This window comes from Mesorhizobium sp. ES1-4 (assembly GCF_020164745.1).
Taxonomy (GTDB): Bacteria; Pseudomonadota; Alphaproteobacteria; order Rhizobiales; family Rhizobiaceae; genus Mesorhizobium.
Genome location: NZ_JAIUGV010000004.1, coordinates 1 through 57671 on the forward strand (window position 1 = coordinate 1; position 57671 = coordinate 57671).

48 protein-coding genes and 1 tRNA gene (1 of these 49 running past the window's edge) are annotated in these 57671 nt (G+C 61.2%); 30 read left to right on the plus strand and 19 right to left on the minus strand.

Annotated elements, in window-relative coordinates; all coding sequences use genetic code 11:
* Nucleotides 1–1175, minus strand: a 1175-nt coding sequence (locus tag LB556_RS08285; RefSeq protein ID WP_224565995.1) for a hypothetical protein, incomplete at its 3' end; no start/stop codon positions are given.
* A 323-nt stretch (nucleotides 1176–1498) separates the two neighbouring features.
* On the opposite strand from LB556_RS08285, the gene LB556_RS08290 reads away from it, so the two are divergent.
* Nucleotides 1499–2452: a transglutaminase-like cysteine peptidase gene (locus LB556_RS08290; RefSeq protein WP_224565997.1), complete on the plus strand. Its 954-nt coding sequence runs from the start codon at nucleotides 1499–1501 to the stop codon at nucleotides 2450–2452.
* 128 nt (nucleotides 2453–2580) lie between these two features.
* Here the strand turns inward: LB556_RS08290 and LB556_RS08295 are convergent, their stop codons facing one another.
* From LB556_RS08295 to LB556_RS08320, 6 genes are all read right to left on the minus strand, one after another.
* Nucleotides 2581–3222, minus strand: a complete 642-nt coding sequence (locus tag LB556_RS08295) for a ribbon-helix-helix domain-containing protein (RefSeq protein WP_224565999.1) — start codon at nucleotides 3220–3222, stop codon at nucleotides 2581–2583.
* Nucleotides 3212–4501 (minus strand): HlyD family type I secretion periplasmic adaptor subunit, encoded by a 1290-nt coding sequence (locus LB556_RS08300; RefSeq protein WP_224566002.1) that lies wholly within the window; start codon nucleotides 4499–4501, stop codon nucleotides 3212–3214. Before LB556_RS08300 ends, LB556_RS08295 begins: the two co-directional genes overlap by 11 nt.
* A 50-nt stretch (nucleotides 4502–4551) precedes the next feature.
* On the minus strand, nucleotides 4552–6684 hold the full coding sequence (locus LB556_RS08305; protein WP_224566004.1) for a type I secretion system permease/ATPase: 2133 nt from the start codon (nucleotides 6682–6684) through the stop codon (nucleotides 4552–4554).
* A gap of 39 nt (nucleotides 6685–6723) precedes the next feature.
* The gene (locus tag LB556_RS08310; protein ID WP_224566006.1) at nucleotides 6724–8172 is read right to left on the minus strand and encodes a TolC family protein; all 1449 of its coding nucleotides are present in this window, start codon (nucleotides 8170–8172) and stop codon (nucleotides 6724–6726) included.
* Nucleotides 8173–8624: 452 nt separating this feature from the next.
* Nucleotides 8625–8699 (minus strand) — tRNA-Gln (locus LB556_RS08315).
* Nucleotides 8700–8827: 128 nt separating this feature from the next.
* Nucleotides 8828–9172, minus strand: a complete 345-nt coding sequence (locus LB556_RS08320) for a VOC family protein (RefSeq protein ID WP_224566008.1) — start codon at nucleotides 9170–9172, stop codon at nucleotides 8828–8830.
* 226 nt (nucleotides 9173–9398) lie between these two features.
* Between LB556_RS08320 and ppdK the strand changes: the two genes are divergently transcribed.
* Both ppdK and LB556_RS08330 read left to right on the plus strand, forming a co-directional pair.
* Nucleotides 9399–12077 carry a pyruvate, phosphate dikinase gene (gene ppdK / locus LB556_RS08325; protein ID WP_224566010.1) on the plus strand — a complete coding sequence of 893 codons (2679 nt, stop codon included), beginning with the start codon at nucleotides 9399–9401 and terminating at the stop codon, nucleotides 12075–12077.
* A 190-nt stretch (nucleotides 12078–12267) separates the two neighbouring features.
* The gene (locus LB556_RS08330; protein ID WP_224566012.1) at nucleotides 12268–13008 is read left to right on the plus strand and encodes a polysaccharide deacetylase family protein; all 741 of its coding nucleotides are present in this window, start codon (nucleotides 12268–12270) and stop codon (nucleotides 13006–13008) included.
* Between the two features lie 73 nt (nucleotides 13009–13081).
* Here LB556_RS08330 and LB556_RS08335 read toward each other — a convergent pair whose 3' ends face one another.
* Together LB556_RS08335 and LB556_RS08340 are read right to left on the minus strand one after the other, a co-directional pair.
* Complete coding sequence (locus LB556_RS08335; protein ID WP_224566014.1) at nucleotides 13082–13471, minus strand: DUF427 domain-containing protein; 390 nt, start codon at nucleotides 13469–13471, stop codon at nucleotides 13082–13084.
* 129 nt (nucleotides 13472–13600) lie between these two features.
* On the minus strand, nucleotides 13601–13945 hold the full coding sequence (locus LB556_RS08340; RefSeq protein WP_224566016.1) for a hypothetical protein: 345 nt from the start codon (nucleotides 13943–13945) through the stop codon (nucleotides 13601–13603).
* Between the two features lie 332 nt (nucleotides 13946–14277).
* Here LB556_RS08340 and LB556_RS08345 point away from each other — a divergent pair, with 332 nt between their 5' ends.
* Together LB556_RS08345 and LB556_RS08350 are read left to right on the plus strand one after the other, a co-directional pair.
* Complete coding sequence (locus LB556_RS08345; protein ID WP_224566018.1) at nucleotides 14278–15906, plus strand: fatty-acid--CoA ligase; 1629 nt, start codon at nucleotides 14278–14280, stop codon at nucleotides 15904–15906.
* A gap of 80 nt (nucleotides 15907–15986) precedes the next feature.
* Nucleotides 15987–16772 (plus strand): DUF1499 domain-containing protein, encoded by a 786-nt coding sequence (locus LB556_RS08350; RefSeq protein WP_224566020.1) that lies wholly within the window; start codon nucleotides 15987–15989, stop codon nucleotides 16770–16772.
* Between the two features lie 65 nt (nucleotides 16773–16837).
* On the opposite strand, the gene LB556_RS08355 is transcribed toward LB556_RS08350, so the two are convergent.
* Nucleotides 16838–17746 carry an MBL fold metallo-hydrolase gene (locus LB556_RS08355; protein WP_224566022.1) on the minus strand — a complete coding sequence of 303 codons (909 nt, stop codon included), beginning with the start codon at nucleotides 17744–17746 and terminating at the stop codon, nucleotides 16838–16840.
* Between the two features lie 115 nt (nucleotides 17747–17861).
* Here LB556_RS08355 and LB556_RS08360 point away from each other — a divergent pair, with 115 nt between their 5' ends.
* The 10 genes from LB556_RS08360 to LB556_RS08405 all read left to right on the plus strand — a co-directional run bounded on the left by LB556_RS08360 (nucleotide 17862) and on the right by LB556_RS08405 (nucleotide 27736).
* Nucleotides 17862–18452 (plus strand): biotin transporter BioY, encoded by a 591-nt coding sequence (locus LB556_RS08360; RefSeq protein ID WP_224566023.1) that lies wholly within the window; start codon nucleotides 17862–17864, stop codon nucleotides 18450–18452.
* A 95-nt stretch (nucleotides 18453–18547) separates the two neighbouring features.
* Nucleotides 18548–19573 carry an NAD-dependent epimerase gene (locus LB556_RS08365; protein WP_224566025.1) on the plus strand — a complete coding sequence of 342 codons (1026 nt, stop codon included), beginning with the start codon at nucleotides 18548–18550 and terminating at the stop codon, nucleotides 19571–19573.
* Nucleotides 19574–19693: 120 nt separating this feature from the next.
* A complete protein-coding gene (locus tag LB556_RS08370; RefSeq protein ID WP_224566027.1) occupies nucleotides 19694–20506 on the plus strand; it encodes a class I SAM-dependent methyltransferase in 813 nt (270 codons plus the stop codon).
* A gap of 125 nt (nucleotides 20507–20631) precedes the next feature.
* Nucleotides 20632–21513 carry a glucose-1-phosphate thymidylyltransferase RfbA gene (rfbA, locus tag LB556_RS08375; protein ID WP_224566029.1) on the plus strand — a complete coding sequence of 294 codons (882 nt, stop codon included), beginning with the start codon at nucleotides 20632–20634 and terminating at the stop codon, nucleotides 21511–21513.
* 1 nt (nucleotide 21514) lies between these two features.
* Entirely contained in the window at nucleotides 21515–22069 is a 555-nt protein-coding gene (gene rfbC / locus LB556_RS08380; RefSeq protein WP_224566031.1) for a dTDP-4-dehydrorhamnose 3,5-epimerase, read from the plus strand.
* A gap of 30 nt (nucleotides 22070–22099) precedes the next feature.
* Complete coding sequence (gene rfbB, locus LB556_RS08385) at nucleotides 22100–23170, plus strand: dTDP-glucose 4,6-dehydratase (protein ID WP_224566714.1); 1071 nt, start codon at nucleotides 22100–22102, stop codon at nucleotides 23168–23170.
* Nucleotides 23167–24060, plus strand: coding sequence for a dTDP-4-dehydrorhamnose reductase (gene rfbD, locus LB556_RS08390; RefSeq protein WP_224566034.1), 894 nt, complete (start codon nucleotides 23167–23169; stop codon nucleotides 24058–24060). The genes rfbB and rfbD overlap by 4 nt, the downstream gene beginning before the upstream one ends.
* Before the next feature lie 232 nt (nucleotides 24061–24292).
* Nucleotides 24293–25168, plus strand: a complete 876-nt coding sequence (locus LB556_RS08395; RefSeq protein ID WP_224566036.1) for a class I SAM-dependent methyltransferase — start codon at nucleotides 24293–24295, stop codon at nucleotides 25166–25168.
* Nucleotides 25169–26419, plus strand: a complete 1251-nt coding sequence (locus LB556_RS08400; protein WP_224566038.1) for a glycoside hydrolase family 99-like domain-containing protein — start codon at nucleotides 25169–25171, stop codon at nucleotides 26417–26419. It abuts the gene before it with no gap.
* Between the two features lie 396 nt (nucleotides 26420–26815).
* Entirely contained in the window at nucleotides 26816–27736 is a 921-nt protein-coding gene (locus tag LB556_RS08405) for a glycosyltransferase family 61 protein (protein WP_224566040.1), read from the plus strand.
* Here the strand turns inward: LB556_RS08405 and LB556_RS08410 are convergent.
* The 3 genes from LB556_RS08410 to LB556_RS08420 form a co-directional block, all read right to left on the minus strand.
* Nucleotides 27733–28494, minus strand: a complete 762-nt coding sequence (locus LB556_RS08410; RefSeq protein ID WP_224566042.1) for a sulfotransferase family 2 domain-containing protein — start codon at nucleotides 28492–28494, stop codon at nucleotides 27733–27735. The genes LB556_RS08405 and LB556_RS08410 overlap by 4 nt on opposite strands.
* 104 nt (nucleotides 28495–28598) lie before the next feature.
* Entirely contained in the window at nucleotides 28599–29333 is a 735-nt protein-coding gene (locus LB556_RS08415) for an ABC transporter ATP-binding protein (RefSeq protein WP_224566044.1), read from the minus strand.
* 7 nt (nucleotides 29334–29340) lie between these two features.
* On the minus strand, nucleotides 29341–30132 hold the full coding sequence (locus LB556_RS08420; RefSeq protein ID WP_224566046.1) for an ABC transporter permease: 792 nt from the start codon (nucleotides 30130–30132) through the stop codon (nucleotides 29341–29343).
* Nucleotides 30133–30548: 416 nt separating this feature from the next.
* On the opposite strand from LB556_RS08420, the gene LB556_RS08425 reads away from it, so the two are divergent.
* From LB556_RS08425 to LB556_RS08435, 3 genes are all read left to right on the plus strand, one after another.
* Nucleotides 30549–32537, plus strand: coding sequence for a UDP-N-acetylglucosamine 4,6-dehydratase (locus LB556_RS08425; protein ID WP_224566048.1), 1989 nt, complete (start codon nucleotides 30549–30551; stop codon nucleotides 32535–32537).
* A gap of 66 nt (nucleotides 32538–32603) precedes the next feature.
* Nucleotides 32604–33536 carry a glycosyltransferase family 2 protein gene (locus LB556_RS08430; protein WP_224566050.1) on the plus strand — a complete coding sequence of 311 codons (933 nt, stop codon included), beginning with the start codon at nucleotides 32604–32606 and terminating at the stop codon, nucleotides 33534–33536.
* Nucleotides 33537–33655: 119 nt separating this feature from the next.
* On the plus strand, nucleotides 33656–34195 hold the full coding sequence (locus LB556_RS08435) for a sugar transferase (protein WP_224566052.1): 540 nt from the start codon (nucleotides 33656–33658) through the stop codon (nucleotides 34193–34195).
* A 32-nt stretch (nucleotides 34196–34227) separates the two neighbouring features.
* On the opposite strand, the gene LB556_RS08440 is transcribed toward LB556_RS08435, so the two are convergent.
* Both LB556_RS08440 and LB556_RS08445 read right to left on the minus strand, forming a co-directional pair.
* On the minus strand, nucleotides 34228–35175 hold the full coding sequence (locus LB556_RS08440; RefSeq protein ID WP_224566054.1) for an NAD-dependent epimerase/dehydratase family protein: 948 nt from the start codon (nucleotides 35173–35175) through the stop codon (nucleotides 34228–34230).
* Nucleotides 35172–36491 (minus strand): O-antigen ligase family protein, encoded by a 1320-nt coding sequence (locus LB556_RS08445; protein WP_224566056.1) that lies wholly within the window; start codon nucleotides 36489–36491, stop codon nucleotides 35172–35174. The genes LB556_RS08440 and LB556_RS08445 overlap by 4 nt, the downstream gene beginning before the upstream one ends.
* 479 nt (nucleotides 36492–36970) lie before the next feature.
* On the opposite strand from LB556_RS08445, the gene cysD reads away from it, so the two are divergent.
* Genes cysD through LB556_RS08465 form a run of 4 tightly spaced genes read left to right on the plus strand, consistent with a single transcriptional unit; the run spans nucleotide 36971 to nucleotide 41955 of the window.
* Nucleotides 36971–37876 carry a sulfate adenylyltransferase subunit CysD gene (gene cysD, locus LB556_RS08450; RefSeq protein ID WP_224566058.1) on the plus strand — a complete coding sequence of 302 codons (906 nt, stop codon included), beginning with the start codon at nucleotides 36971–36973 and terminating at the stop codon, nucleotides 37874–37876.
* A 2-nt stretch (nucleotides 37877–37878) separates the two neighbouring features.
* On the plus strand, nucleotides 37879–39816 hold the full coding sequence (gene cysN, locus LB556_RS08455; protein WP_224566060.1) for a sulfate adenylyltransferase subunit CysN: 1938 nt from the start codon (nucleotides 37879–37881) through the stop codon (nucleotides 39814–39816).
* Nucleotides 39817–39826: 10 nt separating this feature from the next.
* Nucleotides 39827–40627 (plus strand): 3'(2'),5'-bisphosphate nucleotidase CysQ, encoded by an 801-nt coding sequence (gene cysQ / locus LB556_RS08460; RefSeq protein ID WP_224566716.1) that lies wholly within the window; start codon nucleotides 39827–39829, stop codon nucleotides 40625–40627.
* 59 nt (nucleotides 40628–40686) lie between these two features.
* The gene (locus LB556_RS08465; RefSeq protein WP_224566062.1) at nucleotides 40687–41955 is read left to right on the plus strand and encodes an O-antigen ligase family protein; all 1269 of its coding nucleotides are present in this window, start codon (nucleotides 40687–40689) and stop codon (nucleotides 41953–41955) included.
* Between the two features lie 67 nt (nucleotides 41956–42022).
* Here the strand turns inward: LB556_RS08465 and LB556_RS08470 are convergent, their stop codons facing one another.
* From LB556_RS08470 to LB556_RS08485, 4 genes are all read right to left on the minus strand, one after another.
* On the minus strand, nucleotides 42023–43165 hold the full coding sequence (locus LB556_RS08470; protein WP_224566064.1) for a DegT/DnrJ/EryC1/StrS family aminotransferase: 1143 nt from the start codon (nucleotides 43163–43165) through the stop codon (nucleotides 42023–42025).
* Nucleotides 43166–43394: 229 nt separating this feature from the next.
* Nucleotides 43395–44318, minus strand: coding sequence for a carbohydrate kinase family protein (locus tag LB556_RS08475; protein WP_224566066.1), 924 nt, complete (start codon nucleotides 44316–44318; stop codon nucleotides 43395–43397).
* The gene (locus tag LB556_RS08480; protein WP_224566068.1) at nucleotides 44315–44761 is read right to left on the minus strand and encodes an RbsD/FucU family protein; all 447 of its coding nucleotides are present in this window, start codon (nucleotides 44759–44761) and stop codon (nucleotides 44315–44317) included. The genes LB556_RS08475 and LB556_RS08480 overlap by 4 nt, the downstream gene beginning before the upstream one ends.
* Nucleotides 44762–45988 (minus strand): ROK family protein, encoded by a 1227-nt coding sequence (locus LB556_RS08485; RefSeq protein WP_224566070.1) that lies wholly within the window; start codon nucleotides 45986–45988, stop codon nucleotides 44762–44764.
* Between the two features lie 268 nt (nucleotides 45989–46256).
* Here LB556_RS08485 and LB556_RS08490 point away from each other — a divergent pair, with 268 nt between their 5' ends.
* The 8 genes from LB556_RS08490 to LB556_RS08525 all read left to right on the plus strand — a co-directional run.
* A complete protein-coding gene (locus LB556_RS08490) occupies nucleotides 46257–47234 on the plus strand; it encodes a sugar ABC transporter substrate-binding protein (RefSeq protein WP_411908577.1) in 978 nt (325 codons plus the stop codon).
* A gap of 155 nt (nucleotides 47235–47389) precedes the next feature.
* Nucleotides 47390–48451, plus strand: a complete 1062-nt coding sequence (locus LB556_RS08495; protein WP_224566072.1) for an ABC transporter permease — start codon at nucleotides 47390–47392, stop codon at nucleotides 48449–48451.
* Nucleotides 48448–49230, plus strand: a complete 783-nt coding sequence (locus LB556_RS08500) for an ATP-binding cassette domain-containing protein (RefSeq protein ID WP_224566074.1) — start codon at nucleotides 48448–48450, stop codon at nucleotides 49228–49230. Before LB556_RS08495 ends, LB556_RS08500 begins: the two co-directional genes overlap by 4 nt.
* Nucleotides 49231–49362: 132 nt before the next feature.
* Nucleotides 49363–51825 (plus strand): glycogen/starch/alpha-glucan phosphorylase, encoded by a 2463-nt coding sequence (locus LB556_RS08505; RefSeq protein ID WP_224566076.1) that lies wholly within the window; start codon nucleotides 49363–49365, stop codon nucleotides 51823–51825.
* Between the two features lie 71 nt (nucleotides 51826–51896).
* On the plus strand, nucleotides 51897–54110 hold the full coding sequence (gene glgB / locus LB556_RS08510) for a 1,4-alpha-glucan branching protein GlgB (protein ID WP_224566078.1): 2214 nt from the start codon (nucleotides 51897–51899) through the stop codon (nucleotides 54108–54110).
* Between the two features lie 46 nt (nucleotides 54111–54156).
* Nucleotides 54157–55422, plus strand: coding sequence for a glucose-1-phosphate adenylyltransferase (glgC, locus tag LB556_RS08515; protein ID WP_224566080.1), 1266 nt, complete (start codon nucleotides 54157–54159; stop codon nucleotides 55420–55422).
* 19 nt (nucleotides 55423–55441) lie between these two features.
* The gene (gene glgA, locus LB556_RS08520) at nucleotides 55442–56887 is read left to right on the plus strand and encodes a glycogen synthase GlgA (protein ID WP_224566719.1); all 1446 of its coding nucleotides are present in this window, start codon (nucleotides 55442–55444) and stop codon (nucleotides 56885–56887) included.
* A 3-nt stretch (nucleotides 56888–56890) separates the two neighbouring features.
* Nucleotides 56891–57671, plus strand: partial view of an alpha-D-glucose phosphate-specific phosphoglucomutase gene (locus tag LB556_RS08525; RefSeq protein ID WP_224566082.1) — the beginning only. Its footprint extends 848 nt past the window's final position; only the first 781 of its 1629 coding nucleotides appear in the window; it begins with the start codon at nucleotides 56891–56893; its stop codon lies beyond the right edge, outside the window.

Below are 57671 nucleotides of genomic sequence, written 5' to 3' on the forward strand. Positions count from 1 at the left end.
GCGCCCGCCTTGTCGTTGCTCTCGACATCGGCCCCCACCGTCTGGCCCGAGATCAGGCTGTTGGTGTCGGGGGCCGCAATCGGATGATCGTCAACGATGTCGATGGAGAGTATGGCGGTGCCTGTGGCGTCGCTGGCATCCGTCACTGTCAGCGTGAACGTGTCCGGCGTCGGATCCACCCCGTTGGCCCCAGTCTCCGGCGTCGTTAGCGTGTAGGTGTAAGTCGCATTGCCCGTTGCCGCATTGTAGCCGGAGATGGTCAGCGTGCCGTGCGCGCCGCCACTGGTGAAGTCGAACGTCTGGCTGTTCGCGCCCGTGATAGCATTGATGTTCACTGTCTGTGTCGAGCCCTCGAGGCTCACCGTCACCGTCTTAAGGTCGCCCGCGCCGTCGGGATCCGTCATGTGGATCGTGCCGGTGGCGTGTATGGCAGCGTCCGACGGGTTGGAGCCGATGACCGGAAGACCGGATTCATCCACGACATTGTTGCCGTCCAGCGGGTTCGGGTGCGTTGGCGTCACCTCGATCTCGGGCGCGTGGTTCGGCTTCTCGACCAATCCCGCAAACAACTCGCGATGATCCGGTTGCCCAAAATGCAGGTCCGTCGGCGGCAGCAGTGCCGAAAGGCCGAAGCCGTCGCCGATCCCGCCGGCAGGCTGTTCGAAATTCCCGCCGGCGCTCGAGGTCGAGCCTCCCGGTCCGGCCGATATCGAGCCGTCGGCGCCGAAGGCGACATCGACGTGGCTCGCTTCCAGCGCGGCGATCAGGGCCACGCGCGGCACTTCGACTTCGCCTAGGATGAAGGTCGGCACATTTAAGGCACCGTCCTTGATGACGATGACCGAGCCGTCCGCCTGCTCGAGAACGAGGTTGTGACCGTCGACCTTGATGTTGTCGATCGAGACGTTGGCGGGAAGCCTGACGACGTTGCTTGCGTCGGCGACGTATTCGTGCGGGGCATTTGCCGCTGGCGGAGCAGCCGCTGGCGCGCCGCCACCGACATCGACCGGCACAGGGTCGGCCGAGGCCGGTGCTGTTTGGGCCGGTGCCGATTGCTCGGCCGGCGCGGCTTGCGCCACCACCTGGATCTGCGCTGTCAGGTCGTGATGATCGCTGGAAACGGAATGCTCGTCCCACGAGCTCGAAACGTTGTCCAATTCAATACTGGTCGCCATAGCTTAAACCCCTCCGGCATTTCCCGGAAAGAGACAGGCGGCGCCTCGACTTTGCAACGGTCCGTCAATCCATTCTATATATTTGGATATGCCTAAGATGACTTTTTTTACGCTTGGTAAACTGCGAACATATAATCAGCTATATGTTCTCTGCGATCTGCGGCGCTTCCCCGCCAGCGGCGCGGAAAACTTGGTAAATACAAGTATAAATACACATAAAATTTTACACAAAATAGCAAAAGCGCCTTGCAGGAAAGTTATCCACCTTCCTTTCCAGTAATTTGAGACAAGATTGGTAGCGTCCACGGTCAAAGGTGGGCGTCATGAAAAAACAAAAGAATGCTCCGGGGAAGAGCAAGCTCAAGCTGCTTCTGCTGGCGATGGGGATCGCCGGCTCGACGCAGACAGCCCTTGCCGAGCCTGTCATCAGGGATTTCCAGCCCCAAACAGCACGGCCTGGAACGGTCCAGCCGCCGCCTGATCTCGGCGGCATTTCGCTGCGGAGGTACCAGCCCTGGCAGCCGGCCGCTCCCTACCGGATCAGCCTTGCCTTGAACGGATATGGTTCCTTTTCCGCTCAGGACCGGTCCAGCGCCTCGATGGCGCAAGAGGGCAGGGGTGTCGACCCGATGCAGACGGCGTCGATTATCCCGGGCGTGTTCGGGTCGGTTGCGCTGTCCATGCGCAATTTTCCCGTTTCGGCGCGCTGGGCACCGGTCTACCAGGCCATAACCGATTGCACGGCAGGCAGTCCCTGTGATCACCAGAGCCCGGCCTTCGCGGCCATGGTCTCGGCCGCCCAAGGCAAGGGGTTTGTCGAAAAGCTGTCATTCCTCAACAGCGGCATCAACCACTTGATCGCCTACAAGAAGGATAGCGTCGTTTATGGCAAGCTCGACTACTGGGCGAAGCCTTCCGAAGTCCTCGCCAATCGCGCCGGCGACTGCGAGGACTTCGCTATCCTCAAGATGACGGCGTTGCTGAGGGCTGGCATTCCGGCACCCAGCATGTCGCTCGTCGTTCTCCAGGACCGCAAGCGGGGTTTCTTCCACGCGGTGCTTGCGGTGAGCACCGCAAGCGGCGCTTACATTCTCGACAGTCTGAACGATACCGTGCTCAAGGACAGCGCGCTTCCGGACTATCAGCCACTGTACTCCTTCAGCACCGACCGGGCATGGATCCACGGGTCCAAAACGGGGGCCGCGCAGGTGGCCGGCGTCAAGGGCGGTTTCGAAACCGTCGCGCCTGGCGAAGGCGCGCAGATGGAAGACAAGTAAGGCAAGGGCGATCGCTTTTTGTCCCGGCTGAATGCCTAGGCAATTCCAGGAAAAATGCGTAGCGGTTTTCCTGGGCAAATTGCGTCAAGACAAAGCGATGGAACGGTCTCCGCGAAACAATAGCCGCCCTACCCGTTGAAGACAAAAGCCATCAGCAGTTCCAGGTCCAGCACCGGCGCTCGCACCACGTTCAACTGGCCCCGGTAACGGCGCTCGCCGGCGCCGATCACAAATCCGCTCGCAACGGCAACGTCGCCATTGGCGTCAAGGCGAGCGAATATATCCGCCACGTTGAGATCCAGCGCCAGCTTCAGGTCCTGCCGCGTGTTTTCGTCAAATGCTGTCGGCAACTGCCGTTTGACCAGTTGCTGGAACGGCGCATTGAACGTCACGATCTTCTTTGTCGACGCCAAGGCGAAAGCCGGCGAGGGACAGGCAAGCAGAACGGCGTTTACCGTCCTGATCGACGCAAGCTTGCGCAAATTCAGGTTCTCGTGCCCCAACGCGCGTATGCAGGCCACCCGAATTGCCGAGGTCAGGTTTCCTTTCTCCGCGTGACGTTCGGCGATCTCGTCGACCAGCATGCCGATCGTGCATTTCCGGCTCTCGGCCATCTGCTTCAGCGAAAGCCAGAACGCCCGTTCCAGACGGATGCCGCGCCTTATGCCGGCGCGCGCCACGACGCGGAACTCGAGCTCGAAATCTTCTGTCGGGAGCGGCAGAAGCAGACGGTCGTTCGGGGTCGGGGGAGAGATGGCGCTAGCGCTCACTCATTGCCTCCTGACGTGCCTTGTTGATCGGCTTCAACAGGTAGCTCAGGATCGTCTTGCGCCCTGTCTTGATATCCACGGAACAAATCATGCCGGGGATGATCGAATATGCCTTTCCGTCTCGTTCCAGTGTCGATTTCTCGGTTGAAACACGCACCTGATAATAGGGTTCGCCCGTCTTCTGATCGACCAGGCTGTCCGCGGTTATGTTGGAAACCTTGCCCTCGATGCCGCCGAAGATCGAGAAGTCGTAAGCCGTGACCTTTATCAAGGCATCCTGGTCGGGGCGGATAAAGGCGACATCGCGGGGCGAAACACGCGCTTCGACCAGCAATGTCTCGGAAGTGGGCACGATGCCGGCTACGACGGTACCAGGCTGGACGAAGGCGCCGACGGTGTTTAGTTCCATCGTGTTGACGATGCCGTCCACCGGAGAACGGATATCCGTTCGCGCGACCTTGTCGGTCGCGCCGCGAATGGTTTCGTCCACCACCGAAAGATCGGCCAGGGCCTGCGTCAGGTCATCGAGCGCTTCCTGCTTCAACTGCAGCCCGAGTTCCTCGACCTGGAGTTGCGCCTCCGTGATCGCCGACTTGGCCTTCTTTATGGTTTCGCTGGCTAGATTCAGCTGGCCGTTGAGTTCGGTTTGCTCCTGCTCGACCTTGAGCTGCTCGGTCCTTGCCATCAGACCTTTCTTGACCATCCCCTCGACCAGCGTCGCCTGCTGGTCGCTGACAGCCAGGTTCTTTGTCAGGCGGTCGAAATTGGCATTCGCCTCGTCAAGTTCCTTGTCGCGCTGGTCGAGGCGCGACTTGAGCACCGACAGCTTGTTGTCGAAGTTTTCGCGCCGGGCAACGAGGAGATTTTGCTCGTTGTCGCAGATTTCGGGCGCCACCGACTGAATGTCCCGCGGACACGGAAATGATCCGGTGATGCTGCCGCTCTGCTCGTATTTGAGCCTGGCGATACGCGTTTGCAGCGCCCGCGCCTTGGCCTGCTGTTCGCCGAGGCTGGACGTGTTCAATGTGTTGTCAAGACGAATGATAAGGTCGTTTTTCCTGACGACCTGGCCCACCTTTACAGCGATTTCCTGAACGACGCCCGGTTCGCTGGCTTGAATGACCTGGGTCTTGGAGGCCGGTATGACCTTGCCGTCGCCACGCGCGATCTCATCGACTTCGGCGAACGACGCCCAAGCGACAAAAGCAGCGAAGAGCGCCGCTATGATGAATATGGACGCCGTCGCGAAAAGCGGTGGTCGGTCTTCCCTGGCAAGCATTTCCTACGCCCCGTTATTATATCGGTTTCAGCCCGATATAATTTGTCCACTCAGGAATTCGTTCTCTGCAGCGCCTGAATGACTTGTTCTTTTGGCCCATCGGCAACGATCTTTCCTTGTTCAATAACAATAAGGCGATCAGCCAATTCGAGCATGCTGAAGCGATGCGTCGAGACGATCAGCGTCGTGCTGTGGTCAAAAGCTGTCTTGAGCTGCTTGATCAGCTGCCGTTCCGAAGCCAGGTCCATCGAGCCGGACGGTTCATCGAGAAAGACGATCCTCGGCTTGGTCAGAAGCAACCGGGCAATCGCCACCGTCTGTCTTTGTCCGCCGGAAAGATTGGTGCCCCGCTCGCCGACATTCATGTCGTAACCGCGTGGATGGCGAGAGACGAACTCGTCGACGCCGGCGGCTTTCGCGGCTTCGATGATCTGTTCGTCGGTCGCTTCCGGAGATGCCATGAGCAGGTTCTCCTTCACGGTGCCCGAAAACAGATCGCCAGCTTGCGCGACAATGCCGACGGCCGCGCGCACCTCGGACGGGTGATACTGGCGGATGTCGATGCCATCGAGCAGCAGCTCGCCCGAACTCGGCAGGAAAAGCCTGCCGATCAGGCGTCCCATGGTCGTCTTGCCTGACCCGATACGGCCGATGATGCCGATGCGCTCCCCCGGCTTCACCGAGAAATTCAGGCCCGACAAAACCTCGTTCTCCGATCCGGGGTAGACGAAGCCGACATTCTTGAACGTCATCGCCCCGTTGCGGATCGGGCGATTGACAAAGCCCACCGTGTCCGGCCGGTCCTCCGGTTGGGCCATGATGGAATTCACCATCCTCAGGGAGAGCATGGCCTGGCGAAATCTCGACAGGGTGATCGCGATCTGGCCGAGCGGAGCCACGGCCCGGCTCGCCAGCATCACCGTCCCGATAATGGCTCCTGTCGAAACATGGCCTTCCGAGAAGGCATAGGCGCCGGCCACGACCAGGGCGACCGTAACAAGCTGCTGGATGGCCTGGGTGATGTTGCCGGCCGCCGCCGAGAGCTGCTTGATCTTCTCGGAGGTGTTGGCCGCATTCTTCGAATGCTCCCCCCACTTCCTCAACAAATAGGCTTCGGCCCGCAGCGACTTGATCGTTTCCAGCGTTGAGATGGACTCGACCAGCAAGGCCTGGCGCTGGGATGCCTCATTCATGGAAGCGGCGACGCGCTTGCCGATGCGGTGTTGCGTGACAAGGCCGACGATTACCGACGCCACGAATGCCAGGGCCGGTATGATGACCAACCAGCCGCCGATCGCGTAGATGACGAGCAGGAAGATGAAGACGAAGGCGGTGTCGATGAACACGCTGATGGTGTTGGAGGTGAAAAACTCCCTGACGAACTCATATTGAGTGACGCGGTTTGCATATTCGCCGGTCGAGCCCGGGCGCGCGGACAAGGATGAATTCAGCACCTTCTCGAACAGCAGATACGATATCCGCAGGTCGGCCTTGCGCCCGGCATAGTCGATGAGCGAAGCCCGGGCCGTCTTCAGAAGCAGGTCGAAGACAATGACGGCACCGATCCCGATCGCCAGCACCCAGAGCGTCGATATCGCCTTGTTCGGCAAGATGCGGTCATAAACGTTCATGGTGAAGATCGGCGAGGCGATGGCCAGCAGATTGATGAAGATCGCCGATAGCACGACCTTCGAATAGGTGCGCCAGAAGGCGCCCATCGTTCCCGTCAGCCAATGCCGTCGTTCGATCGGCTGCGCGGACCCGACCTTCATGCCTTCGGCGGCGTTGGCATAGGTGATCGAGAAGGATACGCCGCCACTGATGTGGCTCGCGGCCAGCTCGGATCTGCCGATAGTCGTGCGTCCGTCTTCCTGCGGGGCCGTGAGATACCCGCCACCGTCGATTTCCGCCAGCAGGGCGATCGGCAACTGGCTGACACGGAAGAGAATTGCCGGCAGATCGACGCGACCGCGCAGGAAGTCGCGATGGTTGAATTCCTTGGTCTCCAGACCGATACGCTCGGCAAGATGCCGGATCTCGGTGACCTCGATGCGCGTGTCCGAAATCGGCACCCCGGCAAACAGCACAGTCTCTGCGCTCGGCCTCCCGAGATAGGCTGCGACGGCCGAAAAGCAGGCCTTGAACGCCTCCTTGGGAGATAGAATATGTGGCTGCTGATTCACGACCTGCCCGCCAGGACCCTCAACACCCCTTGCTCCGGCTCACTTCTTCCTGACTGGGGCGAGGATGTCGAAGGGCATGTCGTTCCTCTGTTCCGACGGCGTCCGCGCATAGGTTTCGGTGTCCGGGATTTCCGGAACCGCAAATTCATCTTTGGCGTAGGCCGCTGCCTGCTTCGGCGGATGGATGTCCATCGTTTTCAGCAACTGCCCGGTTGCTGCCAGGAGCCGATATTGGGCAAAGAGGGATGCAAAGGACGCGGTGTCCGCCAGTGTCGCCGTGTTGAACCGCGTATTCTGCGCATCCAGCACATCGAGCAGCGAGCGCTGTCCGACCTTGAACTGCTCGCGGTAAGAAGCAACCAACTTCTCGTTGGAAGCGGCTTGCAGCTTCAGGGTCTTGGCCAGGTCGGCTTGCCGGAAGCGGCGATCCCACGACGTGCGAACGGCTTCTTCGATCTCCCGCAGGACCTGATGCAGCCCAAGCCGCTGCTCGCTGGCGCGGCGGATTTGCTCCTGCTCGTTCGCCTTGTCGATGCCGCCCCGGTACAGGTTCCAACGCAGCACCAGCCGTGCTTGCAGATCGGACGTGTCTCCATTGTCGCCGTCAATGTCATATCCGGCCCGGGCAGTGCCTTCGGCGGCGATCGAAGGGCCGTATTTCGCCCGAGCGGCGTCAATCAGCGAGCTGGCAGCGGCAATATCGCTATTGGCCATGTGGACGCGTGGATTGTTCTCCCGCGCAATGCCCAGTGCGTCATCGAGCGACCTTGGCAGCGCCGAGGAAACATCGCCTGGCCTCGAAGCGTTGGTCAGCGGTTTCCCAACGGTCTTGAAGAAGCGTATCCTTGAGGCCTCGAGTTCCTCCGAGGCTTCCTGCATGCGGGCCTTGGCCGCAAACAAGCGCTCCTCGGCCTGTTGCCGGTCGGCTTCGTTCAACCCGCCGCCTGCTATGCCTTCCTTGATGTCGTGGAGAATCGCTTGATGAAAGCCCAGATTCTTCTTCGCCTCGGCTACGATCGATGCCTGGAGCATGTATTCCAGGTAATCCTGGACAACCGACAGCCCGATAAACTCGGATCGCTCCAGCACGCGGAACGAGGCGCCATCGACTCGCGAGGCTTGACGGTTGAGTTCGGCTCGCCTCGCGCCGCTGTCATAAAGCGTTTGTGAGACCGTCAGATCGGTCTCCGCGGGATAAAGCGCGTCGTGCTCGATGGAGAGCGCGCGGCGCGTCGAGTTGTCGAGGCGGCGGGCACCAGCGGATGCCTCCAGGTCGACGCTGGGCAGATAGAGCCCTTTCGCCTGCCGCAGTTCGAACTCGATTGCCTCACGGTTTTCTATGGCCTGACCGATTTCCGGATTGGATTCGACCGCAACCGCCATGGCCTCCTTGAGCGTCAGCGCATGCGCGCCCCAGCAGCTCAGCATGGTAGCCGTCATCAAGAGACCAACGCCCATGACCTTGGTCGACAGACCTGTCGTCTTCATTTTCCCACCCACGTTTCCCCGCGCTTTTTTAGAGCGCCCCAGCCAGGCTCGGCGCCTGACTTTGTCCGCTATCTTGCAAATTAATGTGAGTGTTTCATTATTAAGCTGCGACTAAACCGCAAACTCTAGGCAGACGGCCAAAGAATGTAGCAAAAATAACACACATTTGAGATGCCGGTGGGACCAAGTGCCGGAATCGAAACTTGAAGCACCGAGACAAGATATGGCGGACGAGAAACTGCAAGCTTATTCCGACAGCGAGCAGACGAGTACACATGTCTGCAAGTAAAGTTGCTCTCGCGCAGGCGATGAGGGCACCCTTGACAGCTCAACCGGCGAGATCGCCGGGGCACGGCCGAGCGTGACACTCCTGGGACGGGTCCAGACTATAGCGCCAGCACTTGGCGCGGCGTTCGAAGCAGAGCCAATTCGTTACCAGGTGAATTTGCGCTTGGCTGGGGCGCCAGGATTCGAACCTGGGAATGTCGGTACCAAAAACCGATGCCTTACCACTTGGCGACGCCCCAATAGCCGTCAGAGTCGCTTGTGCGGCGCGTTATTAGCAGAGCAGCCGAAAAGCACAATCCTTATGAGCGACCGCGAAGGCACTCAGCTGGCCAGCAGTGCGATTGCCGCCAGATGACCGACAAACCGGCTACTGGGACCACACTGCCAGCTCGTTGCCGGCTGGATCGACGAAGTGGAAGCGTCGGCCGCCGGGGAAGGGGAATATTGGCTTGACGATGGTGCCGCCAGCGCTCTCGACAGCGCGAAGGGTTTCTTCCAAATTCTCGCTATAGAGTACCGGCAGCGGCTTGGCCGGCGCTTCCACCGCATCAGCCTGAAAACCGCCGTCCAGCCCCTCGGCAAAGGCCGAATAGGTTGGCCCATAGTCGGTGAACGACCAGCCGAAGGCAGCGCTGTAGAAGCCCTTCAGCCGGTCCAGCGTGCCGCCGGTCGCCGGCATTTCCAGGTAGTCTAGTTTTCCAGGCTGTTTCATTAGGCACCTCTTTTGTTCCCTTTATGTTCTAGACGTCGGACCGTGAGGTGGCAAGTCTTTTTGACGCATCCCGGGGCATGGCTTTTTCTTAATCGATTGTAGGGACCATGCGACTTGCCCGGCGCTTGCCTTTCGCACTGCAGCATCATATCGCTCCAAAGTCGAACACGGGCGGAGCTTTCCGTTTCGCCAATCTTTCCAATCTCCTGCAACCGGAGAGCGAAGCATGACCAAATGGGTTTTCACCTTTGGCGATGGTGCGGCGGAAGGCCGTGCCGGCGACAAGAATCTGCTGGGCGGCAAGGGCGCCAACCTGGCCGAGATGTGCAGCCTGGGCCTGCCGGTGCCGCCGGGCTTCACGATCACCACCGAGGTCTGCAACGCCTACTATGCCAATGGCCGTACCTACCCGGCGGGATTGGAAGCCGATGTCGCGGTCGCGCTCGACCATATCGGCCGGCTGACAGGCCGCCGGTTCGGCGATCCCTCGAAGCTGCTCCTGGTTTCGGTGCGTTCCGGCGCCCGGGCGTCGATGCCCGGCATGATGGATACCGTGCTCAATCTTGGATTGAACGACGAGACGGTCGAGGCGCTGGCCTCCGATTCCGGCGATGCGCGCTTTGCCTATGACAGCTATCGCCGTTTCATCCAGATGTATTCCGACGTCGTCATGGGCCTCGATCACGAGGTGTTCGAGGAGATCCTGGAAGACCAGAAAGCCAGCCTCGGCCATGAGCTCGACACCGAGCTGACAGCCATCGAATGGCAAGGCGTCATCGCGCTCTACAAGTCCAAGATCGAGGAAGAGCTGGGCAGGCCGTTCCCGCAGGATCCGCACGAGCAGCTTTGGGGTGCGATCGGCGCGGTGTTTTCGAGCTGGATGAACAACCGCGCCATCACCTACCGGCGACTGCACGATATCCCCGAAAGCTGGGGTACGGCGGTCAACGTCCAGGCCATGGTGTTCGGCAACATGGGCGAGACCTCGGCCACCGGCGTTGCCTTTACCCGCAACCCGTCGACTGGCGACAAGCAGCTCTATGGCGAGTTCCTGGTCAACGCGCAGGGCGAGGACGTGGTCGCCGGCATCCGCACGCCGCAGAACATCACCGAGGCGGCGCGCATTGCGGCTGGCTCCGACAAGCCCTCACTGCAGAAGCTGATGCCGGACGCCTTCCAGTCCTTCGTCGCCATCTCCGACAGCCTGGAAAAGCATTACCGCGACATGCAGGACCTCGAATTCACCATCGAGCGCGGCAAATTGTGGATGCTGCAGACCCGGTCCGGCAAGCGCACCGCCAAGGCGGCGCTCAGGATCGCCGTCGAGATGGCAAGGGACAAGCTGATTACGAAGGAAGAGGCGGTCGCGCGCATCGATCCGGCGTCGCTCGACCAGTTGCTGCATCCGACCATCGACCCGAAGGCCGCGCGCGACGTCATCGGCGTCGGCCTGCCGGCCTCGCCCGGTGCCGCCACCGGCGAGATCGTCTTTTCCTCCGGCGATGCCGAGGACCTGAAGACGCAAGGGCGCAAGGCGATCCTGGTGCGCATAGAGACCAGTCCGGAAGATATCCACGGCATGCATGCGGCCGAAGGGATCCTGACCACGCGCGGCGGCATGACCAGCCACGCCGCGGTGGTGGCGCGCGGCATGGGCAAGCCTTGTGTGTCCGGCGCCGGCTCGCTGCGCGTCGACTACAAGGCCGGCACGCTGCTCTCGATGGGCCAGACCTTCCGCAAGGGCGATGTCATCACCATCGACGGCGGCAACGGCCAGGTGCTCAAGGGCGCCGTGGCGATGCTGCAGCCGGAACTGTCAGGCGATTTCGCAGCCATCATGGAGTGGGCGGACGCGGTGCGCCGCATGAAGGTGCGCACCAACGCCGAAACGCCGCTCGATGCCCGCATGGCGCGCTCTTTCGGCGCCGAAGGCATCGGGCTATGCCGCACCGAACACATGTTCTTCGACGGTGCCCGCATCGTCGCCATGCGCGAGATGATCCTGGCCGACACCGAGAAGGACCGGCGCGCCGCACTTGCCAAGCTTCTGCCCATGCAGCGCTCGGATTTCCTGGAACTGTTCGAAATCATGGCCGGCCTGCCGGTGACGATCCGCCTGCTCGATCCGCCGCTGCACGAATTCCTGCCCAAGACCGAAGCGGAACTCGCCGAAGTCGCGGCCGCCATGAACGTGTCGCCCGACAAACTCAGGCAGCGCACCGAGGCGCTGCACGAATTCAACCCGATGCTCGGCCATCGCGGCTGCCGGCTGGCCGTGTCTTACCCGGAGATCGCCGAGATGCAGGCGCGTGCCATTTTCGAGGCGGCCGTCGAGGCCGGCAAGAAAGCCGGCGCCCTGGTGGTGCCCGAGATCATGGTTCCGCTGGTCGGCCTGGTGAAGGAACTCGATTACGTGAAGGCGCGCATCGACGCTGTCGCCAAGAGCGTCATGGACGAGAGTGGCGTCAAGATCGACTACCTCACTGGAACCATGATTGAGCTCCCCCGCGCGGCGATCCGCGCCCATGTCATCGCAGAGTCGGCGGAGTTCTTCTCCTTCGGCACCAACGACCTTACGCAGACCACGTTCGGCATCTCGCGCGACGATGCGGCCTCGTTCCTGGAAACCTACCGCCAGAAGGGCATCATCGAGCAGGATCCGTTCGTCTCGCTCGACATTGACGGCGTCGGTGAACTGGTGCGCATGGCGGCGCAAAAGGGCAGGGCGACGCGGCCCAGCATCAAGCTCGGCATCTGCGGCGAGCATGGCGGCGATCCCTCGTCGATCCGCTTCTGCGAGGAGGTCGGGCTCGACTACGTCTCCTGCTCACCCTACCGGGTGCCGATCGCCAGGCTGGCGGCGGCGCAGGCCGCGGTGCAGGCAACCAAGACAGGGCGTGGATAGGCTGCTACGAAGCTCACGGTTTGTTTGAAAACTTGCGCGATAAATCCAAGACTGTCGTCGAACCGCGCCTTCACCAAGCGGGCAGGTCAAATTGCCGCGCCATGCGTTTTTCTGCTATCCCTCGTCCGATTTCCGCCTTCATGCGGGTTTTGGGATAGCGGCTTGAAATCGCCGGTCGGGAATTGGTTTGATGCGTCTGCCGCAAAAACGTCTCTGCGTGATCGCCATGTCGGTGGCGCTGATATCCAGCGCCCGTGCCGCGCCGCTGGTCGAACCCACGCTGCACATCAAGCCGGCTGCAAGCGGCACCGGCCGCGTTGCGCTCACGCTCGATGCCTGTGGCGGGAAGACCGACACGCGGATTCTCTCGGCGCTGGTGGAAAACAGGATACCGGCCACCATTTTTGTTACCGGCATCTGGCTGAAGCGCAACGCCGCGGCCGTTGCGATCATGCAGGCGCATCCCGATTTGTTCGAACTGGAAAACCACGGCGGCCGTCATGTTCCAGCGGTCGATACGCCACAGAAGATCTACGGCATAAACAGCGCCGGCAGTCCTGAAGCGGTACTCGCCGAGGTCGAGTCGGGCGCCGCCGCCCTCGCCAGGACCGGCGAGCCGGCGCCGAAATGGTTCCGCGGCGCAACCGCCGAGTACAGCCCCTCGGCAATCGCAATGATCCGCAAGCTCGGCTTCAAGATTGCCGGCTTCTCGGTCAATGGGGACGGCGGCTCGCTGCTTGGCGCCAAGGAGACGACGAGGCGCATCGCCGCCGCCAAGGATGGCGACGTCATCATCGCTCATATCAACCAGCCGACTCATGCCGCCGGCGAGGGCGTTGTGCAGGGCCTGCTGGCGCTCAAGGACAAGGGCATGACCTTCGTGCGGCTCGACGATGCGGATGGCACGGGCAATCACGGCACCACCGAGTAGAGTGGTTCAGTGTTGAACCGCCGAGCCGCACTAACGACTCGGCCCGATCGCACCCTCCTTCGTGCCGAAGCGTTCAGTCCGGCTTGGCTTCGATGCTGACCTTGCTGGCGTAGAAGGCGCCGTGGTCGCGGATGTCGTTCATCTCGTCGAACGGCTGCCGATAGGCCCACATCGCGTCCTTGCCCGCTTCGCCCGCCGGCAGAACGCTCCAATAGCTGGCGTCACCCTTGTAGGGGCAATGGGTCGAATGGTCGGTTCGGCTGAGCTTGTCGAAATCGATGTCGGCGAACGGAATGTAGAAGGCGGCGGGGTAGGGGGCCTCCGTCAGCACCTTCGCCTTCGCGGACGAAGCGATGACCGTATCGCCGGCGCGGACCGTGACGGTGCCGCAATAAGGCTCTACCGTGATGATCTTGTCGGGATTGCGCTGGAAGCCGGGTGCCGGGTTGGCGATCTTGTCCATGCTGGTTCCTTCTAGCCCCGAACCCTAAGTGTGGTGGACGGCCGGATTGCGCAAGGCCCATGGTCACAACAAAGCAAACGCCATGCGCCCGTGCTCGGCGCAAGATAGCCTTCGCGTGGCCGCCGAAATTCAGGCCGCGGTTTTGAAGGCGTCCATCAGCCCGGCATAGGCGGCCGCGATGCCCGCCACCGGGTTGCTGCTTCTCGAAATGGTCTCGACTTTCAGTGCTCCGCCGCCGGTTGGCAAGGTGAGCAGCAGGAACTGGCGATTGCCGCCATCGCCGACGGATGCCGCCGCGACGTGCTGGCCTTCCCCTTCGTTCTGGACACACATTTTGAAGAGCAGCGTGCCGCCGACGGCTTCGAGCGCGCCGCCGACAACTTCGACGAATTCGTCTTCGGAAACAGTCTTTTCGTCCGGCACCAGGCTTTCGGCAAGCGTACTCTCGAGAACCTTATCGTCGAGCGCGTCCATGCGAACCTCTTTCAGTCGCCAATCGCAACCCTTTGCCCGTTAACGAAACTTAACATCGACGATGGCCGGATTGTGGCACTTTTGCCGCCGGGCCTTCACGAGAGTTTGCACCGATGTAACGTACTTGAAGCCGCTGCCATTCGAGTGGCGGCAAGACATGCCAGCCGAAAATCAAAAAGCGTCCGGATTCAACCGTTTGCCGATACAGGGTCGGACTCCGACTTTCGTCCGTTGTGTTCGTGGGTGGCTGGACAATTCCCGGGTTCGCTTCACAATGCGATCAAAAGTACGAAGCGAAAAGCTCGGGCGAAAAAGCGTGAGGAGGGAACGGCATGCTGGGTCTGATGCAGGAATGGCCGCTGCTGTGCCACAAGCTTATCGACAACGCCGAACGACAGCATGGCGTGCGCGAGATCGTGTCGCGTTCGATCGAGGGACCGATCGTGCGCACCACTTACGCTGACATCCATCGCCGTTCCCTCAAGGTCGCCCAGCGGTTGGAGCGCGACGGTTTTGCCTTGGGTGACCGCATCGCGACGCTGGCCTGGAACACCGCCCGCCACATCGAGGCGTGGTATGGCATCATGGGCATCGGTGCCATCTATCACACCCTGAATCCGCGCCTGTTTCCCGAGCAGATCGTCTGGATCATGAACCACGCCGAGGACAAGGCCGTCTTCGTCGACCTCACCTTCATCCCGTTGCTCGAAAAGGTCGCCGGTGCCGTCAAATCGCTGAAAAAGGTCATCGTGCTCACCGACAAGGCGCACATGCCGCAAACGACCCTGCCCAATGCCGTTGCCTATGAGGAATGGCTTGACGAGGTCGATGGCGATTTCGCCTGGAAAACCTTCGACGAAGGCACCGCCGCGGGCATGTGCTATACGTCGGGCACCACGGGTGACCCGAAGGGCGTCGTCTACAGCCACCGCTCGAACGTGCTTCACGCCATGATCGCCGCCATGCCCGATGCGATGGGCCTGTCCGCACGCGACACGATCCTGCCGGTGGTGCCGATGTTCCACGCCAATGCCTGGGGCCTCGGCCAGAGCGGGCCGATGATCGGCGCGAAGCTGGTCATGCCTGGCTGCAAGATGGATGGCGCCTCGATCTACGAATTGCTCGACACCGAGAAAGTCACCTTCAGCGCCGCCGTGCCGACCGTGTGGATGATGCTGCTGCAATATCTGGAGGAGACCGGCAAGACGCTTCCTTATCTGAACAAGGTCGTAATCGGCGGCTCGTCGTGCCCGCGTGCGATCATGACGAAATTCCAGGACAATTACGGTGTCCAGGTCATCCACGCCTGGGGCATGACCGAAATGTCGCCGCTCGGCACGCTGTGCACCTTGAAGCCGGACTATGCCGGCCTCGAAGGCGAGGCTCGGCTCGACGTCCAGAGCAAGCAGGGCTACCCGCCCTTCGGCGTCGAGATGAAGGTGACCGATGACGACAACAACGCGCAGCCCTGGGACGGCAAGACGTTTGGTCGGCTCAAGGTACGCGGCCCGGCGGTCGCCCGCGCCTACTATGGCGGTGCGGGGGCGGAGCAGTTCGACGAGGATGGCTGGTTCGACACCGGAGACGTCGCGCATATCGATGCCGGCGGCTACATGCAGATCACCGACCGCGCCAAGGACGTCATCAAGTCCGGCGGCGAATGGATTTCGACCATCGACCTGGAGAATCTTGCCGTCGGTCATCCCGATGTAGCGGAAGCCGCGGCCATCGGCGTCCAGCATTCGAAATGGGGCGAGCGGCCGCTGCTGGTCGTCGTCGCCAAGCCGGGCAAGGAGCCGACCAAGGCCGAGATTCTCGATTTCATGGATGGCAAGGTGGCCAAATGGTGGATGCCCGACGACGTCGCCTTCGTCGGCGAGATACCGCACACCGCCACCGGCAAGATCCAGAAGATCACCTTGCGTCAGCAGTTCAGGGACTATCGCTTGCCGACGGATTGAGGGGATGTCCCGTGTTTCCGCTTCAAGCCGCCGCAAAAAGGCACTAAACCTCCGTCTGGGTTGGGGCAGCGCAGAGAATAATGGTTAGCATTCCCGAACGGCAAACGTCGAAGGCTGCCGGCTGGTCGCGGGGCACGGCCGCCTTTTCGGCGGTGCTTTTGCTGACCAACTTTGTCGGCCATCGCTTCGGCCTCGTCCAAACGCCGGTGTTCCTGTGGGTGTTGGGCATTGTCGCCCTGCTGGCGGCGCTGGCGCTTCTATTTGCCGGTCTCGCCTTTGCGAGGCTGTGGAATTTTGGTGACCGTGGCGGCCGTGATCTCACCGTCGGCGCCTTGCTGGCGCTGCTGGTGCTTACCCCCTACGGCGTTGCGGCCTACTGGGCGACGATCTATCCGCCGCTGCGGGACATCTCGACCGATTTCGACGAACCGCCCGCGCTCGATATCAGTGACCGGACCAGGGACATGAACGTGCTGTCCCCGCCGACGCCGGGTGAGCAGACGTTGCAGACCGACAGTTATCCATTGGTCACCGCACGCAGCTACGACTTGCCGTTCGAGACAGTCGTCAATGCCGTTGAAACCGTGCTCGACCGGCGCGGCTGGGACCTTTCCGAGCCTTATCCCGATCTCGCCGGACAGAGCGAGGTGACCATTACCGCCATTGCCACGAGCTTCGTTCTTGGCCTTCCCGCGGACGTCGCCATTCGCGTGACGGATGACGGCGACGCGGTCATCGTCGACATGCGGTCGGCCTCGCGCTACGGCCGCCATGACCTTGGCGACAATGCCGCGCGCATCACCGATTTCCTGGCGGAACTGGATCAGGAAGTCGCCGGCCAGGTCGGCGCGGCGCCGGCACAGTAGCCATTTTCCGGGCGAATTCACGCTCGCGAAGACGGCAGGCTCAATGCGCGGGTGGCGGGCAGGGCCTATCGGCCCGGCGTGAAAATGCCGTCCATGGCGGGGGCGGCGTCCGTGGACACCACGCCGCGCGCCACCAGGTCTTCCAGATGGGCAAGCACCGACAGGCCGGCGGCCCCGTGCAGCCGGGGATCGGTATCCCTGTAGATCGCCCTGACCATGTCGGGAATGGTCCTGTCGCCGGCTCTGACCCGCTTCAGTATGGCTCGTTCGCGCATCTTGCGATGGGTCTTCAGCCCGCGCATGAAATTGCGCGGCGACGCCACCGGTCCACCATGGCCAGGCAGCAGCAGGCGATCGTCGCGCTCGATGAGCCGGTCCAGCGATGCCATGTAATCGGCCATTGCCCCGTCCGGCGGCGCCACGATCGAGGTCGCCCAAGCCATGACGTGATCGGCCGAAAACAGGATGCCGGTGCCTTCCAGCGCGAATGCCGCGTGATTGGCGGTGTGGCCGGGCGTCAGGACCGTCCGGATCGCCCAGCCGTCGCCGCTGATCAACTCACCGTCCGGCAATGCGATATCGGGAACGAAAGCGGTATCGGCGCTGGCATCGAGTGCATTGGTTTCGCCGATATGCAAGGGCCTCGCAGGGCGGTGCGGTCCCTCCGCCAGCACCTGGGCGCCGGTGCGCTCCTTCAACCGGGCCGCCAGCGGAGAATGGTCGCGATGCGTGTGGCTGACGAAAATGTGGCTGACCGGCCGGCCGGCGATCACGTCGAGCAAAGTCTGCAGATGCGACCCGTCATCCGGTCCGGGATCGATCACCGCCAGCGTGTCGCGCCCCACGACATAGCTGTTGGTGCCATGAAAGGTGAAGGGACTGGGATTTCGGGCCGTGACGCGTTGCACGCCGGGGGCCACGCTTACGCCTTGGCCATAAGCGGGGTCGAAGCTGGTATCGAATTTGAGAGCCATGTCGGCACATTGTTCCCGGAACGGCAAAACCGATTGCCGCATAGCACGCAAGCCAATATAGGAAAACGCAAGACCGCGATTGTTGGTTCGCGGCAAGATTGGATTGGGGAAGACCATGACAACCGCAACGACGACGCGCCCGCTTGTTTTTCTGGCCCTGCCGCAAGACGGTGCCGCGCGACTGGCAACGCAGTTTTTCCTGGCGATTGCCGGGACACTGCTGTTGACGCTTTCGGCCAAGACCAGGGTAGTGCTCGGGCCTGTCGATATCTCGATGCAGACCCTCGCCGTCTTTGTGATCGCCGCCGCCTTCGGCATGAGGCTCGGCGTCGCCACTCTGCTGCTCTACATGGCGGAAGGCGCGATGGGCTTCCCGGTCTTCCAGGGTACGCCGGAAAAGGGCGTCGGCATTGCCTACATGCTCGGCTCGACCGGCGGCTATCTCGCCGGCTTCGTGGTCATGGCGGCAATTGTCGGTTGGGCTGCGGACCGCGGCTGGGACCGTCATCCGGTCAAGCTTTTCAACGCCATGCTGGTCGCCGAGGTCATCATGATGGCGATGGGCTTCGCCTGGCTGGCGCTGCTCATCGGTCCGGAAAAGTCCTGGCAGTTCGGCGTCGTGCCGTTCATCGTCGGCGACCTGATAAAGGTAGCTCTCGCGGCCAGCCTCGTGCCGGCCGTCTGGTCATTGCTGAAGCGCTCCTGATTTGAGAGCATCCGGCCCGGATCGCCCCGGGCCGGAGCCTGGCCCGCAGTCAGTTCAGGCCGGTCCCCCAGGCATGTCACGGACGGGCATTTCTCATGAAGGTTCTGGTCACCGGCGCTGCCGGCTTCATAGGCTATCATGTCGCCAGACGGCTCCTGGAGCGCGGTGACGAGGTTGTCGGCATCGACAGCATCAACGACTACTACGACCCGCAGCTCAAGCAGGCGCGGCTGCGGCTCCTGGCCGAGGCGAGCCGCGGCACCAATGCCGGCTATCATTTCATCCACGGCGATCTTGCCGACCGTAACATCGTCGATGGCTGCTTTGCCGACCACGCCTTCGACCGGGTGATCCATCTCGCCGCCCAGGCTGGCGTCCGCTACAGCCTGGAAAACCCACGCGCCTATGTCGAGAGCAACATCGTTGCCTTCACCAATATGCTCGAGGCCTGCCGCGGCAGCGGTGCCGGGCACCTGACCTACGCCAGCACCTCCAGCGTCTATGGCGCCAACACCGACATGCCGTTTTCCGAGCATCGCCCGGCCGACCATCCGTTGCAGTTCTACGCCGCCACCAAGCGCGCCAACGAACTGATGGCGCACAGCTACAGCCATCTGTTCGGCCTGCCCACCACCGGACTGCGTTTCTTCACCGTATACGGCCCCTGGGGGCGCCCTGACATGGCGCTGTTCCTGTTCACCAGGAGCATCCTGGCCGGTGAGCCGATCAAGCTGTTCAACAACGGCAACCACACGCGCGACTTCACCTATGTCGAGGACATCGCCGAGGGTGTGATTCGCGCCAGCGACAATCCCGCCGCGGCCAATCCGGCCTGGGATTCCAGCCATCCGGATCCGGCGACCAGCAGCGCGTCCTGGCGCATTTTCAACATCGGCAACAACAGCCCCGTGAAGCTGACCGCCTATGTCGAGGCGCTGGAAACCGCGCTCGGCCGCAAGGCGGTGATCGAACTCCTGCCGCTGCAGGCCGGCGACGTGCCCGACACCTTCGCCGACACTTCGGCGCTGCAAGCGGCGGTCGGCTACCGCCCCCGCACCTCCGTGATGGAGGGGGTAGGGCGGTTCGTCGAGTGGTACCAGGGTTATTTTGGGCGTCGTTAAGCGCGCTCCTGGCCGTGCCGAGGCTGGCTACCGGTCGAAAACGACGAGGAACAAACAAATATATGCCGGTCTGACTATATGCTAGTCTGACAGGTCATCGGGCAGACGGTGGAGGTCGCCATGTTGGAAACGGATAAGCTGTTCGCCGGCTCGATTCCGGAAAACTACGACCGCTACATGGTGCCGTTGATTTTCGAGCCGTTCGCCGCTGATATCGCGCAACGAGCCGCGGCCCTGTCGCCGGGCGCGGTCCTGGAAATCGCCGCCGGCACCGGCGTCGTCACCCGCGCATTGGCGCCAGGACTGCCATCCGGCGCGCGCTATATGGTGACCGATCTCAACCAGCCGATGCTCGACTACGCCGCTTCGCAGCAGGCACCCGACAGCCGCATCGAATGGCGCCAGGCGGATGCGATGGCGCTGCCGTTCGAAGACGCGGCCTTCGACCTCGTCTGCTGCCAGTTCGGTGCGATGTTCTTTCCAGACCGCATCTCTGCCTATCGCGAAGCCAGGCGGGTCCTGAAGCCGGGAGGACGGTTTTTGTTCAACGTATGGGACCGCATCGAGGAGAATGTATTCGCCGATGACGTGACCAATGCGCTGGCGAGGATCTTTCCCGACGATCCGCCACGCTTCCTGGCACGCACGCCGCACGGCTACCACGACAAGGTGCTGATCCGTCGCGACCTGGAGGACGCGGGTTTCTCTCATGTTGCGATCGACACGCGAGCCGAGCAAAGCCGCGCATCCTCGCCACGCATTCCGGCCGTCGCCTATTGTCATGGCACCGTTCTCCGCAACGAAATCGAGGCCAGGGAGGCTGGAAAACTGGACGCCGCGACCGCCTACGCGCAATCGGCCATTGCGGACAGACATGGCAACGGCGAAGTTGCCGCCAAAATCCAGGCCCATGTGGTCATGGCTGTGGCCTAGACCGCCGACGGACGGCATCCAACATGGCCGACGCGTTCGTCACGTGCCGCATTGACAAGCCAAGGCATGAAACCTAAGCACAGGCACTCAGGGCCGGGGGGCTTTGGCATGTCGAGGAGAGCTTCTTGAAAGGAATTATCCTTGCTGGAGGCAGTGGAACGCGTCTTTATCCACTAACATTAGCCGTCTCTAAGCAAATTCTTCCCATCTACGACAAGCCGATGATCTATTATCCGCTGAGCGTGTTGATGCTCGCGGGAATACGAGAGATTCTGGTTATTTCGACACCGCGTGATCTACCGGCTTTCCGTGATTTGCTCGGCGACGGGTCGGACTTCGGTCTGGCACTGTCTTACGCCGAGCAACCGCTGCCCAACGGCCTCGCGGAGGCTTTCATCATCGGCCGCGATTTCATCGGCAAGGACAGCGTGTCGATGATCCTGGGCGACAACATCTATTTTGGCGACGGGCTGTCGCAGCTTTGCCGCGACGCGGCATCGCGCCAGTCGGGGGCTTCGGTGTTCGCTTATCATGTCGAGGATCCCGAACGCTATGGCGTGGTGTCTTTCGACAAGGCGACCGGAACCGCGCTGACGATCGAGGAAAAGCCGCAAAAGCCGAAGTCCAACTGGGCCGTCACGGGGCTCTATTTCTACGACAATCAGGTCGTCGACATCGCCCCGACCATTCGTCCTTCGGCGCGTGGCGAGATCGAGATCACCGCGGTCAACAATGTCTATCTCGAGCGCGGCCAACTGCATGTTCACCGGCTGGGGCGCGGCTATGCCTGGCTCGACACCGGCACGCATGACAGCCTGCACGAAGCCTCCTCCTTCGTGCGCACGATCGAACATCGCCAGGGCATCAAGGTTGCCTGTCCGGAGGAAATCGCCTTCGAACAGGGGTGGCTGACGGCGGACAAGGTGCTGGAGCGTGCAACCCGCCTGGGAAAGAACGAATACGCCGCCTATCTGCGCCGGCGTGTCGCCGATCTTTCGGAGGGCTAGCATGCTGGAGGTGAGATCCCTGGGCATCGACGGGGTGCTCGAAATCGTTCCAAAACGCCATGGCGACGCACGCGGTTTCTTCATGGAAACCTACAATGCCGAGCGCTTTTCGCAGGCCGGCATCGACTTGACTTTCGTGCAGGACAACCACTCCTATTCCGCCGCCGCGGGCGTCCTGCGCGGACTTCACTACCAGCTTGCGCCGCGTGCCCAGGACAAGCTGCTGCGCGTTATCCGCGGCGGCATTCTCGACGTCGCGGTCGATATCCGCCGCGGTTCGGAAACCTTTGGAAAATGGGTCGCGCTGGAAGTGTCGGCCGAAAAAGGCAACCAGATCCTGGTGCCCAAGGGCTTCGCGCATGGCTTCGTCACGCTCGTGCCCGACACCGAGGTGCTGTACAAGGTGACCGACACCTATTCGCCCGAGCATGACCGGTCGATCCGTTTCGACGATCCCGCCATCGGCATCGCCTGGCCGTCGCTGGCCGGCGGGTTCCAGCTTTCGGACAAGGACCTCAAGGCGCCGGCGCTGGCCGCGGCCGAGGTGTTCGCCTGATGGGAGCTTGTGGTGCATGAGGGCAGCGGCATGAATTTTCTGGTGACGGGCGGTGCCGGCTTCATCGGTTCGGCGGTATGCCGGCATCTGTGCGCCAATCCGGCCTACCGGGTGACCAATCTCGACAAGCTGACCTATGCGGGCAATCTGGCCTCGCTGCGGCCGATCGAGAATGCCCACAATTACAACTTTGCCCAGGCGGACATCTGTGACGAAAGGGCGGTGCTCGATCTCCTGCGCCGCGACGACATCGACATCGTCATGAACCTCGCCGCCGAGAGCCACGTCGACCGTTCGATCGACGGGCCGGGCGCCTTTATCGAGACCAACATCGTCGGTACCTACAAGATCCTCAATGCCGCGCTCGAATACTGGCGCGGCCTGTCCGACGACAGGAAAGGCCGCTTCCGCTTCCATCACGTCTCCACCGACGAGGTGTTCGGCGACCTGCCCTTCGACGGCGGCATGTTCGTGGAGGAGACGCCCTATGCGCCGTCCTCGCCCTATTCCGCCTCGAAAGCGGCCTCGGACCATCTGGTGCGCGCCTGGCACGAGACCTACGGCCTGCCGGTGGTGCTTTCCAACTGTTCCAACAATTACGGCCCCTATCATTTCCCCGAGAAGCTGATCCCGCTCGTCATCCTCAACGCGCTCGACGAAAAGCCGCTGCCGGTCTACGGCGCCGGCGCCAATGTGCGCGACTGGCTGTTCGTCGAGGATCACGCGCGCGCCCTGGAACTCGTCGCCACGAAAGGCCATCCGGGCGAGAGCTACAATGTCGGCGGCAATTCGGAACGCACCAACCTCGCCGTGGTCGAGACGATCTGTGACCTGCTCGACGCCAGGCGCCCGCGCGCCGGCGGCAGGCGCTATCGCGAGCTGATCTCCTTCGTCACCGACCGTCCCGGCCACGACCGCCGCTACGCCATCGATGCTTCCAAGATAAGCCGCGAGCTCGGCTGGACGCCCAGGGAGAATTTCGACAGCGGCCTTGCCAGGACCGTGGACTGGTTCCTCGACAACAAATGGTGGTGGGGGCCGATCCGCGAACAGCGTTATGCCGGCGAAAGGCTGGGCGAAGCACGCAAGGTGGACGCGTGAGGCTGCTCGTCACCGGACGCGACGGCCAGGTCGCCGCGAGCCTGCTGGAGGCCGGCCAGGCGCGCGCGGGCGTGGAGGTCGTCGCCATCGGCCGCCCGGAGCTCCACCTGGCAAGGCCCGCAAGCATCATCGACGCCATCGCGGCTGCCAAGCCCGATATCGTCGTGTCGGCCGCCGCCTATACCGCCGTCGATCAGGCCGAGGACGAGCCCGACCTGGCCTTCGCGGTCAACGCGGCCGGCGCCGGCAAGGTGGCGGAGGCCGCGGCGCGGCTTGGCTTGCCCGTCATCCATCTTTCGACCGACTATGTCTTCGACGGAACGAAGGCCGATGCCTATGTCGAGACCGACCCGCCGGCCCCGCTCGGTGTCTACGGAGCCTCCAAGCTCGCCGGCGAACTGGCGGTGGCGGCAGCCAACCCGCGCCACCTGATCCTGCGCACCGCATGGGTTTACAGCCCGTTCGGCCGGAATTTCGTGAAAACCATGCTGCGGCTGGCCGCCGACCGCGACGAGATTTCGGTGGTCGCCGATCAATGGGGAAATCCGACATCGGCGCTTGATATCGCCGACGCGATCCTGCATGCGGCGACCATGCTGCACCGCGACAAGGACCTCGCCGCCTTCGGCACCTATCACCTGGCTGGCACGGGCGACATCAACTGGAGCGGCTTTGCCCGTCATATCCTCGACACAAGCCTGAAGTCTGGTGGCCCTTGGGCGCGGGTACGGGACATTGCTACGATGGACTACCCAACCAAGGCGCGCCGCCCCGCCAACTCCCGGCTATCAAGCGCGAAGTTCGCGGCGACGTTTGGGTGGAACGCGCCGGACTGGCGGGAGTCGGCGGGCGAGGTGGTGCGGCGGGTTGTGAGCGGCGAGACGAGATAGGCAGTGAGCGTATGAATGAGCGTCCGACACCTGAGAGCGGTTGGGAAGAGACTTGCATCAATTCGCGTCCTGGTGGCGGAGACCAACCTAAAAGCATCGAGATCATCTCGGTTAAACTAAATAATATATAGCCTAATACTTAAAGCTTGTTGATTTTTACCGAAATTTTTTTCATACTTAAAACTAAAGAGAGATAATTGAATAATAGATTTTTCTATAACAAGGCAGGGCCATGAAAATGAACGAAACAAATAAATCTGCTGCGGATATATATGTATTCGATGTGGATCCGAACTCCGACACCGCTGCGGCAAATGTTCTCCGGTTGGCCGGGAAAGATAAGGACGTTTTGGAAATTGGTGCCGGTCCAGGCTCGATTGCGCGGCCACTAGTTGAGAAAAATGGATGCCGCGTTACTGCGCTTGAGGCAGATCCGAAATGCCTCCCGATCCTGCGTAAGTTTTGCGTCGACGTCATCCATGGCGACCTCAACCAACCAGATTGGGATAAGGCGTTTTCTGGGCGGTCGTTCGATGTGATTGTAATTGCTGATGTGTTGGAGCATCTGATCGACCCTTGGCAGACCTTACGGATCGCCAGAAAGTTGCTTCGACCAAACGGGACCGTTGTTTCATCAATCCCAAACGCTTCGCATGCTGCAATGATCGCATCCATACTGAACAACGACGTTGACTACCGTGATTGGGGATTGCTTGATCGTACTCACGTCAGGTTCTTCGGGGCGAAGAACATCCAGAACCTTTTTCGTCAAGCTGATCTCAAGATAGTTGATGCGCGCTATGTGGTGCGAACTCCCGAAATGACGGAGTTTGTCGATACATGGCGCCTTACCTCGGCGCAGCTGCGTGGAGCTCTTGAATTGCCCGCCTTCTCCCAAGTGTACCAAACCGTAGTTTTAGCCGTTGATGCCAACTCGACTCGGCCAGAGTTTGAGTTGGTTCATAATCCTCCTTCCAAGATCGATGCTTCCCTGACCGTCAAGCTTATCGGGAACATTCCTCAGGGTACTATGGTAAGAAGCCTTATCGGTCGATTCCTCGGAAAGCATGGGCGAAAGCTTATAAAAAACGCTCTTGGAATACGATAGATGACACTTCGCTATATAGCTTTCTACCTCCCTCAGTTTTATCCGTTTCCTGAAAATGACCTCTGGTGGGGTAAGGGTTTTACGGAGTGGACGAATGTAACAAAGGCTAAACCACTATTTGACGGCCATGATCAACCGCATCTCCCTACGGATCTCGGGTTCTACGATTTAAGATTGCGCGAGACTCAGCATGAGCAAATCACGCTGGCTAAAGAATACGGAATCGATGCTTTTTGCTTCCACTACTACTGGTTTGGTGGAAAGCGGTTGCTCGACAAGCCAGTTGACGCTTTTTTGGCTGACTCTCTCGCCGACTTCCCATTTTGCCTATGTTGGGCGAACGAGAATTGGACTCGTCGGTGGGATGCTGCTGAGCAAGAGGTGTTGATTGCACAGAGCTACGGGCCTGGCTGGGAGGAACGGTTCGCCGACAGCCTCGTGCCCTTCTTCAGAGACCCTCGCTACGTCAGAGTTGATGGGAAGCCGCTGCTGGTTGTTTATCGCCCCCAGCATATTCCAGACGCGCGCAGGGCTGCCGAGCAATGGCGAGAACACTGCCGCAAGATGGGCGTCGGTGAAATCCATATCGTCAGCGCTTTGACGCACGGTAACGACAACTACGAGCAATATGGATTTGATGCTGGCGTTGAATTCCCGCCACACAATATGCGGGTTGACCCAGTGAACGACATTCTCCCGTCGTACGAACCCTACAATGGATATGCTGTCGAGTTCGCAGATGTGGCGCGCGACTGCCTGAGCAGAGATCGTCGAGATCGAAGAATTTACCGTACCGTCTTTCCAAGCTGGGACAATACAGCACGTGTAAAGGATCGTGCGTTGATCGTTTTAGGAGCGACGGTTGAAAACTATGAGCGCTGGTTGAAAGGAGCTTCCTCGCTCACAAAAAAGGACCGAGCCGCAAGCGAGCAACTGCTATTTATAAACGCTTGGAACGAATGGGCGGAGGGATGTCATCTTGAGCCTGATCGAAAATTCGGCCGCGGTTTTCTGGAAGCGACTCGGCGCGTCAAGTGCGGCGTCTCGTTGGTGGATGGGAACTATGACGTCCATCCATTGCGCAGTTCGTCTGAGAGACAAAAATCTGTGGCTCCATCCCTCAAGTGGAAAGTGGCAGCTCGACTGCACAATCGCCCGTTGGCGCTACGGATTGCGAGGTTGGCCTATAGGACAGTCATCGGTGTCACACGCTGGGGTTCGCAATCTCGTCGTTCGAGGGGCCAACGTTGACGTACTTTCCGTAAAGCCTGCCAGCTTCTGTAGCAACCCCAGCGAGATGCTAAACCGTCCGCCGCAACCGGCTCCCGCCTCAGGGGACTGCTACGAGCAAAGTAACATCAATGTAATTACGAGAAGTGCCGCAGTAAATTTGAAAATAAAAGATTTTTACGGACATAGATACAGAGGTTTTAACCAATGTTAAGGTGGACAAGGGAAATATTTTCGGCGTTAAATCACAAGAAATTGAAAGACCGAACGATATGCGAGTCTTTATCGGTTGTGCCTAGCAGAAAGGTTCGATTTTTTTCACGGATTTCATCTCCAAAAGAATCTAAATTGCGGTCTATAGTTAGAGTTGACGGATATCAATCACCAAAAATATCAGCTAATCGGCTGCAAAATTGCGTGTTTGACGCAGCGAGCGGCCTTGTCGTCCTAGAGGATGGGTCGTTAGATGAGACCTGTCGCTACATCGCAAGCTATTACGTTGATACCAAACGTGACGGTTTAGCAGAAGACGTCAGGGGGTCTGCGAATTCTACAATCGACGACGACTTGATCCATGTATTCCACCGGTCCTGCGGCGCCTACGGGCACTTCATATTGGATGGATTGTGCGCCGTTGCTCTGCTGAAAGACCTGATCCTGGAGCGCCGCCTGAAGATTTTGGTCCCCACTATCTTTCCAGCATGGATCACCGAGGTTTTGGCCGGCGTCGGATTTGGGCCGGGCCATATCGTGAAGGCTTCGGGCGTTGTCCGATGCCGTAGCCTGACTACTTCAACCATGCTGATGGCTGTAAACTGCTTTTTGCCGAACCCGGAGACGATCGCGAAGTTACGGATGCTCGTGGATTCTCCAGTTGTACCCCCAAATCGACGAATTTACTTAACTCGCGACGGCGCTTATTCACCTAGATTTGTGAGAAATGAAGCAGAGACACAATTACTATTCAAGAACGCAGGATTCGAGATCGTCAACCCGACGAGCATGACATTTCCAAAACAAGTAGAATTGTTTGCTTCAGCGAAGGTCATTGCAGGCAATCACGGATCGGCATTGGTGAACATGATCTTCGCCCGTTCAGGCGCTCAGATAATTGACTTAATGCCAGAAGATTGGGTCGGCTATTGGGGCGAGGGTGGCGCCCCTGAGCGGTGGCTATTGAATCTGACTGGCGCGTGTGGCCACGATTATTCGCTCGTTTTGAGTCGATCAGAGATGGTCGGCAACCCGCCTCTTCCAAACGGCTCGACCATTCTTCCGCGAATAGATGCGACCACCGACCTCAATAGTGTTCAAGCGGCAATTTCCGAATTGTCCTAGACTATATTGGTTGAGCGTATGGGCATCCACCATCGCCATGGACGTGATTGCTGATAAGCTTGAGCGTTCGCGTACAATTCGCGATCGAGTTCTGTCATTTCCTTCAGGAGAGCCACGGAGCAGCTTGAGAGATGTTCTAGCGCGGGGCGTCTCTCAGTTACATTCGTTTTATTTGTCGTGACAGTTGACGACCCGCCTATCGATTGAAAAATCTTCGCTGCATCTGAACTTAGCGTCTCGGTAAACCCGATATAGTCGAAGCTGCGCAGGTTTCGTTTGGCCGTTGAAAGAAGTGTCTTTGGCTCACAATCATCAATGCCGACGTTGGAGCCATATCCATGAGCCAATTGGTAGGTTTGGTTGTTCCATATCTGTGGGCGCAGCGGATGAGAGGCCTCTCCCTCGAGGCAGCGCCCCAGCTTCAAAAATTCATCAAACGAGAATCTCTTAGCGGCGTTGTAGAGGATATTGTCGCCTGTCTGCGCGCGACTAAACCAATAAAGGGAAATCAGCCTTTCCACAGGATCACGCAGAAAGGTAAACGCGTATCTACCCTTTAGTAACGGCTCAGCAAAACCGTACCCAAAGTGGCCGGACACAAAGGGGTAACGACTGCATCCCTCTCTGCCCAAGCTTATGAAATCGCCATGGCTCATCACGCCATCCAGCCCGTAGCGCTCACGTGCCATCATCATTATTGAAGTTCCAGCGGTTTTTTGAATATGCAGAAAAACTGCCCGCCTAGGCTTCTGAAACATGTCCCACCCCTATCAAACCAATGAAGCGAATGACATAAGGCGCTAGGCCTCTAGAAACTTGATCCGTGCTGGCCAATCCGTTGTTTTCCACAGCAAAATAACGATCATGCGTCCGTTTCGGTCTGCTTGACCGGTTCTGGCGTAAGCGATTTTATCCGACCGCCCGTTAGCGTCATCTTCTTCGTACACACACTTTGTATAAGCGCCTCGCTATGGCTGGCCAGAACGATAATGCCGGCTTTTTCAGCGAGTTCGTCCATGCGCCGTTTGGCCTTCTCCTGAAAAGAGGCGTCGCCGGCCCCGATCCACTCATCCATTAACAGAATCTCGGGATCAAGCGCGGTCGCCACCGAGAAGGCAAGCCGTGCGGCCATGCCTTGGCTGTAGGCCTTGAAAGGCAGATCGATGAAATCTCCGAGCTCGCTGAAGGCGATGATATCGTTCATCTTCTCTTCGATCTCGGCTTCCGTCCATCCGCTGATCAACCCACGCAACACGATGTTCCTGCGCCCGGTAGCCTCGCGTCGAAAGCCTATATTGATGTTGAAAAGAGCGTCGACCTTACCTTCTATCGCAACGTTTCCGCCGGACGGTTCGTAGATCCCATAAAGCACTTTGAGAAGGGTGGTTTTGCCGGCTCCGTTTGGGCCAACCAAGCCTAACCGGTCGCCAGCCTTCAACTCGAAGCTGACTCCATCGAGCGCCTGCACGAACTGCTTTCTGCCCGAGCCCTCAATTCTACCGCCAGGCCCACCCACGCGTCGGTCCGGCGCGGACAGGGTTAGCTTGTCGTGCAACTTGTAAACAAGGCTGACATTATCCAGCTTGATAGAGACCATGGAAAACTCAGATCAGGAAGACGACTTGTTTGCGATATCGGCCGAGCAGCAGCAATGCTATCGCCCAGGTAGCCAAGGCCGCGATGATGGTTACGATGAAAGCATGGGCTGGAAATTCTCCATTGATGATCGGCAGACGGACGATTTCCAGGAAATAAGTGAAGGGGTTCCATTCGTAGGCGTACTTCTGGACAGGGTCTTGGCCCTTGTTCATCCAGAAGACTGGCGTAAAGAACATGCCGACGCGCAGCAGGTTGCCAACGATGAACTGGCTGTCAGGGAAAAAGGCTCCAAGAAACGCGAAGACAGTGATGAGAGGGGGAGTGGTAAACAAGATCAGGAATAATCCTGCCAGTGACCACAGCCATGGCATGCCGAGATGGGAGCCGCTGAATAGTAAAATGACAACGCAACCTACGATTGCATAGCCGGCCCTGATAACGGACTGCAAAGCCAATCGCATCACATAGACAAACAAAGGCAGAGTCGTACCTTCGATGAAACTCTCTTCGCGTTGGAAGAGCGCCACGCTCATGGACATTACTTCCATCAGGTAGAACCACACTAGAAGGCCGATCGCCACATAGGCGGCATAGCCTGCGGCATCCTTGCCTGCGGGCTGGAACACGAAAACGAATGTTCCCACAAAGGCAATGTAGTTGACCAGAAGCCAAAGCGGCCCGAGCGTCGTGCGCCTATGCTGGTCGCCGATATCCTCATGGGCAAGCGCGACCCAGACCCGGTGTAATTTCATGGCTTTTGAGATGTCGTCAAAAGCGCCGTTTAGTGCCGCAATCATAGCTGGGAGTGTCGCAATCTGTTGTTTTGGCCCATTATCCTTCGCTGGCCATAGCGAACCACCAAGTCCCCCTTCTAATAGTCATTTCGACGGGCACATGGCAACGCATTGCGTCGTAATGAGGTCTGGAGAAGAGTCAACTGCGGCAAAACTGGACACATGCTGATGACGTGCGGTCATTTGTAAGCAATGTCTAACGTCGGCTTCGCAGCAGTTTTCCGCGAATGGGCTTCATGTTTTCCGTTAACCACTCGCCCTCCACAAAAAAAACATCTGGCCATGCCTCGCAGCCCGCAGTATGCGATACAGCAGGCGGGGGCCGGAGATGCTGCTTGGAAGCGTGACGGTCACGAATGGTTCTCGTGCTGACACTTTGCTGGTGCCATTTCCGAAAGCCCGGAGTTTAGTACTGCCTAATGAATACTTTCGTGGAAGCTGTGTTCGGGCTCAGGCCGGAAGTGCGGCGCGTCTTCATCATGGTCCAGGACGTGGTCATGGTCCTCGTCGCCGTGGCGCTCAGCCTTGTCCTGTCGCGGTCGGATCTTTCGTTCGGGGCGTTCTCCAGCGAGGGGCTTGTCACCTGGGCAAGCATCGTTCTCATCAGCCATCTTCTGTTCAGATATAGCGGCCTCTACACCACGGTCTGGCGCTTCGCCTCGACGCCTGATTTCTTCAACATCCTGAAAAGCTGCGCGATCCTGACATTGGTGCTCTACGCCGTTTCGCTGGTCGTGCGTTCCTTCCAGCCCGTCGCCGGCCTCAACGAGCGCCAGTTCATCGTCTTCCTGCTCGTCTCCTTCACCATCATCTCGGCGCCCCGGCTGTTCTACCGCTTCCTGCGTGACGGCGCGAGCTGGGGTATCCTGAACGGCAGGGCCGACACCGCGCGGACCAGGCAGGCGCTGTTCGTCGGGCGGCTCGGCGAGGCCGACCTGATCATCCGTTTCACGCGCACGGCGCAGCCGGCCGACCTTGCCATCGCCGGCATCATGGCGACCGAGCGCGGCGCGCCGCTGGGCACGCGCATTCAAGGGGTTCCGGTGGTGGCGACGCGGCCGCGCCTGGTCGATGTCCTGGACGACTATGCGACCGGCACCAAGAGCCTCGATATGCTGATTTTCGGCAGCGGCGCCGAGCATGAGATCGAGGAATATTCCGAGCTGGTCCGCGTCGCGCGCCACGGCGACATCGCGGTCGTGCAGTTCTCCGGGCTTTCGCAACTGGGCCAGGAGGGAAAGCTCGTTCTTGATGCCGTCGAGATGGAAACGATCCTGCGCCGCCCGACGGTGCCATCCGACATCGAGCGCATCGGCGCCTTCGTCGGCGGCAAGCGCGTCCTGGTCACGGGAGGCGCCGGCTCCATCGGGCGAACGCTGGTCAAGCGGTCGCTGCAGCTTGGCTCCGAGGCCGTGCTGGTCGCCGACAATTCCGAATTCGGCATCTTCCAGCTCAGCCAGTATGTCGACGACAAGGACCATGACCGACTCAAGGTCCGCATCGTCGATGTCGCGGACAGGCGCCAGATGACGCGCGTCGTCACGGAGTTCAAGCCCGACATCATCTTCCATGCCGCGGCGTTGAAGCATGTTCCGCTGCTGGAGGAGAACTGGGAATCGGCCATCCAGACCAACGTCTTCGGCACGCTCGTCTGCGCCGAGGTCGCCGCCAGGTGCGGCGTGGCGCAATTCGTCATGGTCTCGAGCGACAAGGCCGTCGATCCGACGTCCGTGCTTGGCATGACCAAGCGCGCCGCCGAACAGATCGTCAGCGCCTTGCATGGAACGCCGGCCGGTGAACCGGACGTGCGCCGCCCCGCCACCAAGTTCATCGCTGTGCGCTTCGGCAACGTCTTCGGCAGCAACGGCTCGGTGGCGACCATATTCCAGGCCCAGATCGAGGCCGGTGGGCCGGTCACCATAACGGACCGGCGCATGACGCGCTATTTCATGACTGTCGCCGAAGCCGTCGATCTCGTGATCATGTCGGCGGCCGATGCCGCGTCGCGGCCGGCCAGCCAGGACTACGCCGTCTACATGCTCGACATGGGCAAGCCCGTGCCGATCCTCGAAGTGGCCGAAACGATGATCCGCATGGCAGGAAAAAGCCCCTATACGGACATTCCGATCCGATTCACCGGCATCCGGCCGGGTGAAAAGCTCCACGAGACGCTCCACGGCGAGGACGAGCAATTGGTCGAGCTCAGCATTGCCAAGATTTTCGGCCTCAGCACCGATGTCGCGCGGTGGGCGGATGTGCAGGCAGCACTTGCGGCGCTGCAGCAATCCATGAAGAGCCATGACAAGGCGGCCTCGCTCGCCATCCTGGCCGATCTCGACCGCGCGACCAAGACAAGGGCGAACGCGCGGCAGGACGCGGCGCCGAAGGCGGCCGGGCAGGCGGGCTGATCAATTGCAGGGAAAGTGTGTTTTTCGCGGCTCGGAAAACCTCGCACGGCAAGGCGTTTGACATCAGTGGGTAAGACAGATCCGCGCATTGCCGTCCTGATGGGCACGAAGGATGGCGCTGCCTTCATCGACGAGCAGGTGCGGTCGCTGCTCGATCAGTCCCATCCTCTGATCGACCTCTGGATATCCGATGACGGCTCCGTCGATGGCACCGTTTCCATCATCGAAGCCTGGAAGCCCCGCTGGTCAAAAGGCCGGATAACCCTGGTGGAGGGACCGAGGCAAGGCTTCGCCGCCAATTTCCGGTCGATGATCCTCGACCCGCGCCTCGACGCGGATTGTTACGCCTTCTGCGATCAGGACGATGTCTGGGAGCCCGACAGGCTTGAAGCCGCCCTTGGCTGGATGCAGGCATTCGACGCGGAGGTCCCGCTGATGTTCTGCTCGCGAACCGCGACCATGACCGAAGCCGGAAGCCTGATCGGCCGTTCGCCGCTGTTCAGCCGTCCGCCATCCTTCCGCAACGCGCTGGTGCAAAGCATTGCCGGCGGCAACACCATCCTGCTCAACCGCGCGGCACGCGACCTGTTGGCCAGAGCCTCCACCCGGACCGGCTTCGTCAGCCACGACTGGTGGGCCTACCTGATTGTCGCCGGTGCCGGCGGCGTCGTTCACTACGATCCGCGGCCATTGGTACGCTATCGCCAGCATGCGGCAAATCTGGTCGGCGCCAATGCATCGTGGCAGGCGCGGGTCTCGCGGCTCGGCCGCCTGTTCAAGGGCCATTTCGCCGACTGGACCGATCTCAACCTTGCCGGCCTCGCCGTCAATCGCGATCTCCTTACCAAGGACGCGATGGCATGCCTCGACCTGTTCGAAAACGGTCGGCAAGGCACGCTTTTCCAGCGCCTGCGCGCCCTGCGCGAAAGCGGCGTCTATCGACAGACATTTGCCGGAACCCTTGGGCTCTATCTCGCCTTTGTGCTGAGTCGTATCTGAATGTCGAGAGCGCGTGGAGTGCTTGGTCGGGAGGTGACCCCATGCTACGCCGACCGGATTGACGGGCTTCGCTCGCGGTTGCCGCGCCAAGCCCTGGCGGGGAGCCCTTTCGGCCACTCATGACGACAGCCAAGAAAATCCTCGATCGCGCCGGTGCGGCTGTGCTGCTGGTGGCGACCTCTCCCATTCTGTTGCTCGCCATGCTTGCCGTCCGGGCATCGTCGCCTGGTCCGGTGATCTTTTCCCAAACCCGGATTGGCCGCGAAGGTGTGCATTTTCGCTGCCACAAATTGAGGACAATGTACCAGGGAACGCCATCACTGCCCTCGCATGAAACGCCCGTCAGCGCCGTGACCCCAGTTGGAAAGAGGTTGCGGAAATTCAAGCTCGACGAGTTGCCGCAACTCTGGAACGTCCTGCGCGGCGAAATGAGCCTTGTCGGGCCGCGTCCTTGCCTGCCGATCCAGACGGAACTGATCGAATGCCGCAGGCGGCTGGGGGTTTTGCAGGCTCTGCCCGGAATGACGGGCTTGGCCCAGATCAGGGGTATCGACATGTCGGACCCGCGACTTCTGGCCGAAACCGATGCGGCCTATCTCAGGACCGCGTCGTTCTGGCTCGACATTCGGATCCTGTTTGGCACGCTCTATCGCGGCTAAGCGGCCGTGCTCCACCGGTCTTTGAACCAGGGTCAGACAGGAACTCGGGGCTTCTGGAACCGCGCTATCTCGGTCAGCCGCTCCAGCGTGCCGGTTTCCGGCGCCCAGCCTTCCGAGGCAAGCAGGGAAGGGTCGCATATCTGTGTCGCGGTCAGGCTATCCCAGAACGCCCGCTTGCCAAGCAGAATGGCGGCCGCCCGCATCGGTCCGGCCGGCACTGTCATCAGGCGCGGCGGCCTCCCGACGCCGCGGCGAAAGGCAGCGATGATGGCAGCGACGGAAACCGGCGGCACGTCGCTGGCGGTATAGATCGGCCGAAGCGGCTCCGGATGGCCAAGCAGATGCCACACCGCCCCTGCCGCCGATTGCGATGACAGCAGCGAGCGGTGTGCGGTCAGTGCGCCTGTCGGCATCGGCAGGGGCGTATCGGCGAGCCGCATCAGCGTCGCCAGGTTTCCTTTCATGCCGATCCCGTAAACCGGAGGCAGCCGCAATATGGCGGCGTCGGTGCGGCCATGCGAGGCATAGGCGCCCAATACTGCGATTTCGGCTTCGCGTTTCGAGCGCCCGTAGGCGTCCTGCGGGCGGGGGACGGTGTCTTCGTCGATCGTTGCGCTGGCACGCGGGCCGATCACGGCCCGGATCGAGGAGAGATGGATGAAGCGACCGCTCGCCTGCGTGGCGGCGGCCTGTGCCAGACGTGCGCTCAATTGCGCATTGGCTGCCAGAAGATCGGCTTCGGTGGCATTGCCCTGGTCATTGTTCAGACCCGCGCAATGGACGATATCCGTGACATCCCTGGTCAGCGCCAGGAAGGCCGCGGCCGGGGCTCCGGGACCCGGCATCGGCACGGCGTCCGACCCCGCATCAAGTCTCTCCGGCTGGCGGGAGGCGAGGCGAAGCTCGACGCCAGCCTCGCGAAGCCGATGGACCACCTGGCGGCCGATGAAGCCTGTCGCGCCTGTAACCAGGACTTTCATTGTCTGGCCCGGACCGGCCATCGGGCGGCTGGTGGAGGCGCCAGTCCCTCCGCTGACGGAACAGCTTGGCCTTCCAACGCGGCCTGGCGGCCACAGGCAAGATATGTTCCCGATACAAGGAAGATCATGAAGACCGAGTCCAGAATGTCATGGCCGAGCAGGATGCCCGTCATTCCGGCGGTCAGATAGGTGATCACGACGGCGACAATCATGGTGGCGCCGAACCGCTCGATCGGATCGGCGCTGTCGCGAAGGACCAGGGCGGCGTTGCGGGCCGCAACCACAAAGATCGCAGCCAGCGTCACCGCACCCAGGATTCCCGCCTGGACCAAGGCGGTCAGGAAGCCGTTATGGAAATGATTGAAGCCTTCATCGATCCCGAACTGGTCCTGAAAGCCATGCTTGATCAAGAGCCGGGTGGCTCCCACTCCATGTCCGAACAATGGCATCTCACGAAATGCCTTCAGGCCGATATCCCAGAGGGCAACGCGCAATCCCAAGGCTGTCGTGTGGTCACCGTGGGCCGCCAGCGCATCCCAGTCCGAGTGCAGAAATGCGACACGGCCGGCTATCGTGTGGAACCCGAAAACCGCGATCGTGACCGCGATCGCGGCCAGCAGCAAAAGCACGTGGACGGCATTTCGGCCTCTCAGCCTCTGCTGGTTGATCAGCAGAACGGCGATGCCGGCAATCAGCAGTGACAGCCAGACTATGCGCGTACCGGAGTAGATGATGGCGATCGTTCCGGCGAGCGCGGCGCAGACGAGGGCGATCCTGTATCTCTCCATGCCGGACAGGACAGAGGCCACGCAGATCACCACGGCAAGGCAGAGCACCTCGGCGAACACGATCGCATTCCCGGCCCCGCCCTCGGCGCGCATGCCAAGCCGATATTGCTGGTAGACCGCCAGCAGCAGCGCGCCAAGGCAGGCCGCCATGCTGGCCAACACAATGATGCGGACGAGCGTTGTCTTTTGAGAAATGCTCCAGGTCGAATAGGAGATGGGAAACAACAGGAAGGTGACCAGCGGGATAAGATGCCGCGCGTCCCTGACGATCGCGTGGTTGACGAGCGACGCCAGGACATTGCTTGCGCAATAGGCATAGATCGCGATCGTCAGCGCCAGCGCCGCCCGGTCGACATTGAAGCGCCTTCTCTTCGCAGCGATCAACAGGACGGACCACAGGCCGCCGCCGTTAAATACGAAGCTGACCACCGATCCCAGCACCGGGGGAGAAAAGAAGCAGAGGATGGAGAAGTAGACATTGATCCGCGAAGGCGTGAATTGCTGCCTTATGGATGAAAGCCGGTTCAACTTTCGGACCTGCTATTCTCGAGAAAGTTTATGCGGCACATCGCGTTTGGTGAAACGGAATGTGCCCGCCTCGAAATTGCCCCATGCTTCGTCATGCATCTTTGTCCGCTCTCGAAAGCGTATAGCGGCTGGGTTGCCGTTTCGATAGTGCGCCCGGATCGATCGCCGCCGAAATCGCGCGGTCGCCGCCAATTCACCCTTGCGGCGCTGGCGGCGCGCCCGCAGGCAATATTTTTCCTGTCGTTTCCGGCTGGAGGCCCCTCAAGCAGAAATTTCCTGGCTTTGCCGGCAAGCATGGAAAATTCATTCCCCAACGGACCGGCTACCGGACTCGTCTTGCGTTGTTCTGGGGCGCGACGATCTGCTAGAACGCCCGCACGAAACACTTTGTCCAGAAGCGAAGCTTGAACCGGGCGCAAAAAGCTCGATGATCGACGCGGGATCTTCTGTTGCAAGGCATGAGAGAACGCTCACGGTCCATGACATCAGCGCTAACGCATCTGCAGCGGCTTGAAGCCGAGTCCATCCACATATTCCGCGAGGTCGCGGCAGCCTTCAGCAAGCCGGTCATGCTCTATTCCGTCGGCAAGGATTCGTCGGTGCTGATGCATCTGGCGATGAAAGCGTTCTACCCGGCCAAGCCGCCATTTCCCTTTCTTCACGTCGACACCACCTGGAAATTTCGCGAGATGATCGCATTTCGCGATCAGATGGCGCAGAAGCTGGGTTTCGACCTCCTGGTTCATGTCAATGAAGACGGCGTGCGCGACAACATCAATCCGTTCGACCATGGTTCGAACACTCACACCCATGTTATGAAGACCGTGGCGTTGCGCCAGGCGCTCGACAAATACGGCTTCGATGCCGCCTTTGGCGGCGCCCGTCGCGACGAGGAAAAGTCACGGGCCAAGGAGCGCATCTTCTCTTTCCGCAATGCCCAGCATGTGTGGGATCCGAAGAACCAGCGGCCCGAGATGTGGAAGATTTTCAACACCCGTATCGCGCAGGGTGAATCGATCCGCGTCTTCCCCTTGTCGAACTGGACCGAGCTCGACATCTGGCAGTACATTCTGCAGGAAGACATTCCGATCGTGCCGCTCTATTTCGCCAAGCAGCGGCCGGTCGTCGAACGCGATGGCATGTTGATCCTCAAGGACGACGATCGCATGAAGCTGCTCCCCGGCGAGGTCGTGGAGAACCGGTTGGTGCGGTTCCGTACGCTTGGCTGCTACCCGCTGACCGGCGCCATAGAATCCGACGCCGACACACTGGAAGCCATCGTCGGCGAGATGCTGACGGCACGCACCTCGGAGCGGCAGGGCCGCCTGATCGACCGCGATGAAGCCGGTTCGATGGAAAAGAAGAAGCGCGAGGGGTATTTCTGACCATGCGCCACATCATGGCAAAGAGCCTCGCTCCCACGGACGGCGTTCGCGATTATCTGGCCGCACAGGAGAAGAAGTCGCTGCTGCGCTTCCTGACCTGCGGTTCGGTGGATGACGGCAAATCGACATTGATTGGACGCTTGCTCTCCGACACCAAGCAGATTTTCGAGGACCAGCTCGCCGCGCTCGAACGCGATTCGCGCAAGCATGGCACGACGGGCGACGACATCGACTTCGCGCTGCTGGTTGATGGCCTCGAGGCCGAGCGCGAGCAGGGCATCACCATCGACGTCGCCTACCGCTTCTTCGCCACGCCGAAGCGCAAGTTCATCGTCGCCGACACGCCCGGACACGAACAATATACCCGCAACATGGCGACGGGCGCTTCGACCGCCGATCTGGCGATCGTGCTGATCGATGCCCGGCAGGGTGTGCTGCGCCAGACCCGGCGCCATTCGATCATCGCCTCGCTGCTCGGCATCCGCCACATCGTGCTGGCGGTCAACAAGATCGATCTCGTCGATTTTGACCAGGCGGTCTTCGACAGGATCGTCGAGGACTACCGGCAGTTCTCACGCGATCTTGGTTTCCAGACCATCGCGCCGATCCCGATGTCGGCCCGCTATGGCGACAATGTCAGCGCCCGCTCCGAAAACACGCACTGGTATTCCGGCCCGACCTTGATCGAGCACCTCGAGACCGTTTCCGTCGAAGAGGCTGCAGTCGAGCTGCCGTTCCGTTTTCCGGTCCAGTACGTCAATCGCCCCAATCTCGATTTCCGCGGCTTCGCCGGCACCATCGCCTCCGGCACCGTCGCGCAAGGCGACGAGGTCGTCGTTGCGAAATCGGGCAAGTCCTCGCATGTCAAACGCATCGTTGCATATGGCGGCGATCTCAAACAAGCGGTGGCCGGGCAGGCCATAACGCTCGTCCTTGACGACGAGGTCGAGGTTTCCAGGGGCAACATGCTGGTTTCTCCGGCCGCGCGGCCGCAGGTCGCCGACCAGTTCGCCGCCAACATCGTGTGGTTTGACGAGCACGCGCTGCTGCCGGGCCGTTCCTATATCCTGCGCACCGAGACCGATCAGACCAGCGCCACGGTCACCGACCTGAAATACCGCATCAACGTCAACGATTTTGCCCATGAGGCGGCCAAGTCGCTGGAGATGAATGAAGTCGGCATCTGCAATATCTCGACGCGGGCGCCGATCGCCTTCGATCCCTTCGCCGAAAACCGTACCACCGGCGCCTTCATCCTGATCGACCGCATCAGCAACGCCACCGTTGGCGCCGGCATGATCGTGCACTCGCTGCGGCGTGCCGAAAACATCCATTGGCAATCGCTCGATGTCGGCAAGCGCGTGCGCGCAGACATGAAGAACCAGCGGCCCGGCGTGTTCTGGTTCACCGGCCTGTCGGGCTCCGGCAAGTCGACCATCGCCAACCTGTTCGAGAAGAAGCTGTTCGCCACCGGCCGCCACACCTATATTCTCGATGGCGACAACGTCCGTCACGGCCTCAACCGCGACCTCGGATTCACGGACGCCGATCGCGTCGAGAACATTCGACGCGTCGCTGAAGTGGCCAAGCTGATGGCGGACGCCGGGTTGATCGTCATTGTCTCGTTCATTTCGCCGTTCAGCGCAGAGCGGCGCATGGCAAGGGAACTGATGGCCGATGGCGAGTTCATCGAGGTGTTTGTCGACACGCCCTTCGAGGAGTGCGCCAGGCGTGATCCCAAGGGCCTTTATGCTCGGGCGCTGAATGGCGAGATCAAGAATTTTACCGGTGTCGATTCTCCTTACGAAGCACCGGAGAAACCGGAGATCCATCTGAAGACGCTCGGCAAGTCGGCCGAAGAGATGGTAGATTCCCTGGAACACTGGCTGAACGAGCGTGACATTGCCGAAGACCAATATGACAATGGCGGCGGCATCTGACGACACGTCGATGCTTGAAATCTTCGAGCGGCTGGCGCTAGCTGCCGGGCGCGAGGTCATGCGTGTGTTCCATGCAGGCTGCGCGGTGGACCGGAAATCGGATTCCTCGCCGGTGACCGAGGCGGACCGCGAGAGCGAGAAGATCATCCTTGCTGGCCTGCGCGCGGAATTCCCCGACATTCCCTGCGTGGCCGAGGAGGAAGCAGCGGCCGGTGTCATGCTGAGTGAACTTGGCGATGCCTTCTTCCTCATTGATCCACTCGACGGCACCAAGGAATTCGTCAACCGGCGCACTGATTTCACCGTCAACATAGCGCTTATCCGTCATGGCGTGCCGGAACTGGGCGTCGTCTTCGCGCCATGCGGCGGCCGGCTTTTTTCCGGCCGGCCGGGCAGGGCCGAGGCCCTTGAAGTCGATAGCGACTACCAGATCGTTTCTCGCCGGCCGATTTCGGTGAGAACGGCCGCGACACCGCTGGCGGTGGTTGCCAGCCGCTCGCACAACACACCTGAAACCGATGCCTATATTCGCGATCTCGGTGCCGCCGAAATCGTCTCGGTCGGCTCGTCGCTGAAATTCTGCCTCCTCGCCAATGGCGAGGCGGATGTCTATCCGCGCTTCGGCCGCACCATGGAATGGGACACCGCGGCGGGTGACGCAGTGCTGCGCGCCGCCGGTGGCACAACGCGCACGCTGGACGGCAGGCCGTTGGCCTATGGCAAGCGCAACCAGGCCGATGACGAGGACTTCGCCAATCCGCATTTCATCGCCAGCGGCAGCGTTGCTACCGGAGGTGGTATCGAACGTTGAGGTGAAAAGCCTACGCCGATCACCTATCCTGTATCGGCGTTCCCTGAGTCGGTAATTGAATGTCCTTTTTTCAGAAATGCCATGCCGTCATCTCGGGCGGGTTTCCGGTATGGACCAAAAATCGCGATGAAATAGCCTTCAGGATGTTGCTGGGCCTCTATGCCCTCTCTCCCGCTCTTTTCGTCTTCATCGAAATGTCTCCGACGGTCCTGGCACTTGTGGCGGCACTCATGGGCGCTCTTACCCTTTTGACAAGGCGTGCACGCTTTGGCAGGGCGACGATGGGGCTCTCCCTCACCCTGGCTCTCTTGTCAGCCATTGTCCTTACGAGCGCCCTATGGTCGATCCACGCGAGCCGCTCTCTCACGGCGGCGAGGGATGTGTTTGGCTACTCGATCGCCGCCATCCTGCTGTTCGAGTGCATTCTGGCGCTTCCGAGCGCTCGACGCGACCGGCTCGCGCGGGTCTCGTTGGTCGGCATGCTGATTGGCCTGGTGTCGGTGATGGGGTGGGAACTGTATTTCGCGTTTTTCACCGAAGATCCACGATTTGTGGAAAATGTTTTCACCCTTCACAAGATCACGGTCTACGGCGCTTTTTTTGCCGTCATGTTTCTCGCCCAGCCGAGGCTGGTGTGGAGGGGGTTTGCGGCTCTCTTTGCCGTGCTGACATTGCTCTACGGTCAATCGACCGGCGTCAATCTGGCGATTGTCTTCGTGGCGGGGATGTTCGTCATGCCCGCGAAATACCGTCAACACGCGTTGGTCGGATTCTTCGTCGTCTATTTGTCTCTTGCCCTGATCGCCCCCTTCGTCGTCTCGCCGCTGTTCGCCTACCTCAAAACAACTGGATTGCTGGCTTTCTATCCGGGAACGTTCGCCGCGCGCCTCGATCTTTGGCAGATGATCTCGCCCCACATTGCGGACCAGCCGGTTCTTGGCCATGGCGCCGATACGATGAGGAACGCGGTCGGAGTCGTGGTCAACCCCACATATTATGCGCAGGTTGACCTCCCAAGCGCGCACAATATCGTATTCGATTTGTGGTACGAACTGGGAGCGCTTGGCATCATTGTGTATGGGATGCTTCTCGCAGCGATCGTAAGAATGATCGGCGGTTTGAGCGGCCCCTGCCACTTCATAGCCAGCAGCTACCTGATCATAGCTGTTGTCGAACTGTCGGTCGACCATCGGATCTGGTTGTCATGGGTGCTGGGCACCTTGGTCTTCACCGCGGGCATCTGCATATTGCAGTGCCGTTCCGTGAACCAGCCGGTAATGGAAGACCGGATCGCAAGACGGGCAGGGACTTTCTCAAGATCAAGATAACGGCGCGAAGTAGGCCGCGCGCCTCGCCGCCCCCCGACGAGGTGTCGGCCCTCTGGTATTCGACGCCCTATTCGGCCGCGGCTTGCGCGGAGTTCGAGCCGATATAATTGCGGATCGTTTCGATGATCATGTCCTGGTCGGCCTCGCTGAGATAGGGATGCATCGGCAGGCACAGGATGCGTTTCGGCAGGTCCTCCGAAACGGCAAGACCGGTCGGCGTGCGCGGGTAGTCGCGATAGGCGACCTGCTCATGCAGCGGCTTGACGTAGTAGATGACAGACGGAATGCCCTTTTCGCTCAGATGCGCTTTAAGGCCGTCGCGTTTCGGTGTTTCGATCGCGTATTGCGCCCAGGCCGAGCGGCTGCCGTCCAGGTTGCGGGCGGCGGCGACGATGTCGCCGAGGCCATCTGCATAGCGCTGGGCCACCACCTGCCGCACCACCATTTCTTCCTCGAGGATGGCGAGTTTCTCGATCAGGATTGCCGCCTGCAGCGTATCGAGCCGTGAATTGATGCCGACGCGGATGTTGTCGTACTGCGTCTCGCCCTTGCCGTGGAAGGCGAAGGAACGCAGCGTATCGGCCAGAGTGTCATCATTGGTGAACATCGCGCCGCCGTCGCCATAGCAGCCGAGCGGCTTGGCCGGATAGAAGCTGGTCGAGCCGACATGGCCGAACGCCCCGCACATCCTGCCTTCGAGTGAGCCACCCATGGACTGGGCGGCGTCCTCGATCACCAATAAGCCTTCGCGATTGGCGACAGCCATGATCGCGTCATAGTCGGCGGCAAGACCGAAAAGGTCGACGGGGATGATCGCCCTTGGCTTCAGCCGGCCTTGCTTCTTGATGGCCGCGATCGCCGCCTCGAGGCTGGCGATGTCGATGTTGTAGGTCTTCGGATCGATATCGACGAAAACCGGCTCGGCCTTGGCCAGCGCCACCACTTCCGCGGTTGCGGCGAAGGTGAAGCTCGGCACGAACACCGCATCGCCCGGACCGATGCCAGCGGCGAACAGCGGCAAAAGCAGTGCGTCGGTGCCGTTGGCGCAGGCCACGACATGCTTGACGCCGACATAGGCGGCGAGCTTCTTCTCGAATTCGGCGACCTGGGGGCCAAGGATATAGCGGCCATCCTCGACGACGTGGTCGATCGCCGCTTTCAGCCGGTCGCGGATTCGTTCACGCTGCGCGCCAAGATCGATGAACTGCATGTCGGCCTCAATACCTGCCAATAACCGGTCCGCTGGTACCAGACTTGGCGCGGCTGAAAAAGCCGGCCGCGGACCGGGCATATGGTGCAAGTGTCGCAGCCCGTTACCGTGTTTTGCCGGCGCATTGCCTCAAAAAGCCGGAAATCCGGGCTTGGCGGTGCAACTCACGCCACTTCTATCGCGGCTTTCCGGCGCATGGAAACATAAAGTGATCGCGTTGGAGCGCCGATCAGCCGATCTCGTGCCGCCAGGGGGGATTGGCGCCGGCTCGCGACACCGTCACCGCCGCCGCCTTGGCGCCGAGCGCCAGTGCCTTGTGGATAGCGTCTTCGGTCAGGCTCGAAATCGCTGCTTTCGTCAGCAGGCCTTGCTCATGCAGCGAGGCGAGAATGCCCGCGTTGAACGTGTCGCCGGCGCCGACGGTGTCCACCACCTCGACCGTCTCCGGCATGACGGTGACACGGTGCTGCTTGCTGTAGCCAACGGCACCTTCGCTGCCATGCGTGACGACGATCAGCTTCGGTCCGCGGTCGAGCCAATTGCGCACGACCTCCTCGTGCGAACCGGCTTCACCGAACCAGTTGAGGTCTTCGTCCGACAGTTTGACGATGTCGGCCATGGCCATCATGGCGCGGATGCGTCTGAGGTGCTTGGCCTTGTCGGGGATGAAGTTCGGCCGGATATTGGGGTCGAGCATCATGACGCGGACCTCATGCTCGCGCCGCATGAATTCTTCATAGGCCGAGCCGGCCGGCTCCGAGATCAGGCTGATGGCGCCGAACAGCATCGCCTCGATCTCACCGCCGAGTTGCGGCAGGTCCTCGGTGGTCAGCATGCGCCCGGCCGTGTTCTCGTCATAGAAGGTGTATGTCGCCTGGCCGTTGTTCAGCCGCACGAAGGCCAGTGTCGTCGGCCGGGGCGAGGTGTGCGCGTAGGTCGAACTGACCTTGCTCGCCCCCAGCGCGTCCCTGAACTGACCGCCGAACAGGTCCGACGACAGGCCCGAGAAGAAGCCGGCCGGCGCGCCGAGACGGCCGAGTGCGATCGCCGAGTTGAAGACCGCGCCGCCGACATAGGGAGCAAAGGCTGGCTCGCCCTGCGCGGTGGTGCGCGGCAGCATGTCGATGAGGGCTTCGCCGCAGCACAGGATCATGGCTTCTTGGTCTCCGGCGGATAGATCACGCCCTTGCGGATGATAATGTTGGCGTAAAGCCGGGGCTCGCTGGTCGCGACGATGGCATGCGCCGATTTGACCCGTGCATAGAAGTCGGCGCCGGCCAGCGCAACCACCTTGCGGCCCGGCGCGCGTTTGGTGCAGATCGCCTCCATTTCACGATGGACAGGGTCGGCAAGCGACGGATCGCCTTTCACCGAGGCCCGAAACAGCGCCTCCGGAACGGCATCGTCGACCGGAAGCAGCGTCAATACCGCGTCGAGTACGGGAATGAGGGCATGGCCGTCGGCCCGGACGAGGCGTCTGGCCTGCTCCTGCGCCGGATAGTTCCCGTCGACCAGCGCAATCTCGTCGCCATGACCCATGGCGCGCAATATCGCCAGAAGCTCCGGACCAAGCAGCGCCGGGATTCCGATCAGCATTCAGGCGCTCCTGGAGATCGTCGTCGCACCGATCAGGAAGCGTTCGGAAAGCGGCAGGCTGGCGCCGCCGAGCGCCCGGGCGTGGATGCCCACGCTTCCCTCGCGGACGGCCGGAAGTTTCAAGCCTTCGCCGTCGATTGCGCCAATTGCCGTCACGACCGCCTCGACCAGCTTGTGGCGCACGGCCGTTGGCATCCAACCGTCGATCACGGCGGCCTCGAAATCGATGACGGAGGACGCCGCGACGATGGCATAGGCGAGCGCCTGCGAGGCGTTGGCGATCCACTCGTCGAGCTCGGCGCCTATCTCCCCCCAATCCTCGGGTGAGGTCCAAAGATACGAGGCCTCGACGCCGCGCGCATTGAGCGCTTTTTCCAGCATGGCGATCGAGGCCACGTCGATGAGCTGGGTCGGCTTTCCATCCGGTCCCGGCACGGGCATCGAGCCGAGCGCGCCGGCATTGCCGGTCGGGCCTCCGAACAGCCGGCCGTTGAGCACGATGCCGCCACCGGCAAAGGCGCCGATATAGAAATAGACGAAGTCCCGCGCCGCGCCCGTCTGGCCGAAGACCAGTTCGGCACCGCAGGCGGAGGTGGCGTCGTTCTGCAGATAGACCGGAAAATCGCACTGCGTCTGGATGTCGGCCCTGATATCGCGGTGGCGCCATTCGTCCATGACGTCGCGCGGCGCGCCGGCGGTGTCGGCCCAGTTCCAGAGTTCAAAGGGCATGGCGATACCAAGCCCGGCGATGCGCTTGTCCTGCGCCGGTGTCAACCCGCCCCGCATCGTCTTCATGCCTGCCGTCACGAATTCGACCGTCTCGCGGGGGGCAGGGTAGCGGTAGGAATGCTGCAGCATCGCGCGCACGTTTCCGAGGAAATCGATCAGCACGAGCTCGGCGCTGCGCCGGCCGATCTTGAGGCCGAGGAAGAAGGCGCCTTCCGGGTTGAGCGCCATGGGGATCGAGGGCTGGCCGATCTTGCCGCGCAACGGCGCCTGCCGCACGAGCAGGCTTTCTTCCTCCAGCTCGCGCATGATGACCGAAACCGTCTGCGCCGAAAGTCCGGTCATGCGAGCGATGTCGGACTTCGCCAGACTGCCGTGCTGGCGCACCAGCGAAAGCACCAGGCGCTCGTTGTGGTCGCGCATGCCGCTCTGGTTGGTGCCGCGGTGAATCAGGCTCTCATTCGCTTCGGGCGAACCATGCCTCGCAGTGGCGGTCTCCACCCTGTTCCTCCCGTCGTTTCCCCATAATGCTTTTGGGTCAGAATGAGTGAAGGACGCAAGACTGTCAATAATAAATAAGAGTGATTTAATTATTGACAGATGCCTTGGTCTGGTGTCTTTTGGTCGGGCATCCGCGCTGGGAGAAGTCGCTTGGATGCCGTGCGGGTGCCGGTTGGCCGGCATTCGAAAATGTTCCACTGGGAGGAAGATCGTGACCAATACAAAACTGTTGAAGTCCACCGTTTTTGCGGCGGCCGCACTGGGTCTGATGGCGTTCGCTTCGTCCGCATCCGCCGCCGGCGTCGGCGCCTGCCTGATCACCAAGACCGACACCAATCCGTTCTTCGTCAAGATGAAGGAGGGCGCGACCGCGAAGGCCAAGGAACTTGGCGTCGATCTCAAGACCTATGCGGGCAAGATCGACGGCGACAGCGAGAGCCAGGTGGCGGCGATCGAAAGCTGCATCGCCGACGGCGCCAAGGGCATTCTGATCACTGCGTCCGATACCAAGGGCATCGTGCCGACGGTGAAGAAGGCGCGCGATGCGGGCCTGCTGGTGATTGCGCTCGACACGCCGCTCGATCCGGTCGACGCCGCCGACGCGACCTTCGCGACCGACAATCTGGAGGCCGGCAAGCTGATCGGCGCCTGGGCCGCCGCCACGCTGGGCGACAAGGCCAAGGATGCCAAGATAGGCTTCCTCGACCTGACCCCGTCGCAGCCGACCGTGGACGTGCTGCGCGACCAGGGCTTCATGATGGGCTACGGCATCGACGTCAAGGATCCCAACAAGATCGGCGACGAGACCGATCCGCGCATCGTCGGCCATGACGTCACCAACGGCAACGAGGAGGGCGGCCGCAAGGCGATGGAGAACCTTCTGCAGAAGGACAACACCATCAACGTCATCCACACCATCAACGAACCGGCCGCGGTCGGTGCCTACCAGGCGCTCAAGGCCGTCGGCCTCGAAAAGCAGGTTCTGATCGTTTCGGTCGACGGCGGCTGCCCCGGCGTCAAGTCGGTCGCGGAAGGCGTCATCGGCGCCACCTCACAGCAATATCCGCTGCAGATGGCGGCACTCGGCATCGAGGCGATTGCCGCTTTTGCCAAGGACGGAACCAAGCCGAAGCCGACGGAGGGCAAGAACTTCTTCGACACTGGCGTCAACCTCGTCACCGACAAGCCGGCCAATGGCGTCAAATCCATCGACACCAAGGAAGGCCTCGCCAAGTGCTGGGGCTGATGCTGGCCTGACCGGCAACAGAACCGACCGGCCGGGGGCTTGATCCCCGGCCGCATCGGGTGGACGATGCATCACTGTAAACGCGGATAATACCGGCGGTAGACCGGAAGGCGTGACGGCGTCAGCGTGTGGCTGAAGCCCTACGGGGAGGAAACATGGCTCAAGCTCAGGAATTCGAGAAAGTTCTCTCGGCCAGCGATACAAGCGTAGCCGCTTTTGACGAGCACAAATCGCTCGTCAAGCGCATCCAGCATTTTCTGCATTCGACGCCGGCCGCGGTGCCGTTGATCGTGCTGCTTCTGTCGATCATCATCTTCGGCGCCACGATCGGAGGACGTTTCTTCTCGTCCTACACGCTGACGCTGATCCTGCAGCAGATAGCCATCGTCGGCATTCTCGGGGCCGCGCAGACGCTGGTCATCCTGACCGCCGGCATCGACCTGTCGATCGGGGTGATCATGGTGATATCGGCCGTGATCATGGGCAATTGCGCGGTCAGCTACGGCATGCCGAGCGTGCTGGCCGTGGCGATCGGGCTTGCCGCCGGTGCGGCGTGCGGACTGCTGAACGGGCTGCTGGTCGCATATATGAAGCTGCCGCCCTTCATCGTGACGCTTGGCACCTGGAACATCGTCATGGCTACGAACTTCATCTATTCGGCCAATGAGACGATCCGCGACACCGACGTCGACAATCAGGCGCCGCTGCTGCATCTGTTTGCCCTGAGCTTCAAGGTCGGCACGGCTGTGCTGACGCTTGGCGTCATCGCCACGGTCGTGCTCGTACTGGTTCTTTGGTACGTGCTCAACCACACCGCATGGGGCCGTCACGTCTACGCCGTCGGCGACGACCAGGAGGCGGCGAAACTGTCGGGTATCCAGACCAAGAAGGTGTTGATGACAGTCTACACCCTCGCCGGGCTGATCGCCGCCTTCGCCGCCTGGGTTTCCATCGGCCGCAACGGCTCGATTTCGCCCTCCGCCGCCGTCACCGACTACAATCTGCAGGCGATCACCGCGACGGTGATCGGCGGTATTTCTCTCTTCGGCGGCCGCGGCTCCATCCTCGGTACGTTGTTCGGCGCGATGATCGTCGGCGTCGTCTCGATGGGCCTCAATATGCTGGGCGCCGATCCGCAATGGAAAGTCCTGCTCACCGGCGTGCTGATCATCGGCGCCGTCGCCATCGACCAATGGATCAGAAAGGTTTCGGCATGACCCAGGAACCCATCCTCACCGCGCGCGGTCTGGTCAAGCGCTATGGCCGCGTCACCGCTCTCGACAATGCCGACTTCGATCTTTACCCCGGCGAAATCCTTGCCGTCATCGGCGACAACGGCGCCGGCAAGTCGTCGCTCATCAAGGCGATTTCCGGCGCGACCGTGCCGGACGAAGGCGAAATCCGGCTTGAAGGCAAACCCGTCTCCTTCAAGTCGCCGATGGAAGCGCGCGAAGCCGGCATCGAAACCGTCTACCAGAACCTGGCGCTGTCGCCGGCGCTGTCGATCGCCGACAATATGTTCCTCGGCCGCGAGATCCGCAAACCCGGCTTCGTCGGCCAGTGGCTTCGCATGCTCGATCGTCCGGCAATGGAAAAGCGCGCCCGCGACAAGCTCACCGAGCTCGGCTTGATGACCATCCAGAACATCAGCCAGGCGGTGGAGACGCTGTCGGGCGGCCAACGCCAGGGCGTTGCGGTGGCGCGCGCCGCCGCCTTCGGCTCCAAAATGGTCATCATGGACGAGCCGACGGCGGCACTCGGGGTCAAGGAGAGCCGCCGCGTGCTGGAACTGATCCTCGACGTGAAGAAGCGCGGCCTGCCGATCGTGCTCATCTCGCACAACATGCCGCACGTCTTCGAGGTGGCCGACCGCATCCATATCCACCGTCTGGGGCGTCGCCTGTGCGTCATCGACCCCAAGCAATATACGATGTCCGACGCCGTTGCTTTCATGACCGGGGCAAAGGCACCCCCGGAGCCAGCATTGGCGGCCTGAACCGCCAGGTTGCCGCGGGGTAGCGGGCAGCTCCGTTCTCTAAATCGATTGAAAACATGCTGCGATGCACTAGGATGGGCTGGGAGAAACGGTGAAAGCCGGTATGATCGCGCCAAACGAATGAGAGGCGATATGACATCCGCCATGACGATCGAAGCCCCCGCTCTCGACAATCCCGACCCCAAGACGCTCGCCGAAGAGGTCTTGATGTCGCTCAAATACCGGGTCGGCAAGGACACCACCGTCGCGACCCAGTACGACTGGCTGACCGCGTCGATCAAGGTCGTGCGCGACCGTGTCGTCGACCACTGGATGCAGGCGACCAAGGAAGCCTACGACCAGCAGGAAAAGCGTGTCTATTACCTGTCGCTCGAATTCCTGATCGGGCGCCTGATGCGCGACGCCTTTTCCAATCTCGGGCTGATGGACAACATGCGCGAGGCCTTGTCCTCGCTCGGCGTCGATCTCGACGTGATCGCCGCCCTCGAGCCGGATGCGGCCCTCGGCAATGGCGGCCTTGGCCGGCTCGCCGCCTGCTTCATGGAAAGCATGGCGACCGTCGACATTCCCGCGCATGGCTACGGCATCCGCTATGCCAACGGCATGTTCCGCCAGGAAATCCACGACGGCTGGCAGGTCGAGTTGCCCGAGACCTGGCTGGATCACGGCAACCCCTGGGAATTCGAGCGCCGCGAACGCTCCTTCGAAGTCGGCTTCGGCGGTTCGGTCGAATCGATCACCTCAAAGGACGGCCGCCTTGAGCGGCATGTCTGGAAGCCGACCGAGCATGTGCTTGCCGTCGCCTACGACACGCCGGTGGCCGGCTGGCGGGCCAAGCGCGTCAACACGCTGCGGCTGTGGTCGGGCATGCCGATCGATCCGATCCTGCTCGACAAGTTCAACGCCGGCGACCACATCGGGGCGCTGGCCGAAAGCAACAAGGCCGATGCCCTGTCGCGCGTGCTCTATCCCGCCGATTCCCACAAGGCCGGACAGGAACTCAGGCTCAGGCAGGAATATTTCTTCTCCACCGCTTCGCTGCAGGACATTCTGCAGCGGCATCTGAGCCAATATGGCGATCTGAGATCGCTGCCCGACAAGGCGGCGATCCACCTCAACGACACCCATCCGGCGATCGCCGTGCCTGAACTGCTGCGGCTCTTGATGGATGTCCACGGCATGGACTTCGACCTCGCCTGGGACATCACCAAGCGCACCTTCGGCTACACCAACCACACGCTGCTGCCCGAGGCGCTGGAAAGCTGGCCGGTGCCGCTGTTCGAGCGGTTGCTGCCGCGTCACATGCAGATCGTCTACGCAATCAACGCGCAAGTGCTCCTGGAGGCGCGCGCCACCAACCAGTTTTCCGGCGAACAGATCAGCCGCATCTCGCTGATCCAGGAGAACGGCGACCGCCGGGTGCGCATGGGCAATTTGGCCTTTGTCGGCTCGCATTCGATCAACGGCGTGTCGGCGCTGCACACCGAGTTGATGAAGGAGACGGTCTTCGCCGACCTCCACAAGCTTTATCCCGACCGCATCAACAACAAGACCAACGGCATCACGCCGCGCCGCTGGCTGATCCAGTGCAATCCGGGCCTCACCGCGCTTGCCCGCGAGGCGATCGGCGACCGCTTCATGGACGACATCGAGGCGATCAAGGGGCTCGATCCTCTCGCCGGCGACACCGCTTTCCGCGAAAAATTCGCCGCCGTGAAGCGCCAGAACAAAGTGAGGCTTGCCAACCTGGTCGCCGACCGCCTCGGCATCAAGCTCGACCCTTCGGCGCTCTTCGACATCCAGGTCAAGCGTATCCACGAATACAAGCGCCAGTTGCTCAACATTCTCGAAGCGATCGCGCTCTATGACCAGATCCGCTCGCATCCCGAGCGCGACTGGATGCCGCGCGTGAAATTCTTCGGCGGCAAGGCGGCGCCCAGCTACCACAACGCCAAGCTGATCATCAAACTGGCCAACGACGTCGCCAGGGTGATCAACAGTGACCCTTCGGTGCGCGGCCTGCTGAAGGTCGTGTTCGTCCCGAACTACAATGTCAGCCTGGCCGAGGTGCTGATGCCGGCCGCCGATCTCTCGGAGCAGATATCGACCGCCGGCATGGAAGCGTCGGGAACCGGCAATATGAAGTTCGCGCTGAACGGCGCGCTGACCATCGGCACGCTCGACGGCGCCAATGTCGAGATCAAGGAGCATGTCGGCGACGACAACATCTTCATCTTCGGCCTCACCACCGAAGAAGTCGCCGAACGGCGTAACAATGGCTACGATCCGCGCGCCGTCATCGAGGCGTCTCCCGAACTGGCGCAGGCGGTCGCGGCCGTTTCGTCGGGTGTTTTCTCGCCCGATGATCCCAATCGCTACCGCGACCTCATCGACGGTCTCTACAACACCGACTGGTTCATGGTCGCCGCGGATTTCGATGCCTATGCCGCCTGCCAGCGCGATGTCGATGCCGTCTGGCGCAACAGCCCGGACTGGTACGCCCGCGCCATCCGCAACGTCGCGCGCGTCGGCTGGTTTTCCTCCGATCGCACGATCCGCCAATACGCGAAAGAAATCTGGAACGTGCCCGTCTGATGTGATTGCATAAGGCCACGAACGATGGCCGCAAAAACAAACACTTGGTGCCCGGGGAGGGCGACCGCCTGATGAGGAAGCCGCGCGCGACCGCTGCGACAAGCGGGCCGGACGGACTGGCACCAGCCAGCGATGTTGCGGCGATTGTCGCCGGTACGCACGGCAATCCCTTTGCGGTTCTCGGCGTTCAGGAGGCCGGCAAGAGCCTGTTCGCCCGCTGCTTTGTTCCAAACGCCGAATTCGTCACCGCCTATACGCTGACTGGTATCCCGGCGGGCGAGTTGACCAGGCGCGATGATGCCGGTTTCTTCGAGGGCAAACTGTCGATCAGGAAGCGCCAGCCGCTCCGCTACCATGTGCGCAACACCGGCGGCGACTGGTGGCTGACCGATCCCTATTCGTTCGGTCCGGTGCTCGGACCGATGGACGATTACTACATCGCCGAGGGTTCGCATCTCAGGCTGTTCGACAAGCTTGGCGCGCACGTCATCGAACACGAAGGCGCTTCAGGCGTGCATTTCGCTGTGTGGGCTCCAAATGCCAGGCGCGTCTCGGTGGTTGGCGATTTCAATGACTGGGACGGCCGCCGGCATACGATGCGCGACCGTCGCGACACGGGCATCTGGGAGCTGTTCATTCCCGATATTGGTGCCGGCCGGCCGTATAAATACGAGATCATCGGTCCCGATGGCGTGAGATTGCCGCTGAAGGCCGATCCGTTCGCCTTCAAGTCGGAGCTGCGCCCGGCGACGGCCTCGGTGACCGCGGTGCCGCCGGCGCATGCATGGGGCGACGAGGCGCATCGCAACTACTGGCGCAATGCCGACCCTCGGCGCGAGGCCATCTCGATCTACGAAGTCCACGCCGGTTCCTGGCAGCTTCGCGACGACGGCACCTTCCTGTCATGGGATGAACTGGCCGACCGGCTGATCCCCTATGTGGTCGAGACCGGTTTCACCCATATCGAATTCCTGCCGATCTCCGAGCATCCCTATGATCCGTCCTGGGGTTATCAGACAACCGGCCTCTACGCGCCGTCGGCGCGCTTCGGCGATCCGGACGGCTTTGCCCGTTTTGTCGACGGCGCCCACCGTGCCGGCATCGGCGTCATCCTCGACTGGGTGCCGGCGCATTTCCCTGTCGACGAGCACGGCCTGGTCCATTTCGACGGCACCGCGCTCTACGAGCACGCCGACCCGCGCAAGGGCTTCCACCCGGACTGGAACACCGCGATCTACAATTTCGGCCGCCGCGAGGTGGTGTCGTTCCTTGTCAACAACGCGCTGTTCTGGGCCGAAAAATACCATGTCGACGGTCTTCGCGTCGACGCGGTAGCCTCGATGCTATACCTCGACTATTCGCGCAAGCAGGGCGAATGGATCCCCAACGAGAAGGGTGGGCGCGAAAACCTGGAGGCAGTCAGCTTCCTGCAGAAGATGAACAAGGAGCTCTACGGGCACCATCCCGGCGTCATGACCATCGCCGAGGAATCGACTTCATGGCCAAAGGTCTCGGCTCCTGTCCATGAAGGCGGGTTGGGCTTCGGCTTCAAGTGGAACATGGGCTTCATGCACGACACGCTGGAGTATTTTTCCAAGGAGCCGATTTTCCGCAAGCACCACCATAACGAGCTGACCTTCGGCCTGACCTACGCGTTCTCGGAGAATTTCGTGCTGCCGCTCTCGCATGACGAGGTCGTGCATGGCAAAGGCACGCTGCTGGGAAAGATGGCCGGTGACGACTGGCAGAAATTCGCGACCTTGCGTGCCTATTACGGCTTCATGTGGGGTTATCCCGGCAAGAAGCTGCTGTTCATGGGCCAGGAATTCGCGCAGCGCCGCGAATGGAGCGAGGCGCGCGCGCTTGATTGGAACCTGCTCGATTTCCGTCCGCATCGCGGCGTCTGGCAGACGGTGCGCGATCTCAACTATCTCTACCGCTCACGGCCGGCTCTGCATGGCCGCGACTGCGAGCCGGAAGGGTTTTCCTGGCTGATCGTCGACGACAGCCAGAATTCGGTTTTCGCCTGGGTGCGCAACGCGCCTGGCGGCAATCCGGTCGCCGTCATCTCCAACTTCACGCCGGTGCCGCGCGACAATTATCGTGTGCCGCTGCCGAAGGCCGGCAAGTGGCGCGAGATCATCAACACCGACGCATCCGAATATGGCGGCTCCGGCATGGGCAATGGCGGCGCGGTCGAGGCAAGGGCTGAGGGCAAGAGCATCTCGGCAACGATGCTTCTGCCGCCGCTGTCGACGATCATGCTCGAGCACGTTGCCGATTGAGCATCGGCCGGAACATGGCGAGACTGAGTAACTCGGGAGGGTATAAATGGCAGACTTCAAAAGAACCCAGCCACTGGCTCGCGACGCCATGGCCTATGTGCTGGCCGGCGGGCGCGGCAGCCGTCTCAAGGAGCTGACCGACCGGCGCGCCAAGCCGGCGGTCTATTTCGGCGGCAAGACGCGCATCATCGATTTCGCGCTCTCCAATGCCTTGAACTCCGGCATCCGCCGCCTCGGCGTCGCCACCCAGTACAAGGCGCATTCGCTGATCCGCCACCTGCAACGCGGCTGGAACTTCCTGCGGCCCGAACGAAACGAGAGCTTCGACATCCTGCCGGCGAGCCAGCGCGTATCGGAAACGCAATGGTATGAAGGCACGGCGGACGCCGTCTACCAGAACATCGACATCATCGAGGCCTATGGCCCGGAATACATGGTGATCCTGGCTGGCGACCACATCTACAAGATGGATTACGAGCTGATGCTGCGCCAGCATGTCGATGCCGGCGCCGATGTCACGGTCGGCTGCCTCGAGGTGCCGCGCATGGAAGCGACAGGCTTCGGCGTCATGCATGTCGATGCGAAGGACAACATCATCGCCTTCGTCGAAAAGCCCGCTGATCCGCCCGGCATTCCCGACAATCCGGAATTCGCGCTGGCCTCGATGGGCATCTACGTCTTCAAGACCAAGTTCCTGATGGACCAGCTGCGCCGTGACGCGGCCGAGCCAGGCTCTAGCCGTGACTTCGGCAAGGACATCATCCCCTATATCGTCACGCACGGTAAGGCGATCGCGCACCGCTTCACCAAGTCCTGCGTGCGTTCGACCGCGGAGAACGAGGCTTACTGGCGCGATGTCGGGACGGTCGATGCCTATTGGGAGGCCAACATCGACTTGACCGACGTGACGCCCGAGCTCGACCTCTACGACCGCGACTGGCCGATCTGGACCTATGCCGAACTGAAGCCGCCGGCAAAGTTCGTCCATGACGAGGACGGCAGGCGCGGTTCTGCCGTCTCCTCACTGGTGTCGGGCGATTGCATCGTCTCGGGCGCTTCGCTGAAGAAGAGCCTGATCTTCACCGGCGCGCGCATCAATTCCTATTCGACCCTGGAAGAGGTTGTCATGCTGCCGGACGTCCATGTCGGCCGGAACGCAAAGTTGAAGCGCGTCGTCATCGACCACGGTGTAAGGATACCGGAAGGGCTGGTGATCGGCGAGGATCCCGCGCTCGACGCCAAGCGCTTCCGCGTTTCGGAAAAAGGCATCTGCCTGGTCACGCAGGACATGATCGACAAGCTGAAATTATAGCGGAGTGGGGTTGTCGCTGATGCAGGTTCTGTCGGTCACGCCAGAGATTTTCCCGCTGATCAAGACCGGCGGGCTTGCCGACGTGACCGGGGCGCTGCCCATCGCGCTCGCGGCCAAGGGCGTGACAATGCGCACGCTCATTCCGGGCTTTCCGGTGGTGATGAACGCTTTCAAGAAAAAGAAGGCCGTCTATCAGTATCCCTTACTGCAGGGCGGCAAGGCCTCGGTGCATGCCGTCGAGGTCGCCGGGCTCGACCTTTTCGTGCTCGACGCGCCGCATCTCTTCGACCGTCCGGGCGGTCCCTATGGCAATGCCTCGGGCGCGGACTGGCCGGACAATTGGCGGCGCTTCGCGGCGCTGAGCCAGGCCGGCGCCGATATCGCCGGCGGCGCCATTTCGGGCTATCTGCCTGACATCGTCCATGCCCATGACTGGCAGTCGGCAATGACGCTGGCGTACATGCGTTACGGCAAGGCCGTCGGCACACCGACGATGATGACCGTCCACAATCTCGCCTTCCAGGGCCAGTTCGGCGCCGGCATCTTCGGCGAACTTGGCTTGCCGGCGGCGGCGATGGCGCTTGACGGGGTCGAATATTATGGCGGCGTCGGCTTCCTCAAAGCCGGCCTACAGGCCGCCTGGGCTATCACAACGGTAAGCCCGACCTATGCACAGGAGATTCGCTCGCCGGAGTTCGGCATGGGCCTCGATGGCCTGATCAACATGCGCTCCAGCGATCTCTACGGCATCGTCAACGGCATCGACACCGCCATCTGGGATCCAAAAGCCGACAAGCATCTGGTATCGACCTATACGGCCGATACGTTGAAGGCCCGCGCGCCCAACAGGGCCGCGGTCGAGGATCGTTTCGGCCTTGATCGCGACGGCAGCCCGATTGTCTGTGTCGTCAGCCGGCTGACCTGGCAGAAGGGCATGGACATATTGGCGACGGTGATCGACGGCATCGTCGCGACAGGCGCCAGGCTGGCCGTCCTGGGCTCGGGCGACGCCGGGCTCGAAGGCGCGCTGCTGGCCGCTGCCGCACGCCACCGTGGCCGTATCGGCGTGGTGGTCGGCTATGACGAGGGACTGTCGCACATCATGCAGGGCGGCTGCGACGCCATTGTCATCCCTTCACGCTTCGAGCCTTGTGGGCTGACGCAGCTATACGGTCTGCGCTATGGCTGCGTGCCGGTGGTCGCACGCACCGGTGGCCTCGCCGACACGATCATCGATGCCAATGAGGCAGCAATGGCGGCCGGCGTGGCGACCGGGTTCCAGTTTGCTCCCAACAATGGCGGCGCGATGCTGCACGCCATCCGCCGCCTGGCCGATGCTTACGCCAACCCCGCCGCCTTCGAGGCCATCCAGCGCCAGGGCATGAAGAGCGACGTCTCGTGGGATCGAAGCGCGGAAAAATATGTTGAGCTTTATCGTCTTCTGCTTTCGAAAAGGGTTGCCTGAAGCATGATACGCACCGTCCCCACCAAACCCTATTCCGACCAGAAGCCGGGCACCTCGGGCCTGCGCAAGAAGGTGCCTGTCTTCCAGCAGGAGCATTATGCGGAGAATTTCATCCAGTCGATCTTCGATGCGCTCGACGGTTTCAAGGGCGAGACGCTGGTGATCGGCGGCGATGGCCGCTACTACAACCGCGAGGTCATCCAGAAGGCTATTGCCATGGCCGCCGCCAATGGTTTCGGCAAGGTGATGGTCGGGCAGGGCGGTATCCTGTCAACGCCGGCCGCCTCGCATGTCATCCGCAAGTACAAGACCTTCGGCGGTATCATCCTGTCGGCCAGCCACAATCCGGGCGGCCCGCACGAGGATTTCGGCATCAAGTACAATGCCGGCAATGGCGGCCCGGCACCGGAAAAGCTGACCGACGCGATCTTCGAAAAGACCAAGGCGATTTCGAACTTCAAGATCGCCGACATCGATCCGATCGATATCGATACGGTCGGCACCGTCAAGGCCGCCGGCATGACCGTCGAGATCATCGACCCGGTCACCGACTATGCCGACCTGATGGAAAGCCTGTTCGATTTCGATGCGCTGCGCAAACTGTTCAAGTCGGGCTTTCGCATGCGCTTCGACGCCATGCATGCGGTGACCGGACCCTACGCCAAGGAAATCCTGGAACACCGGCTCGGCGCCCCCGACGGCACCTGCCGAAACTTCAAGCCGCTGCCCGATTTCGGCGGCCACCATCCCGATCCCAACCTGGTCCATGCCAAGCACCTCTATG

Bases quoted from the DNA above. Each gene is read 5' to 3' on its own strand.
- LB556_RS08290 (WP_224565997.1), top strand. From the start codon at position 1,499: ATGAAAAAACAAAAGAATGCTCCGGGGAAGAGCAAGCTCAAGCTGCTT.
- LB556_RS08300 (WP_224566002.1), bottom strand. From the start codon at position 4,501: ATGCTTGCCAGGGAAGACCGACCACCGCTTTTCGCGACGGCGTCCATA.
- LB556_RS08310 (WP_224566006.1), bottom strand. From the start codon at position 8,172: ATGAAGACGACAGGTCTGTCGACCAAGGTCATGGGCGTTGGTCTCTTG.
- LB556_RS08320 (WP_224566008.1), bottom strand. From the start codon at position 9,172: ATGAAACAGCCTGGAAAACTAGACTACCTGGAAATGCCGGCGACCGGC.
- ppdK (WP_224566010.1), top strand. From the start codon at position 9,399: ATGACCAAATGGGTTTTCACCTTTGGCGATGGTGCGGCGGAAGGCCGT.
- LB556_RS08330 (WP_224566012.1), top strand. From the start codon at position 12,268: ATGCGTCTGCCGCAAAAACGTCTCTGCGTGATCGCCATGTCGGTGGCG.
- LB556_RS08335 (WP_224566014.1), bottom strand. From the start codon at position 13,471: ATGGACAAGATCGCCAACCCGGCACCCGGCTTCCAGCGCAATCCCGAC.
- LB556_RS08340 (WP_224566016.1), bottom strand. From the start codon at position 13,945: ATGGACGCGCTCGACGATAAGGTTCTCGAGAGTACGCTTGCCGAAAGC.
- LB556_RS08345 (WP_224566018.1), top strand. From the start codon at position 14,278: ATGCTGGGTCTGATGCAGGAATGGCCGCTGCTGTGCCACAAGCTTATC.
- LB556_RS08350 (WP_224566020.1), top strand. From the start codon at position 15,987: ATGGTTAGCATTCCCGAACGGCAAACGTCGAAGGCTGCCGGCTGGTCG.
- LB556_RS08355 (WP_224566022.1), bottom strand. From the start codon at position 17,746: ATGGCTCTCAAATTCGATACCAGCTTCGACCCCGCTTATGGCCAAGGC.
- LB556_RS08360 (WP_224566023.1), top strand. From the start codon at position 17,862: ATGACAACCGCAACGACGACGCGCCCGCTTGTTTTTCTGGCCCTGCCG.
- LB556_RS08365 (WP_224566025.1), top strand. From the start codon at position 18,548: ATGAAGGTTCTGGTCACCGGCGCTGCCGGCTTCATAGGCTATCATGTC.
- LB556_RS08370 (WP_224566027.1), top strand. From the start codon at position 19,694: ATGTTGGAAACGGATAAGCTGTTCGCCGGCTCGATTCCGGAAAACTAC.
- rfbC (WP_224566031.1), top strand. From the start codon at position 21,515: ATGCTGGAGGTGAGATCCCTGGGCATCGACGGGGTGCTCGAAATCGTT.
- rfbB (WP_224566714.1), top strand. From the start codon at position 22,100: ATGAATTTTCTGGTGACGGGCGGTGCCGGCTTCATCGGTTCGGCGGTA.
- LB556_RS08395 (WP_224566036.1), top strand. From the start codon at position 24,293: ATGAAAATGAACGAAACAAATAAATCTGCTGCGGATATATATGTATTC.
- LB556_RS08400 (WP_224566038.1), top strand. From the start codon at position 25,169: ATGACACTTCGCTATATAGCTTTCTACCTCCCTCAGTTTTATCCGTTT.
- LB556_RS08410 (WP_224566042.1), bottom strand. From the start codon at position 28,494: ATGTTTCAGAAGCCTAGGCGGGCAGTTTTTCTGCATATTCAAAAAACC.
- LB556_RS08415 (WP_224566044.1), bottom strand. From the start codon at position 29,333: ATGGTCTCTATCAAGCTGGATAATGTCAGCCTTGTTTACAAGTTGCAC.
- LB556_RS08420 (WP_224566046.1), bottom strand. From the start codon at position 30,132: ATGATTGCGGCACTAAACGGCGCTTTTGACGACATCTCAAAAGCCATG.
- LB556_RS08425 (WP_224566048.1), top strand. From the start codon at position 30,549: ATGAATACTTTCGTGGAAGCTGTGTTCGGGCTCAGGCCGGAAGTGCGG.
- LB556_RS08435 (WP_224566052.1), top strand. From the start codon at position 33,656: ATGACGACAGCCAAGAAAATCCTCGATCGCGCCGGTGCGGCTGTGCTG.
- LB556_RS08440 (WP_224566054.1), bottom strand. From the start codon at position 35,175: ATGAAAGTCCTGGTTACAGGCGCGACAGGCTTCATCGGCCGCCAGGTG.
- cysD (WP_224566058.1), top strand. From the start codon at position 36,971: ATGACATCAGCGCTAACGCATCTGCAGCGGCTTGAAGCCGAGTCCATC.
- cysN (WP_224566060.1), top strand. From the start codon at position 37,879: ATGCGCCACATCATGGCAAAGAGCCTCGCTCCCACGGACGGCGTTCGC.
- cysQ (WP_224566716.1), top strand. From the start codon at position 39,827: ATGCTTGAAATCTTCGAGCGGCTGGCGCTAGCTGCCGGGCGCGAGGTC.
- LB556_RS08465 (WP_224566062.1), top strand. From the start codon at position 40,687: ATGTCCTTTTTTCAGAAATGCCATGCCGTCATCTCGGGCGGGTTTCCG.
- LB556_RS08470 (WP_224566064.1), bottom strand. From the start codon at position 43,165: ATGCAGTTCATCGATCTTGGCGCGCAGCGTGAACGAATCCGCGACCGG.
- LB556_RS08475 (WP_224566066.1), bottom strand. From the start codon at position 44,318: ATGATCCTGTGCTGCGGCGAAGCCCTCATCGACATGCTGCCGCGCACC.
- LB556_RS08480 (WP_224566068.1), bottom strand. From the start codon at position 44,761: ATGCTGATCGGAATCCCGGCGCTGCTTGGTCCGGAGCTTCTGGCGATA.
- LB556_RS08490 (WP_411908577.1), top strand. From the start codon at position 46,257: ATGGCGTTCGCTTCGTCCGCATCCGCCGCCGGCGTCGGCGCCTGCCTG.
- LB556_RS08495 (WP_224566072.1), top strand. From the start codon at position 47,390: ATGGCTCAAGCTCAGGAATTCGAGAAAGTTCTCTCGGCCAGCGATACA.
- LB556_RS08500 (WP_224566074.1), top strand. From the start codon at position 48,448: ATGACCCAGGAACCCATCCTCACCGCGCGCGGTCTGGTCAAGCGCTAT.
- LB556_RS08505 (WP_224566076.1), top strand. From the start codon at position 49,363: ATGACATCCGCCATGACGATCGAAGCCCCCGCTCTCGACAATCCCGAC.
- glgB (WP_224566078.1), top strand. From the start codon at position 51,897: ATGAGGAAGCCGCGCGCGACCGCTGCGACAAGCGGGCCGGACGGACTG.
- glgC (WP_224566080.1), top strand. From the start codon at position 54,157: ATGGCAGACTTCAAAAGAACCCAGCCACTGGCTCGCGACGCCATGGCC.
- glgA (WP_224566719.1), top strand. From the start codon at position 55,442: ATGCAGGTTCTGTCGGTCACGCCAGAGATTTTCCCGCTGATCAAGACC.